52 protein-coding genes, 1 rRNA gene, 3 pseudogenes and 1 riboswitch (1 of these 57 running past the window's edge) are annotated in these 57,671 nt (G+C 39.4%); of the genes and pseudogenes, 32 read left to right on the top strand and 24 right to left on the bottom strand.

The window, feature by feature from the left end:
* Window positions 1-2,732, top strand: partial view of an MSCRAMM family protein gene (locus KW850_RS02445; RefSeq protein WP_218345994.1) — the 3' portion only. 1,495 nt of this gene lie to the left of the window's left edge; only the last 2,732 of its 4,227 coding nucleotides appear in the window; its start codon lies off the left edge, out of view; its stop codon occupies window positions 2,730-2,732.
* A 69-nt stretch (window positions 2,733-2,801) separates the two neighbouring features.
* A complete protein-coding gene (locus KW850_RS02440) occupies window positions 2,802-3,203 on the top strand; it encodes a hypothetical protein (protein ID WP_218345993.1) in 402 nt (133 codons plus the stop codon).
* A 51-nt stretch (window positions 3,204-3,254) separates the two neighbouring features.
* Here KW850_RS02440 and KW850_RS02435 read toward each other — a convergent pair whose 3' ends face one another.
* The 7 genes from KW850_RS02435 to KW850_RS02405 all read right to left on the bottom strand — a co-directional run bounded on the left by KW850_RS02435 (window position 3,255) and on the right by KW850_RS02405 (window position 12,123).
* The gene (locus KW850_RS02435) at window positions 3,255-4,586 is read right to left on the bottom strand and encodes an O-antigen ligase family protein (RefSeq protein ID WP_218345992.1); all 1,332 of its coding nucleotides are present in this window, start codon (window positions 4,584-4,586) and stop codon (window positions 3,255-3,257) included.
* A 25-nt stretch (window positions 4,587-4,611) separates the two neighbouring features.
* Window positions 4,612-6,081 carry an oligosaccharide flippase family protein gene (locus KW850_RS02430; protein WP_218345991.1) on the bottom strand — a complete coding sequence of 490 codons (1,470 nt, stop codon included), beginning with the start codon at window positions 6,079-6,081 and terminating at the stop codon, window positions 4,612-4,614.
* A gap of 20 nt (window positions 6,082-6,101) precedes the next feature.
* Window positions 6,102-7,220, bottom strand: a complete 1,119-nt coding sequence (locus tag KW850_RS02425) for a glycosyltransferase family 4 protein (protein WP_218345990.1) — start codon at window positions 7,218-7,220, stop codon at window positions 6,102-6,104.
* Entirely contained in the window at window positions 7,221-8,351 is a 1,131-nt protein-coding gene (locus tag KW850_RS02420; RefSeq protein WP_218345989.1) for a glycosyltransferase family 4 protein, read from the bottom strand.
* A gap of 4 nt (window positions 8,352-8,355) precedes the next feature.
* On the bottom strand, window positions 8,356-8,985 hold the full coding sequence (locus KW850_RS02415; RefSeq protein ID WP_218345988.1) for an exopolysaccharide biosynthesis polyprenyl glycosylphosphotransferase: 630 nt from the start codon (window positions 8,983-8,985) through the stop codon (window positions 8,356-8,358).
* 391 nt (window positions 8,986-9,376) lie between these two features.
* Window positions 9,377-10,099 carry an SH3 domain-containing protein gene (locus KW850_RS02410; RefSeq protein WP_218345987.1) on the bottom strand — a complete coding sequence of 241 codons (723 nt, stop codon included), beginning with the start codon at window positions 10,097-10,099 and terminating at the stop codon, window positions 9,377-9,379.
* Between the two features lie 194 nt (window positions 10,100-10,293).
* Window positions 10,294-12,123 carry an APC family permease gene (locus tag KW850_RS02405; protein WP_218345986.1) on the bottom strand — a complete coding sequence of 610 codons (1,830 nt, stop codon included), beginning with the start codon at window positions 12,121-12,123 and terminating at the stop codon, window positions 10,294-10,296.
* 400 nt (window positions 12,124-12,523) lie between these two features.
* On the opposite strand from KW850_RS02405, the gene KW850_RS02400 reads away from it, so the two are divergent.
* A complete protein-coding gene (locus KW850_RS02400; protein WP_218345985.1) occupies window positions 12,524-13,360 on the top strand; it encodes a YitT family protein in 837 nt (278 codons plus the stop codon).
* A gap of 38 nt (window positions 13,361-13,398) precedes the next feature.
* On the opposite strand, the gene KW850_RS02395 is transcribed toward KW850_RS02400, so the two are convergent.
* Window positions 13,399-15,441 carry a molybdopterin oxidoreductase family protein gene (locus tag KW850_RS02395; RefSeq protein ID WP_218345984.1) on the bottom strand — a complete coding sequence of 681 codons (2,043 nt, stop codon included), beginning with the start codon at window positions 15,439-15,441 and terminating at the stop codon, window positions 13,399-13,401.
* Between the two features lie 335 nt (window positions 15,442-15,776).
* Here KW850_RS02395 and KW850_RS02390 point away from each other — a divergent pair, with 335 nt between their 5' ends.
* A complete protein-coding gene (locus tag KW850_RS02390) occupies window positions 15,777-16,244 on the top strand; it encodes a hypothetical protein (protein ID WP_218345983.1) in 468 nt (155 codons plus the stop codon).
* Window positions 16,245-16,383: 139 nt separating this feature from the next.
* On the opposite strand, the gene KW850_RS02385 is transcribed toward KW850_RS02390, so the two are convergent.
* Entirely contained in the window at window positions 16,384-16,830 is a 447-nt protein-coding gene (locus tag KW850_RS02385; protein WP_218345982.1) for a DUF6376 family protein, read from the bottom strand.
* A 371-nt stretch (window positions 16,831-17,201) separates the two neighbouring features.
* On the opposite strand from KW850_RS02385, the gene KW850_RS02380 reads away from it, so the two are divergent.
* On the top strand, window positions 17,202-17,645 hold the full coding sequence (locus tag KW850_RS02380; RefSeq protein ID WP_218345981.1) for a ferritin-like domain-containing protein: 444 nt from the start codon (window positions 17,202-17,204) through the stop codon (window positions 17,643-17,645).
* Between the two features lie 86 nt (window positions 17,646-17,731).
* Here KW850_RS02380 and KW850_RS02375 read toward each other — a convergent pair whose 3' ends face one another.
* Entirely contained in the window at window positions 17,732-18,001 is a 270-nt protein-coding gene (locus KW850_RS02375) for a hypothetical protein (RefSeq protein ID WP_218345980.1), read from the bottom strand.
* 342 nt (window positions 18,002-18,343) lie between these two features.
* Here KW850_RS02375 and KW850_RS02370 point away from each other — a divergent pair, with 342 nt between their 5' ends.
* Together KW850_RS02370 and KW850_RS02365 are read left to right on the top strand one after the other, a co-directional pair.
* The gene (locus tag KW850_RS02370) at window positions 18,344-18,952 is read left to right on the top strand and encodes a transposase (RefSeq protein WP_218345979.1); all 609 of its coding nucleotides are present in this window, start codon (window positions 18,344-18,346) and stop codon (window positions 18,950-18,952) included.
* A complete protein-coding gene (locus KW850_RS02365; protein ID WP_218345978.1) occupies window positions 18,937-20,430 on the top strand; it encodes a YifB family Mg chelatase-like AAA ATPase in 1,494 nt (497 codons plus the stop codon). Before KW850_RS02370 ends, KW850_RS02365 begins: the two co-directional genes overlap by 16 nt.
* 72 nt (window positions 20,431-20,502) lie before the next feature.
* On the opposite strand, the gene KW850_RS02360 is transcribed toward KW850_RS02365, so the two are convergent.
* The 3 genes and pseudogenes from KW850_RS02360 to KW850_RS02350 form a co-directional block, all read right to left on the bottom strand.
* Window positions 20,503-21,063, bottom strand: a complete 561-nt coding sequence (locus tag KW850_RS02360; protein ID WP_218345977.1) for a glycerol-3-phosphate acyltransferase — start codon at window positions 21,061-21,063, stop codon at window positions 20,503-20,505.
* Between the two features lie 82 nt (window positions 21,064-21,145).
* Window positions 21,146-21,961, bottom strand: a pseudogene (zupT, locus tag KW850_RS02355) (zinc transporter ZupT).
* Window positions 21,962-22,071: 110 nt separating this feature from the next.
* Window positions 22,072-23,451 carry a S1C family serine protease gene (locus KW850_RS02350; protein ID WP_256358039.1) on the bottom strand — a complete coding sequence of 460 codons (1,380 nt, stop codon included), beginning with the start codon at window positions 23,449-23,451 and terminating at the stop codon, window positions 22,072-22,074.
* A gap of 234 nt (window positions 23,452-23,685) precedes the next feature.
* Between KW850_RS02350 and wecB the strand changes: the two genes are divergently transcribed.
* The 4 genes from wecB (at window position 23,686) to KW850_RS02330 (ending at window position 27,618) form a co-directional block, all read left to right on the top strand.
* Complete coding sequence (wecB, locus tag KW850_RS02345) at window positions 23,686-24,828, top strand: non-hydrolyzing UDP-N-acetylglucosamine 2-epimerase (protein WP_218345976.1); 1,143 nt, start codon at window positions 23,686-23,688, stop codon at window positions 24,826-24,828.
* Between the two features lie 207 nt (window positions 24,829-25,035).
* Complete coding sequence (gene gloA2, locus KW850_RS02340; RefSeq protein WP_218345975.1) at window positions 25,036-25,422, top strand: SMU1112c/YaeR family gloxylase I-like metalloprotein; 387 nt, start codon at window positions 25,036-25,038, stop codon at window positions 25,420-25,422.
* A 364-nt stretch (window positions 25,423-25,786) separates the two neighbouring features.
* The gene (locus KW850_RS02335) at window positions 25,787-26,443 is read left to right on the top strand and encodes a 5-bromo-4-chloroindolyl phosphate hydrolysis family protein (RefSeq protein WP_218345974.1); all 657 of its coding nucleotides are present in this window, start codon (window positions 25,787-25,789) and stop codon (window positions 26,441-26,443) included.
* Complete coding sequence (locus KW850_RS02330) at window positions 26,440-27,618, top strand: toxic anion resistance protein (RefSeq protein ID WP_218346270.1); 1,179 nt, start codon at window positions 26,440-26,442, stop codon at window positions 27,616-27,618. Before KW850_RS02335 ends, KW850_RS02330 begins: the two co-directional genes overlap by 4 nt.
* Before the next feature lie 65 nt (window positions 27,619-27,683).
* On the opposite strand, the gene KW850_RS02325 is transcribed toward KW850_RS02330, so the two are convergent.
* Window positions 27,684-28,430 carry a M15 family metallopeptidase gene (locus KW850_RS02325; protein WP_256358038.1) on the bottom strand — a complete coding sequence of 249 codons (747 nt, stop codon included), beginning with the start codon at window positions 28,428-28,430 and terminating at the stop codon, window positions 27,684-27,686.
* A gap of 222 nt (window positions 28,431-28,652) precedes the next feature.
* Window positions 28,653-28,738, top strand: a riboswitch (cyclic di-GMP riboswitch).
* A gap of 49 nt (window positions 28,739-28,787) precedes the next feature.
* Between KW850_RS02325 and KW850_RS02320 the strand changes: the two genes are divergently transcribed.
* The gene (locus KW850_RS02320) at window positions 28,788-28,952 is read left to right on the top strand and encodes a hypothetical protein (protein WP_218345972.1); all 165 of its coding nucleotides are present in this window, start codon (window positions 28,788-28,790) and stop codon (window positions 28,950-28,952) included.
* Window positions 28,953-29,103: 151 nt separating this feature from the next.
* On the top strand, window positions 29,104-29,535 hold the full coding sequence (locus tag KW850_RS02315) for an SRPBCC family protein (RefSeq protein ID WP_218345971.1): 432 nt from the start codon (window positions 29,104-29,106) through the stop codon (window positions 29,533-29,535).
* 79 nt (window positions 29,536-29,614) lie between these two features.
* On the opposite strand, the gene KW850_RS02310 is transcribed toward KW850_RS02315, so the two are convergent.
* Window positions 29,615-29,782 carry an acyltransferase gene (locus tag KW850_RS02310; RefSeq protein WP_218345970.1) on the bottom strand — a complete coding sequence of 56 codons (168 nt, stop codon included), beginning with the start codon at window positions 29,780-29,782 and terminating at the stop codon, window positions 29,615-29,617.
* 157 nt (window positions 29,783-29,939) lie between these two features.
* Here KW850_RS02310 and KW850_RS02305 point away from each other — a divergent pair, with 157 nt between their 5' ends.
* The 4 genes and pseudogenes from KW850_RS02305 to KW850_RS02290 all read left to right on the top strand — a co-directional run bounded on the left by KW850_RS02305 (window position 29,940) and on the right by KW850_RS02290 (window position 33,350).
* Window positions 29,940-30,080 (top strand): hypothetical protein, encoded by a 141-nt coding sequence (locus KW850_RS02305; RefSeq protein WP_218345969.1) that lies wholly within the window; start codon window positions 29,940-29,942, stop codon window positions 30,078-30,080.
* A 575-nt stretch (window positions 30,081-30,655) separates the two neighbouring features.
* Window positions 30,656-31,256 (top strand): annotated as a pseudogene (locus tag KW850_RS02300) (response regulator transcription factor).
* A 355-nt stretch (window positions 31,257-31,611) separates the two neighbouring features.
* A complete protein-coding gene (locus tag KW850_RS02295) occupies window positions 31,612-32,436 on the top strand; it encodes a UTP--glucose-1-phosphate uridylyltransferase (RefSeq protein ID WP_218345968.1) in 825 nt (274 codons plus the stop codon).
* Between the two features lie 11 nt (window positions 32,437-32,447).
* On the top strand, window positions 32,448-33,350 hold the full coding sequence (locus KW850_RS02290) for a UDP binding domain-containing protein (protein WP_308128747.1): 903 nt from the start codon (window positions 32,448-32,450) through the stop codon (window positions 33,348-33,350).
* A 219-nt stretch (window positions 33,351-33,569) separates the two neighbouring features.
* On the opposite strand, the gene KW850_RS34190 is transcribed toward KW850_RS02290, so the two are convergent.
* Window positions 33,570-33,755: a hypothetical protein gene (locus KW850_RS34190; protein WP_218345967.1), complete on the bottom strand. Its 186-nt coding sequence runs from the start codon at window positions 33,753-33,755 to the stop codon at window positions 33,570-33,572.
* 510 nt (window positions 33,756-34,265) lie between these two features.
* Here KW850_RS34190 and galE (KW850_RS02280) point away from each other — a divergent pair.
* The 5 genes from galE (KW850_RS02280) to KW850_RS02260 all read left to right on the top strand — a co-directional run bounded on the left by galE (KW850_RS02280) (window position 34,266) and on the right by KW850_RS02260 (window position 39,177).
* On the top strand, window positions 34,266-35,273 hold the full coding sequence (gene galE, locus KW850_RS02280; RefSeq protein ID WP_218345966.1) for a UDP-glucose 4-epimerase GalE: 1,008 nt from the start codon (window positions 34,266-34,268) through the stop codon (window positions 35,271-35,273).
* 316 nt (window positions 35,274-35,589) lie between these two features.
* A complete protein-coding gene (locus KW850_RS02275; RefSeq protein ID WP_218345965.1) occupies window positions 35,590-36,276 on the top strand; it encodes a galactosyltransferase-related protein in 687 nt (228 codons plus the stop codon).
* Window positions 36,277-36,363: 87 nt separating this feature from the next.
* A complete protein-coding gene (locus KW850_RS02270; protein WP_218345964.1) occupies window positions 36,364-37,488 on the top strand; it encodes an FAD-dependent oxidoreductase in 1,125 nt (374 codons plus the stop codon).
* Window positions 37,485-38,384 (top strand): glycosyltransferase, encoded by a 900-nt coding sequence (locus KW850_RS02265; protein ID WP_218345963.1) that lies wholly within the window; start codon window positions 37,485-37,487, stop codon window positions 38,382-38,384. The genes KW850_RS02270 and KW850_RS02265 overlap by 4 nt, the downstream gene beginning before the upstream one ends.
* A 16-nt stretch (window positions 38,385-38,400) precedes the next feature.
* Window positions 38,401-39,177: a Rossmann-fold NAD(P)-binding domain-containing protein gene (locus KW850_RS02260; RefSeq protein WP_218345962.1), complete on the top strand. Its 777-nt coding sequence runs from the start codon at window positions 38,401-38,403 to the stop codon at window positions 39,175-39,177.
* A 101-nt stretch (window positions 39,178-39,278) separates the two neighbouring features.
* Here the strand turns inward: KW850_RS02260 and KW850_RS02255 are convergent, their stop codons facing one another.
* A complete protein-coding gene (locus KW850_RS02255; protein ID WP_218345961.1) occupies window positions 39,279-40,514 on the bottom strand; it encodes a glycosyltransferase family 4 protein in 1,236 nt (411 codons plus the stop codon).
* 12 nt (window positions 40,515-40,526) lie between these two features.
* A complete protein-coding gene (locus KW850_RS02250) occupies window positions 40,527-41,660 on the bottom strand; it encodes a glycosyltransferase family 61 protein (RefSeq protein ID WP_218345960.1) in 1,134 nt (377 codons plus the stop codon).
* 590 nt (window positions 41,661-42,250) lie between these two features.
* Here KW850_RS02250 and KW850_RS02245 point away from each other — a divergent pair.
* The 3 genes from KW850_RS02245 to galE (KW850_RS02235) all read left to right on the top strand — a co-directional run bounded on the left by KW850_RS02245 (window position 42,251) and on the right by galE (KW850_RS02235) (window position 45,397).
* Window positions 42,251-43,072 (top strand): UTP--glucose-1-phosphate uridylyltransferase, encoded by an 822-nt coding sequence (locus KW850_RS02245; protein WP_218345959.1) that lies wholly within the window; start codon window positions 42,251-42,253, stop codon window positions 43,070-43,072.
* Window positions 43,069-44,346 carry a UDP-glucose dehydrogenase family protein gene (locus tag KW850_RS02240; protein WP_218345958.1) on the top strand — a complete coding sequence of 426 codons (1,278 nt, stop codon included), beginning with the start codon at window positions 43,069-43,071 and terminating at the stop codon, window positions 44,344-44,346. Before KW850_RS02245 ends, KW850_RS02240 begins: the two co-directional genes overlap by 4 nt.
* 61 nt (window positions 44,347-44,407) lie before the next feature.
* Window positions 44,408-45,397, top strand: a complete 990-nt coding sequence (gene galE, locus KW850_RS02235; RefSeq protein ID WP_218345957.1) for a UDP-glucose 4-epimerase GalE — start codon at window positions 44,408-44,410, stop codon at window positions 45,395-45,397.
* Window positions 45,398-45,422: 25 nt separating this feature from the next.
* Here galE (KW850_RS02235) and KW850_RS02230 read toward each other — a convergent pair whose 3' ends face one another.
* A complete protein-coding gene (locus tag KW850_RS02230; protein ID WP_308128746.1) occupies window positions 45,423-46,493 on the bottom strand; it encodes a glycosyltransferase family 61 protein in 1,071 nt (356 codons plus the stop codon).
* A 405-nt stretch (window positions 46,494-46,898) separates the two neighbouring features.
* Here KW850_RS02230 and KW850_RS02225 point away from each other — a divergent pair.
* Window positions 46,899-47,021 (top strand): annotated as a pseudogene (locus tag KW850_RS02225) (winged helix-turn-helix domain-containing protein); the annotation flags it as partial.
* 388 nt (window positions 47,022-47,409) lie between these two features.
* On the opposite strand, the gene KW850_RS02220 reads toward KW850_RS02225, so the two are convergent.
* Entirely contained in the window at window positions 47,410-48,147 is a 738-nt protein-coding gene (locus KW850_RS02220; protein WP_218345954.1) for a GT-D fold domain-containing protein, read from the bottom strand.
* Window positions 48,148-48,176: 29 nt separating this feature from the next.
* The gene (locus tag KW850_RS02215) at window positions 48,177-49,151 is read right to left on the bottom strand and encodes a glycosyltransferase family 2 protein (RefSeq protein WP_218345953.1); all 975 of its coding nucleotides are present in this window, start codon (window positions 49,149-49,151) and stop codon (window positions 48,177-48,179) included.
* Window positions 49,152-49,612: 461 nt separating this feature from the next.
* On the opposite strand from KW850_RS02215, the gene KW850_RS02210 reads away from it, so the two are divergent.
* Together KW850_RS02210 and KW850_RS02205 are read left to right on the top strand one after the other, a co-directional pair.
* Window positions 49,613-49,873, top strand: coding sequence for a hypothetical protein (locus KW850_RS02210; protein ID WP_218345952.1), 261 nt, complete (start codon window positions 49,613-49,615; stop codon window positions 49,871-49,873).
* A 27-nt stretch (window positions 49,874-49,900) separates the two neighbouring features.
* Window positions 49,901-51,643, top strand: a complete 1,743-nt coding sequence (locus KW850_RS02205; RefSeq protein ID WP_218345951.1) for a GT-D fold domain-containing protein — start codon at window positions 49,901-49,903, stop codon at window positions 51,641-51,643.
* 110 nt (window positions 51,644-51,753) lie between these two features.
* On the opposite strand, the gene KW850_RS02200 is transcribed toward KW850_RS02205, so the two are convergent.
* Window positions 51,754-52,725, bottom strand: coding sequence for an NAD-dependent epimerase/dehydratase family protein (locus tag KW850_RS02200; protein WP_218345950.1), 972 nt, complete (start codon window positions 52,723-52,725; stop codon window positions 51,754-51,756).
* 75 nt (window positions 52,726-52,800) lie between these two features.
* On the opposite strand from KW850_RS02200, the gene KW850_RS02195 reads away from it, so the two are divergent.
* Both KW850_RS02195 and KW850_RS02190 read left to right on the top strand, forming a co-directional pair.
* Window positions 52,801-53,496 (top strand): glycosyltransferase family 2 protein, encoded by a 696-nt coding sequence (locus tag KW850_RS02195; RefSeq protein ID WP_218345949.1) that lies wholly within the window; start codon window positions 52,801-52,803, stop codon window positions 53,494-53,496.
* Window positions 53,493-54,185 carry a glycosyltransferase gene (locus KW850_RS02190; protein WP_218345948.1) on the top strand — a complete coding sequence of 231 codons (693 nt, stop codon included), beginning with the start codon at window positions 53,493-53,495 and terminating at the stop codon, window positions 54,183-54,185. Before KW850_RS02195 ends, KW850_RS02190 begins: the two co-directional genes overlap by 4 nt.
* 47 nt (window positions 54,186-54,232) lie before the next feature.
* On the opposite strand, the gene KW850_RS02185 is transcribed toward KW850_RS02190, so the two are convergent.
* Window positions 54,233-54,511 carry a hypothetical protein gene (locus KW850_RS02185; protein ID WP_218345947.1) on the bottom strand — a complete coding sequence of 93 codons (279 nt, stop codon included), beginning with the start codon at window positions 54,509-54,511 and terminating at the stop codon, window positions 54,233-54,235.
* A 203-nt stretch (window positions 54,512-54,714) separates the two neighbouring features.
* On the opposite strand from KW850_RS02185, the gene KW850_RS02180 reads away from it, so the two are divergent.
* Window positions 54,715-55,407 carry a YheC/YheD family protein gene (locus tag KW850_RS02180; RefSeq protein ID WP_218345946.1) on the top strand — a complete coding sequence of 231 codons (693 nt, stop codon included), beginning with the start codon at window positions 54,715-54,717 and terminating at the stop codon, window positions 55,405-55,407.
* A 218-nt stretch (window positions 55,408-55,625) separates the two neighbouring features.
* Here the strand turns inward: KW850_RS02180 and KW850_RS02175 are convergent, their stop codons facing one another.
* The gene (locus tag KW850_RS02175; protein WP_218345945.1) at window positions 55,626-56,243 is read right to left on the bottom strand and encodes a LysE family translocator; all 618 of its coding nucleotides are present in this window, start codon (window positions 56,241-56,243) and stop codon (window positions 55,626-55,628) included.
* Between the two features lie 400 nt (window positions 56,244-56,643).
* Here KW850_RS02175 and KW850_RS02170 point away from each other — a divergent pair.
* A 16S ribosomal RNA gene (locus tag KW850_RS02170) occupies window positions 56,644-57,671 on the top strand; the annotation flags it as partial.

Here is a 57,671-nt window from a genome sequence, read left to right as displayed (position 1 = left end):
CAGAGCTGCTGATCAACTTAGAGGAAGACCTGGCTGGAAGTATATCGGGAACCGTTTTTGATGGTCAAACCCCAGTTGCAAACGCTGCGCTTTACTTGGAAAACACGGATTCGGGTGCATTTTTCGGAGCGGAAGCAGATACGAATGGACAATTTACCCTTGATTTGAAAGATGGAAACTATACGCTCGTGTCCGTGACAGCTGACGACACCTATTATCTTTATAAAAAATTCACCGTAGAAAAGGGTAAGCTTCTGATTAACAATGTTGAAGCTAAATCATTGGATGTCACCATTCCGCCTGCATCGTTGGTCATGGAAATTCAGGCAAATGGTAAATCCATCACGACAAATGGCGTCTACGTTCTGCATGATGGGCATCATTATGGTTATTGGGGCTATCGAGATGATACAGGAAAAATCACCTATCGCTTAGCGGACGGAACCTATACCGTCCAAGGCTATTATGGTGAAGATGGTTTTTTCCATTACATCAACCAGACAGTCACAGTTGAAAATGGAACAACCAATCCAAGCCCGCTCATCATCAATGTGGAAGCAAAAGAGAATGTTTCCGGTGTTGTTCGTAATGAAGCTGGTGTTGTTCCAAACGCAAATTTCTATATTGTGGCGAAGGACTATAACTGGCAGTACTTGGTTGAAGTTGGGGCAGACGGAATCTATTCTGTGAATGTTCCAGATGGAGAATACGTTATTTCTGATATCAACTCTGGTTCCAATCTGTATGGAATCGTCGATCTTGCCTTTAAGGTCGTTGCTGGTAAGGTCTATGTTAATAATAAAGAAGTGAACCAGTTTGACATTGCCGTCCCGGCGAAAACATTAAATGGAAAACTCCTAAATAATGGGGTGCCGATTGCTGGCGAGTTCTACTTCCAACGTGAAGTCAATGGAACTACCTACGAATATAGTGGATCCACTAATTCACAAGGACTATTTTCACTCCGCGTTCCAGACGGCAACTATACCATTACCACAGCAAATGGAAATGATACCTGGTATGAAGTGAATCGGACGATTGTGGTGGCGAATGGGACGACTAATCCGAATCCATTTGTGATTGATACTGCACAAGGGAATGTGACCGGTTCGGTTAAAGATGCAGCCGGTGCTGCAAGCGATGCTGAATTTTTCATTGAAAAAGTGGGTTCTTCCAGTTATTATTGGGTGATTTCAGATAGTAAAGGGAAATTTTCAACGAACGTCCCAGATGGTGACTACTATATTCACCAAGTTTGGGGAGGAAATCTTCCATCCAATCAATATGCAGATGAATTTTTCTCCGTTGTAAAAGGAAAAGTCATCCGAAGTGGTACACAGGTTGATGAGTTAACGTTGACACTTCCAGGAGAATCGTTAAAAGTGAAAGTGGTGAATCACAGCACACCGCTAGCGGGTGATGTGTTTATAAAACAAAAAGTAAATGGAGTGACCTTCGAATATTCAGCTGTTTTAGATGCAGATGGTGCATTCAGTCTGATGGTTCCAGACGGGACCTATACCCTCACCCGTCTCTTTACGACAAACGATGTGTTCGACATTAATGTGAATGTGGAGGTTAAGAATGGGACGACGGCACCGAGCCCATATGTAATTGATATTAGCAACGAGGCACCGATTTTACAAGGGGTGGTTCAAGACGAGAATGGTGTCATCAGCAATGGGACGATCACGATTGAGCGCTATACTTCATCGGGGAATGCGGGCTGGTATGATACTGAATTCACAAATGGGGAATTTAGTACCGATTTGCCAGACGGCGCATATAAAGTGGTCGAGGTAGAAGAAGATAACGGAATCGTTACCTTGTTAGACAAAGAGTTTTCAATTGAAGCTTCCCGCTTGCTGGTGGGTGGAGAACCTGCTGCCAAATTAACGATTTCTCTTCCAGCGATTACGTTAAATGGGACCTTGTGGGATGGCGATAAGCAAGTTCAATCGGCCGAACTTTTTGTCATCAAAAATAATGACGATGGTTCTATTTATGCTTACACAAATGAACAGGGCGTTTTCCAAGCGCGCTTGCCGGATGGTTCCTACACGGTAGAAGAAGCATTCCTGGTCGATAATGAACGGATTGTGTTAAATCAATCCTTCGATATTATGGGCGGTAAATTGTCCATTAACGGTGTGGAAACAAGCAGCTTAGAACTACATTTGCCTAGTGTCAATGTAGCGGGCACACTATCAGACGGTCAAAATGATTTGGCAGACCATAATCTAACCGTGTTTGATGCAGACGGGAACTACTTTAGTACGGTTACGACAAGTAACGGCAGTTTCCAATTCCGTTTGCCAGATGGGGAGTACCTGGTCCATGAAGCTAAATATTTTAGTGAGACGAACGACTATGTCAATTATCCATTGCAGGTGGCCTTTACAATTGTAGACGGAAAACTGCAAATTAAGGGTGCACCGGCCAACAAGTTACCGATTACGCTGCCGCCGGTTACACTGAAGGCAAAAATTGTTGATGGCACTGCTCCAGTTGCCCATGCGAACTTGCGGTTCATCCGGGAGTTGAACGGACAGTTTACCTATTTTTACGCGATGACAGATGAGAATGGTCTCTTCTCCTACCGCTTGCCAGATGGTACCTATACGCTTGAAAATATTATGTTCTCAAATGGCGATTCCATGAATGTAAATGAAGTGATTAACGTAGAAAACGGCACAACCAGCCCAGCACCATTGATTATTGAAATTCATTAGTGGTTAGCAGGGTTGAAAAAAACAAGAAAAGGAACGATTCCTTTTCTTGTTTATAAGGAGGATTTTTGGTTGAAAGCATATCGAAAAATAATCTATGCCCTATTCCTATCAATCGTTCTAGCAGGATTAAGCGGCTGTAATGGAAAAGAAAAGGCCGCCAGCAAAGATGAGAAAAAGTCGGCGCAAACTACTGCGGCAAAAGAGGCAGACAAAAAGGTGGTCACGGCGTCTAGTGCGGCAGTTGCGGATAAAAAGGCTCCCACCGATACGAAACAGCTTGAAAAGGATGTTCAACAGTTTGTCCTCAAAAATACCAAAGTAGTCAAAATTTTTAACATCAGCCACCGAGTTAACGAAAAACATCCGAACTTAGGAATGTTCTTTGTGGTACGGGGGATGGATGACAGGGGGCAGAAAACAGAGATTTGGATTAAAGATATGAAAATCTTTGATATGGTGAATTCAAAATAGTAATTTTAAGATGCAAAATAAAAAGGAGAAAAGTGACAGGTAAAACCTTTATTATCTGTCACTTTTCTCCTTTTTCTGTTTTTTGACTACTTGGTTTAAAAGTATGGTACATAATCCTAGGTAGAACCAGAGGTATCTCCAATGGAGTGTGTCTAAAAAGAAACTGTTGATAATCATGCCGATAAATACTGATAGGAATAAATAAACTGGTATATTCCATACTTCTTTTTTTCGATAATAAACGAGCAAAATTAAAATATATAATAAGACTGCTATAAAGGCTAACAGCGCTATCCAGCCATTTTCAGCAATAATACGAACAAATAAATTATGAGTAGCATAGCCAAAAATATATTCAAATTGTCCTGGTCCAATACCAAATAAGTGTGTAGACCCAACAAGTATCCCTTGACGCTGATAATAAAACCGGTCAATATCGTAAGTTTGTAATAAATCTGCAGAACCTGAAAATCTAATAGACAAGTAGGTCATGATAGAATCACCTGAAACCATTATCAAAATTATAGCTAAGAGTAACATCGGTAACAATAGCATTACAGTTTGCACATACTTTTTCTTATAAAATACAGAGTAAAAGAAGTAAATTAGTAGCACAATAGTTAAATTCAGAAGAGCGGCCCTCGACATAGATGCCAGTAATGTCAGGATAACCGTCCCTGCTAAGAAACAGAATGTAAAAAACTTGAATGAAAAATAATGATAAGAAAAGGCCTTCTCGATAAGAATGACTATTGCCAAAATTAGAAATGGCGAAAAATCATTCGGGTCAATAAAAAACCCTTGAGCACGAACTCCTTGGAACCAAGTTCCAATATCACCTATTAAGCCTGACTTCTGGAAAATCACAGCAAATGTAGAAATAAGGACTGTGGTTACGTACCCCCATATTATTGAACTAAATTCCTTTTTCGTTTGAATCGTGAGGGCAAGAAAATAAAAGATAATAACCATAAATAGGGTATGAATAAAGTAACTGAAACCTAACTGGATTTCATTACTATTTAGTAGCGAAAGCAAGGAAACGACAATAAAGAGAAGTAAAGCATAATTTATCAATATTAATTCCTTTATCACTTTAAGCTTCTGTTTCTTCAAGATAAAAAAAATTAATGCAACAATAACAAAAAGGAGATCAAAAAGTTTTAAGGATGTATTCATGAACCCAAAACTACAAAAGAGTATAAATAGGGACGTTGCATAAAGGTGTACAAAACTATAATAGATTGTTGCAGGGAGAAGGATAAGTCCTACAAGTATTAAAGTTACTTGAATATTTAGAGGGTTCATGAAAATGAAGAAAAGAAAGCCAATGAAAGAGCCTAACAAAGTTGTAAGTAATAAATACATGTTCCTTTTGCTCATTTTTTCACCCTCCTCTATTCATGTTTTATGAAATAATTAGCTTTAAAGTATTTTTCCAGAAGAATAACACCAACCCAAAATAAATAAGGAAATAAGGTAAACCGGTAACCAGACAGATGAGCGGTGATACTCCTATTAGGAGCCTTATTTTAATTATTAAAAAGGGGATTGCAAGTATAATAGCTACTATAAAGACCGTTAGTAATTTATTCCAAGGTATTTTCCATTTGATAAATCGTAAGGAAAAAAAATAGAGTAATCCACTATAAATGATAAATCCGATTGAAGTAGATATAGCTGCCCCAACAAAGCCCCATTTCGGAATAAGAAAAAGATTAAGTGAAAAATTTGTTATTGCAGCCATGACAACAAAATAAAACAATTCTTTCGTTTTTTTAGAAATCTGATAGGTAAGCTGTCCGTATAGTCCAATATTCCAAGAGAAAAAGCCAAAGATTAGAATCGGGATAATAATTGCTCCTTTTGAAAACTGAATCCCAAGTAAGAGTTCACTCACTTCATTGCAGAAAATTGAAAAGTATACACCAAAAGGTATGGATATAATGATGAATAGGTGTGTAAAACCAGAAATTCTCCGTTCTATATGTTCCTTATTACTAATCTCTTGAATTTCATTCATAATAATTGGTTGAATGGCAAAGAACATAGGGTTACAAATTAATGCAATAGCTTGAACGGCTATTGTAAAATTTGCGGAGTAAATTCCTACTTCATAAGCTGTTCGATAGTATTCAAGCATATAACGGTCTGTAAGGTTCATGATTGTCGTTCCTATATACCAGCCGATTAATGGGAATCCATACTTCAAGAATTTAATTGCAAACTCCATGAATGAATGCCTAGAATTTTTAAATGGATTAAACATTTTTGTTGTTTCTACGTAACTGAGCATCGGTAACGTTATCAAGAACTGAGCAAAAAAGGCTCCCCAAATAAAGGATATGGGTTTAAACGAGATCTCACGTACAAGGACCAAAATAAAAACTAACTTTAAAAGAGAGTGGAACACATTCAAATTACGCAAAGGCTTTGCACGTAAATCTGCTTGATAAACCCCACCTAAAACCATATAGTAGATAGAACTTATGATTAAGAGAACAGATGGCCAAAAATAATTTTGATAGGCCTTTAAAAATGAAGGGATGAAAATAAAAAGAATACTTACCACCAGTAGAAAACCTAATGAGATATAGAGCAGGAGGTGGTTAATGTTCCGATTAAATTCGGGAATTGTGCTATTTTTACTATATTCTGGACGGAAACGTTGAACTGATAATAAAATCCACTGCCCCAGTAAGGATGAAAGGATAATGGAAGTGTTTACGACAATTGTATAGGCCCCGTAATCTTTCGGTGAAAAAAAACGAGTAAAAACCATCAGTAAGACAATATTTATGAGTGCAGGTGCTAGAAAAATAGGAATGTAAATAATGGTATCTCTGCTAATCCGGCTTTTATTAAATATTGAAGGCATACAATTTCTTCCCCTTAATTCTAGCTCTTATAAATCTTAATTGTTCGCAAACACATATGTTCTACTGTTAACGTGCCCGCCAGATTTAAAAGGTAATTTCCTAGTTCTTCTCGTCGACAATAGCTTGATAGAATGGAAACAAGCTGACGATACATTGCTTCATCATCATTAATTCGAACAATAATGTCCTTATTATCCTGAGGGTCCAAGATTTCTTTCACACCGCCCACATCCGTACTGATCACAGGAAGTCCGCGCCCACAGGCTTCCAGTAACACGTAAGGAAGGCCTTCTTTATGAGAGGTAATCACCATTGCATGCATCTTGTCCATCCAGTCATACACATCGTTCTGCATCCCTTTAAGATGGATCAAGGACTGGAGGCTTCGATTCTTGATTTCTGCTTGAATGTGTTCAAATAATGGACCATCGCCAAGCAGCCAGAACTCAACTTGATCATGGTTTGCTTCTTTAAAGAGACTAGCGACACGCATGAGCATATCTATATTCTTTTCCGACGAAAAACGCCCGACAAACCCGATAATTTGTTTCTTACTTTTATCAAGCCGTTTCTGTTTTTTCTCCCACTCAACTCCTGAAAGTATGATGCTCGCCGGGATGCCATTATGGATCACCGTCATTTTTCTCTCAGTGATCCCGTGTGCTTTTCCTTGCTGAAAATCAAAGTGAGAAACGGTGATGATATCCGTGGAAACGAGACTGAATGCTTTCTCCAGGAATAGGTAAAAGGCCTTTTTTTTCGCTGACAGGGTGGGATCCGTGAACACGAAGCCATGGGCCGTATAAATGTTTTTGTTAACCCGATTCAAAAAGCCTGCCAGTCTGGCAATAATTCCAGCTTTGGAGCTGTGCGAATGAACAATATCATAGTTTCCCTTTTTGATAAAAAGAAAGGTCTTCCATAATGCTCGTAAATCCTTGGCAACTTTAATGGTACGTGGGATCGGGATGATCGTTGTTTTGATGTTTCGCTTAGTTAACTCTTGGTTAAGAGGGCCATCTTCACCCAAAACGACATGGACATCATGTCCTTGCCCGGAAAACCACTCAGAGAGATATAATAAGTGGTTTTGTGCTCCGCCGATATCTGCGCCTGTAATTACATAGAGGATTTTCATTTATGAAACGGTGCGAATCACACCTGCAACTCCTTTTATAAATGAGGTTTTCGTAAAATGGGCCTCATATCTTTTTCGGGCCTGCTGACCGAGACGTTCTTTTAGGAATGGCTGGTCATACAAAACTTTTAGTTTCGCTGCCAGCTCCTGGGCACTCCCTTTGGGGATGACAAACCCCGTTTTTCCGTCATCAATTAACTCGGGGATCCCGCCTACGTTGGTTGCAATCGTTGGCAATCCTAACGCCATGGCCTCAATAATAGACAGCGGCATGCCTTCCGTGTCTGAAGGGAGAATCAGGACATCGGAAGTGCCTAAAAGTTCCCAAGGATTTTCCATCCAGCCTAAGAAAGAGACGGTCTCTGCAATCTGGTGGTGATGGACTAACTCTTGCAAACTATGTATATAGTCATTTGGCAGCCAGGGAGGTTTTTCCCCAATAATATTTAAATGAATGTTCAGTCCTTGTTTCATAAGTGCTGCACACGCGGAAATGGCCAAGTCTTGTCTTTTTCCTTCTATTAAAGTACCAACCATGCTGATCGTAAAAACAGGATTCGATTTTTTGCTGGTCAAAGCGGTTAGTTCGACCCCATTATGGACTGTAATAAACTTTGATTTCTGTTTCGGGTAAAGGGCCCTGTATGTATTTAAAAAGGCGTGTGAGACGACAATGATTTTATCGGCTGCAGCTATCCCCACTTTTCCAAGCAGATTGTTTAACTGTTCTTCTCCGTGGATATGCCAGATTACTTTGCGGCCAAGTAATTTGGCCACCCAGCCAATGATTAATTGGGAGCGAAATTGACTCGTATACACTATGTCAATCCGCTTTCGGATGATATAGGAAATGACGTTAAAGAGGTGGGGCAGCATATTGAGTAATTGACAAAACAGAAAGAAAATCCCAGGTTTCACTTGTCCTTTTCGAACCTGATTCACGGTCTGATTAACGGGAATCATGGTAACCTCTTTACCTGTGGCAGTAATTCGCTTGTTCATCGGTCCTTCTGTTGAAGTCACAAAGAAGGTTTCCAGCCCTTCGTTTTCTAGGGAAATAAGCAGGTCGAGTTCGCATTTTTGCGCTCCTCCCCATTCGGGACGACTTTCATAGAAAAGTATCCGTTTCACTTGATTATCGCCATCCTTTTGCAAGCAGAATAACGGGAATGGACTTGATGACAATCTTCAAATCCAGCCATAGCGAAAAATGAACAATATAATATAAATCTAGTGCTAATTTCTCTTTCGGATGAAGATCATATCCCCCGTTGATTTGCGCCCAACCGGTTATCCCTGGCTTCACTTGAAGGCGGTTACGAAATTCAGGAAGGTCTTTTTCAAAATCTTGAATAAAGACTAAGCGTTCGGGACGGGGACCAATCAACGACATTTCCCCTCGTAAAATATTTAAAAATTGTGGGATTTCATCAATCCGGTATTTCCGTAAGTAATGGCCAACAGCAGTGATGCGTGCATCGTTATCATCTGCCCATTGCGGTCCATCCTTTTCGGCATCTTCTCTCATCGTCCTAAATTTTAAAATGAAAAAAGGTTTTCCATCTAAGCCAATTCGTTCCTGTTTGTAAAAAATAGAACCCGGAGAATCAAGCTTAATTAGGATCGCAGCTATCAACATTAAGGGGGAAAGAATCATGATGGCACAAAGGCTAAAGACCGTATCGATCCCTTGTTTTGCATAAAAATAAAGTGATTTATTTTTAGCCTGTAATAGAATCAAATGTTTTTCATTGAAAATTTTCATTCATTCACCCCTTATTATCGATAGATTTCATTACTGTTGCGATTCATGTACTAGTAAATTGTTTAAGTAATCTATCAATATGTGAATTTTAAGCTATTTTTTTGTCAAAATTCGCAATAAACTATTAAGTATATTATTCCAAATTATATTACAAAAGGACTATGTAATCTATAATATATTAAGAAATAGGAGAAATGTAAAAACTTTACAATTACAAGGATGAACAAGGAACGAAACGGGGTGTCCATGAGCAAATGATTGTCCTAGTCATGGAATGATTAACATTATCAGCAAACCATTCTAAGAACGCTTTACAGTTCATATAAAAAAACAAGGTACCTCTCTCATCGTGGAGGGTTACCTTGTTTTGGTGTGGGTGATGCCAATTCACTTACTTTTTCTTCAAACTGATTAACTCCGTAACGGTTTTTCCATTACGAACCGTTTTAACTTTGCCGATATGTTTGGCGTAATAGGTGATAATCCCGGAATCCTCTTTTACCTCGATACAGTTTTTAAACGTACCTGCTTTTGTTTTCACGGTTTTTGTCAGGGAAGTAATTCGTGCTTGCCCTTCGCCTTCATAGCCTATATCCCATTTTTGGCCCACTTTTGCAGGATATTTGATGTCGATATAGTATTCGGAGTCAATATATCCGGTATAGAGTCCTTTACTGTTTTCACCGACAATGAATTTTTGTGTTTCAGTTGGGGTGGAGTAGTGCCAAATGTCCCACGAATCGTATTTTTTGCCAGTCGGTATTAACTGGAACGTTCCGTCCGTTCCTTTATATGTATAGATCTTAGTTTTGTCGAGTAGATAGCTGGCCTTTTTTGAAATAAACTTCAAATACTTTGTGGAAACATACGCCTTTTTGGATTGGTATTTAATTTGCGACCAGCCTGATTTTGTTTTCAAATAGACTGTCACTTTGGTGCCTTTTTTGAGGACGCCTTTTTTCATGGAATGTGTCGTCGGCTTTTCACGGACATTTAGTGCTTTCGTATTTACGGTTGCAGAAGATGTTGATGCAGCGAAGGACGTCGTTTGAAAAGGCATGAGGATACTTACGACCAGTGCAAGGGCGATTAGGACTTTCAATAATATTTTCAAAATAATCCCTCCATTTCTACTTTAATTGTAGGGAAGGTGATTCTATTAATAAATGAATATAAAGACAAAAATCTAGACAATATCCGTGCTTGTTCATGTTCGGAATTTGTAGAAGTTTAGGGGGAATGGCAAATTGTGCAGAATCATGTTTAAAGTGGAATAATAAAAGAAGCCCGCAGGCTTCTTATGATACATTATTCTTTTAAGCGATAAGGGACTGTTGAGACAATGACATTCTTTTGATAAAGGAGATATAATCTCAACATGATACTTGATTGATTGTGTAAAAAATCATGCCATCTGCTTTTCGTGATAAATTGCGGAATTAATACGGTCATGGCTCGGTTATGATCCTCAATTTTATCATCCGCCAAATCAATAAATCGAGAAATGGGATTGATTAAACTTCGATAAGGAGTAAATAAAGTAACAAGACGAACATCTGGTTTCCATTCTCTCCACTTCTCCTCCATTTGTTTCTCGCTCTCTCGGTCAAAAGCAACATAAACTGCAATGATCGTGTCACCAATGACTTGAGCATAATTCAGTGATTGTTCCACCACTTTCGTAATACCTCCAATAGGAACTATCACGACATTTCCATCGAATTTGATATCTTCATATCCAGGACTTAATTTTAGCTCATTTGCAACGACATTATAATGACGTTTAATGCGGTGAAACAAGAAGACAATGATAGGCAGGAAAATCAAAACGGACCACACTTGCGAAAACTTCGTAGTGAAGAAAATAATTAATACGGTTAAGGTAATAAGAGCACCCACTAAATTTATAATTAACTTAGGGAGCCATCCCTGAGGTTTCTCCCGTATCCATTTCACGATCATACCAGATTGTGAAAGAGTGAAGGGAATAAATACTCCAACAGCATAGAGCGGTATCAGTTGTTCGGTTTCTCCGCCAAAAGCGATGATTAGTAACATGGATGCAAGGCTAAGAATGAGAATTCCATTTGAATAACCCAGTCGATCTCCACGAATTAAGAACATCCTAGGTACATATTTGTCAGTAGCTAAGTTTACAGCGAGTAAAGGGAAAGCGGTAAAACCAGTATTGGCTGCTAGTACTAAAATAAGAGCAGTAGTCCCTTGAATAAAATAGTAGAAAAAGTTTTTTCCAAATACCTCAGTGGCAATTTGTGAAACTACGGTTTCTTCTGCTTTAGGAGCGATTCCATACCAATATGCCAATAACGTGACACCTGAGAACAATATCGCCAGGATGAATCCCATCAGGGCTAAAGTTTTCGCAGCATTTTTCGCACCGGGTTCTTTAAAGTGAGGGATTGCATTCGAGATTGCTTCCACACCTGTGAGGGCCGAACAACCAGATGAAAAGGCCCTTAACAATAAAAATAAAGAAATGCCTCCAGGGATCACAGTTCCTATAGGGGTATGTAAATCAGCTGGAGCTTGCCCGCTTACCATATGCCATAATCCAACCCCGATCAGAATGACCAGAGCCAGTACAAATAAATACACGGGATACGCCAGTACCGAGGCCGATTCCGTTACACCTCTCAAATTTAAAATAGTTATTAAAACCACTAAAATACAAGCAATCAGGACTTTATATGGATGTAATTGCGGAAATGCAGAAGTAATCGCATCGGTTCCAGCTGATATACTCACGGCAACTGTTAAAATATAGTCCACTAGCAGAGATCCTCCGGCGATTAATCCTGGATTTTCCCCTAGATTGCTTCTTGAAACGATATAGGCACCGCCTCCATGAGGATAGGCATAGATAATTTGACGATATGAAAGAATTAAAGCAATCAGCAATATTAAAACACCGACTGCAATCGGAATGGAGTACCAAAATGCTACTGCACCAACCGTAGCCAATACGAGTAAAATTTGTTCTGTCCCGTACGCAACTGAAGAAAGGGCATCTGAAGATAAAATGGCTAGAGCCTTCAATATACCTAGTTTTTGTTCTCCTAGCTCTGTTGATTTGAGTGGTCTGCCAATTAGTGTCCTTTTTAGATTTGAATAACGCATTTTGTTCCCCCTTTATCATCGATTTTCTATTGGTTTAAGAACTCGGTTTTGATTTATATTACCCTCTATAGTCTGGCCAACACATAATTCATCACATAAAAATAAAATTTTCCAATGAAAATCGTTCAACTATAGTGTTTAATCTATTAGGACTATTTATGCCCATTTGGTATTAAGATTTTTAGCGGCTGGTTTTTTGAACAGTTTGATGGTTATCATTTTGTAGGGTAAGATCAGGGTAGAAAAAATAGTTTGCTTCGGTAAGGGGTTCTTTTAATGGAAGGGAAACGTACCGAACGGGAAGATCAATATGCTAGGGTTTCGAACGTTCAATTACTAAATGAACGCCTTCAATTAACTTTAGTTTTCTGAGTGAATGAAGGGTTTTAAAGGATGGGTTATGATGAAGAGGACGTTAAAGGATGTATTCTATATTTTACTAGGGGCGCTCATTTTTGCATTAGGGGTCAATTATTTTACAATCCCCAATCATTTATCAGAGGGCGGCATTTTGGGGATAACGATTATTGCACACTATTTGTTTGATTGGTCGCCGGGTGTCGTCAATTTTGTACTGAATGTGGTGCTGCTGGCTGTTGGCTATAAATTTTTTGAAAAAAGAACATTTGTTTATACGCTGCTCTCGATTGCAGCCTGTTCGTTGTTTTTGTATGTAACAGAGGATTTCGGACATCAGGTAACCGCGGATACATTTTTGGCATCCATTTTTGCGGGCTTACTGGTCGGAGCTGGGTTGGGATTGATTTTCCGGACGGGGGGAACCTCAGGCGGTTCAACCATTCTAGCCAGATTAGCCAACCAATTGTTAGGCTGGAGCATAGGCAAGGGCATGTTGATTATTGATATTATCGTCGTGGTAGGTTCGATTTTTATCATTGGCTTAGAAAAAGCGATGTATACGCTGCTGATTGTGTTTATCGGGGCGAAGGCGATCGATTTCATTGTCGAGGGATTAGATGAGAAGGTTGCCGTGCTGATTATTTCGAATTTCCCTGAACAGGTATTGGCTAATATCACTAACCGGATGTCACGCGGATTAACGGTCCTTGACGGCCGCGGCGGCTATACCGGCCAGAACAGAGAAGTTCTTTACATCGTCATCAATAAGCAGGAAAGCGTCCAGCTGAAAAGCATTATTAAAGAAACGGATGAACACGCATACGTCACCGTCCACAACGTCCATGAGATGATTGGGCATGGCTATAAGGCTAGTTAAACTGGTGCCTGGCACCCATAATGGTGTCAGGCACTTTTCTATATTTTCGATACGCTTACCCGTCCTGAGAAGAAGGTGGCACCGCCTCCCATATCGGCGATGCGGTCAGGGGTGAGGGCGTTAACTAACTGTTTTGAGTCAGCTGAATCGGCCCAAAGCCCTTGGGTGACCACTACGCCTGGCAGGACACTGTCTCCGACTGCCGCCTTTAGCACGCATTCGCCGCGGTCATTCCAGACTCGAACAAAATTCCCGTCTTTAATCCCCGCTTTCAACGCATCCTGATGATTCATAAACACTTTTGGCTCTTTCTCCAACGTGATGTGCTTGTGGTTGTTGGAAAAAGTAGAGTTTAAGAAATTATGGTTTGGAGCTGGAACAAATTGATAAAGATGGTCCCCATCATTTTTTAAAGGTACATAGGTTGGCAATGGGGGATACCCATCTGCTTTCATCTTCTGGGAAAATAATTCAATTTTTCCGCTTGCGGTTGGCAAGGTGCCAGGGAATATGGGTGTTACCTTGGCCTTCAAAAATGGCTGCTCTACTAAAGATTCATAATGAATCCCTTCCAAATAGGGATTGCTTGGGTGATCCAAAGCTTGTGCAATCATATCTGCTTCAGTCTCCTGGAAAAGTGCTTCAGTATAGCCCATCTCCTTCGCGAGCAATCGGAACACTTCAACATTAGATTTGGACTCAGAAAACGGCTCGATGATCGGCTGCTGCAGCTGAATATAATGATGCCAGTAAGAAGTGTAGATGTCTGTATTTTCGAAGGAGGATGTCGCTGGTAAAACGATATCCGCGTATTTGGCTGTTTCGGTTAAAAAGAGATCATGAACGACGGTAAACAAGTCTTCCCGTTCAAATCCTTTTCTAACTTTATTAGCCTCAGGCGCAACCACGGCAGGATTGGCTCCATACACAAAAAGTGATTTTACTGGCGGGTCGAGTGAGAGTAATGTGTCGCCGAGTAAGTTCATGTTTATCACGCGAGTCTGTTTGTTTTGCAATAGTTCCGGTCGCTGCAAGTGAGCTGTATTTGGAGCAAGATAGGCCGAATTTCCTTTGATGGCGCCGCCGCCTTTGACAAGCCATTGACCGGTGAGTGCAGGCAGACAGGCGACTGTCCGCACGAACATCCCGCCATTGTCATGGTGCTGTGGTCCATTACCGATCCGAATAAATGATGGTGATGTTTCGCCGTACATCCGGGCCAGTTTGTAGATATCATCTACTGGGACACCTGTGATCGCCGAGACTGTGCTTGGGTCATACTGGATGACATGCTCACGCAGTTCCTCGTATCCGATCGTATACTCTTGTAAAAAGTTTTGGTTGACCAGGTTTTCGGCAAATAGGATGTGCATAATCCCCAGTGCGAGGGCACTGTCGGTGCCGGGCAAAATTGGAATAAACCAATCTGCTAATCTACCGGTTTGATTTTTGTGGACATCGATGACAATGATTTTCGCGCCGTTTTGTTTGCGGGCTTTTTGGGCAAGAGCGATCTGATGCATGTTGGTGCTCGCCGCATTAATTCCCCAAAAAATAAATAGCTTGGAATGAATCGTATCCTCAGGGTCGATGCCGATGCTACCACCCATTGTATATTTATAGCCTACAGAACCAGCTGCAGAACAGATTGTTTGATCTAAGCGGGAGGCACCAAGACGATGGAAAAAGCGGCGATCCATGCCCTCAGCATTAAGCCTGCCCATGTTCCCGTAAAAGCTGTATGGAAGGATGCTTTCCGGCCCGTCTGATTCGATCAGCTCTCTCCAGCGGGTAGTAATGGTCTGAATCGCATCTTCCCAGCTGATTTGTTCAAATTTGCCCGCGCCTTTGGGTCCCATACGTTTCAGCGGATATTTCAAGCGGTTTTCGTCATAGATCCGATCCGTCATATTCCGGACCTTATTGCAAATATGTCCTTTCGTAACTGGATGCTCCGGGTCGCCTTCCACTTTGATAATCTTCCCATTCTCCTTATGTAGCAGTAATCCGCACTGATCTGGACAATCAAGCGGACAAACCGCACGAAAAACCCCATCCCGTTCCTCTATAAAAGAAGCCATAGACTAGCCAATCTCCTCTCAAGTTTGGTTTATTGTTTGGTATTTTTGGTGTTATTTTTAGTGATATTTTTTTTGTGATATTTGATGTGATATTTGTGGTGTCAGGCACCATTCGTGGACAAATGTCTTTTTGTGGTGTCAGGCACCATTCATGGACAAATGTCTTTTTGTGGTGTCAGGCACCATTCATGGACAAATGTCCCCCTTGTAAGGACGGAAAACATATCAAAGTTTTAATGGTTATCTAATATTGCTACTATCATAACATCAAAATCGTTGGTATGAACAAATATGATATGCTAATTTTATAGGCCATTGAGAGGCGGGGATTTTTTATGAAGAAATGGAGAATGCTAGGATTGTTAATTTTATTGATTACATTAATGACTGCCTGTGCTAAAGAAATTCCTAACACCAACACGGAAAAAGACAATGTGATTGTGTTAAATAAAGAAACGATCATAGGATTGGAAAAGGGGATTCTAGTAGGAACTCCGCTCCGATTGGATAAAAAAATCCGCTTAGCAGATGTTGAAAAAGTTTGGGGTAAATATGAAGAAATGCATGATCATGAGGATATCCATACATATGTTTATACGATAAAAAATCGCCAGGTCGTGATGGATGAAGAGGAACTAAAAACACTTTACATGTTTCACATCGAGATTGGAATCACAAGAGAAGAAATCTTACAGAAGATGGGTAATCCCACAGAAGGGAAAGAGACAGGGAAAACGCTTGTATATCAAAAAAGGATTATCGAATCACCTTTCGAAACATCAATCGAAAAACTTGGAATTTAATCTTATATAAGGTTCCAAAAGAATAGTAAGCTTTTATATGGAATTCCAAATATCAATGGCGGTCACATTGAGAAATTCTCATTCATTGTGACCGCCATTTGTCCTTTGAACATTTATAGCATGGTATCAGAGTTTATAATTACTGCCCAAGCTGTTTAATTTGATCGAGGATGCTGCTGATGTCTTGGACGCTTTGAAAAATTTCAGTATTTTTAAGGACAGAAGGGTCGAGTAACCCATTCTTCATATTTTGTAAATATAGGTCAATTCCAGCAGCAAGTTTGGTGTTTTGGTCAACGAGTTGCTGGTGTAAGTCGGCTGCTATGTCTGGTGCTTGAAGTTTATTAAATGCATTGATCTCTTGTTTCATGTCCTGGAGCATTGTTTTAAGTTCTGCTGTGGCCTGCTGGTCGCCAACCGCTTGTTGCGCAAGAGAGGGAGCATCATTTGCAAAGACCGTCGCCTTGTCTAAATAGTTCTTCGCATCATTCACATATGTTAGTGTATCTTTCGCGTCATTTAACATGGAACAACCGCTCAGGAGCATTATAATAGTTGCGGCTAAAACAAAAACCTTCTTATTCATGTAAAAACCTCCGTTTTATTATTGGGGGGTGGAATTTGCTGCTTCATTTAGATGTTCGTAATGTTCCTTCCGCCTTCGTCCCCGAAAACCCTATCATCATAATATGGTGGAAAATTTGTTTCGTTTCTAATGCATAAGCCGTTTAGTGAGCTAATATGAATGAAAATAATAGGAACTTTGTCTAGAAAATTACTCTCATCTAAGAAGTGAGACTTTAGTCCATTGTTTCTATAAGTGAACAATTCTAAACGGTGTCAGGCACCATTGTTGATATTTTCATATTGTGTTTAGGGTAAAGTACAAATATAGTAAGCACCCGGTAATCTCGTCACACGTAGGATATCCATGAGAATAAACGGGGAGGTTTTACTATGTATCCGTTCACGAATTACTATGATGCCTTATATAGACAAAATAATAAATTGATTCGAGAAGTTGAAAAAGCAATAAATGGTGAGTATAATGCCATCCATTGTTATACCCAATTAGCAAATTTGGCTCCCAATGAAAAGGAGAAAAGCCGAATCCTTGAAATTCGCAAAGATGAATTAAAGCACCATAAACAATTTGAACAAATTTATACTAAGTTAACCGGAAGAAAGCCGCAACAACAAAAGTTCGGTGAGGAATGTCCAAATGTGTATTTAGAAGGATTAGAGTTTGCCTTACAAGATGAGCAAACAACAGTGGACTTTTACATGGAAGTTGCTGATGGTACTGCTGATCCAACTATAAAAGAGGCATTTCGAAGAGCAGCCGCAGATGAGCAGAATCACGCGGTATGGTTTTTGTACTTTTATTCGAAAAATAAGTAATTAGTGTTAGGTTTTCCATCAAAAATTACACCCTTGTCGCCGAAGGCGCAAGGGTGTTTTTCATTGTGTTTTGTAATAGGTGAGAATTAATCCCCGCCACCGTCTCTGCCACCGTCCCCACCAGAATCTCCGCTGGAATTGGAATCGTCATTGTCATCATTGTTGTTTGTATCAGACTGGTAATCATTGCTATAAGATTTATTTGGTCCTTTTCCAATGCTAGGAAAGATAAAAAAGGCAGCTATTATCGCTAAAGTTCCAAAGAACTCTTGTACTCCAAAAATAAGATAAATTCCATAGACGAGAAGCAATCCGCCCAACAGCCATTGAATAATTCTTACCGCGTTCAGAGACAATCACCCCCAAATAGAAAGTAAGAAAAATAAAGCCATACAAAATAAATATTAGCACCTGGGACTCTTTATTCATGATTTTTAAGGTGCCGGTGTTATAAATGGTGTCAGGCACCGTGCGTGGACATTTGTCCTCCTTCAGAGGACGGTTATAACAATATCGAATGTTTTCGAGGGTGTATTGAATTTTGGTGAGATGTGCAGGATTTTGGGAGGGGATGTCGAATGTATTAGTGGTTTATATCTGCTTTTCCTGCCTCTTGGGGTAACTGTCTTTCCCACAACTCCCATTTTCTCCTCATCCCCATCTAAATTTTATCCACTATTCTTTAAGGAGTGATTGCAATGGTTCGCGGTGTTCGCCTTTGGTTCAAAGGTGCGAGGTATCATGTTACATGCAGAGGAATTAGAAGAAGCTCACTTTTTTTCGACAATGATGATTTTGAGAAGTACCTAGCCTTACTAAAAGAAACCAAAGAGAGATATCCTTTTAATCTTCACACCTACTGTTTGATGACCAATCATATCCATCTGCAGCTTGAAACGTTTGATACCCCTCTAAGTACGATCATGAAAAATCTCAATACTAAATTTGCCAAGTATATCAATAAAAAGTACGATTTCTCCGGCCATGTGTTTGAAAAGCGATATGGTGCTGAACTCCTTAATTCTCCTGAATATGAGATTGACGTCAGTAAATACATTCATTTAAATCCCACTTCAGCAGGTATGGTGGCAAATCCTGAGGATTATCCATGGAGCAGCTGCCGGACCTATATCTTTGGTGAAAGCATCTCCTTAATTGACCCTCAACCGCTTCTTTCCTATTTTCCCAATCCGCCATTACAACACTATGAAAATTATCTAAAATCAGTACCCACAGATAAGTTCTTTTGGGAAAATGGGAAAATTCATATGTTTGATAAGGAGGATGTCACATGTGGGCTAAGGTAACGAGTATCGCCTTAAAAGGGATGGAGGGATATCGGGTACACGTTGAGGTTGGATCATATGTCGGGAACGATTCGTTTAAAATTGTCGGTCTGCCTGATGCAGCAGTGAAGGAAGCAAAGGAGCGAATCATTGCTGCACTTCGAACACTCGGTTATCATCTGTCAGGTCAGAAAATAACTATTAATCTATCACCAGCTGACCAAAAAAAATACGGATCTATGTTTGATTTACCGATGGCGATAGCTGTCCTGCAAAGTTTGCATGAACTAGAGGTAATAGTTTCTGAGGATACAGGTTTTCTAGGGGCATTATCGTTGGATGGATCTATTCAGCCTGTAGAAGGAATGCTCCCAGCAATCCTTGCTGCAAAGAGGCTGGGGATAAAAAAGCTTTATATCCCTTTTAATGAGAAACTGCCGGTATTAGAACTAGAACCAATGGAAATTATATATGTTTCTAGTTTACAGGAGGCGATCTCACATCTTTCGGGGCAATGGACCCCTCCTTTTAAAAAAAGACTAGAGAATGAGGGATTTACCAGTATTAGTCTTTTGGATATGCAGAAGATTATTGGTCATACAGAAGCGAAATATGCTTTAGAGGTAGCAGCGGCGGGAGAGCATCATGTTTTACTGACGGGGCCGCCTGGTTGTGGGAAAAGCATGTTAGCCGAATCTTTCCCATCCATTTTACCATCACTAACAAAAGAGTCGTTACTTGAGGTTATCAGCTTGTATCAACTCAGTCAAAACGCTTACCCCCATTCCAACATGCCGCCATTTCGAAATCCGCATCACTCAGCTTCAGGAGTTTCTATTATCGGGGGAGGACAATACCCAAAGCCAGGCGAAATATCGTTAGCACATCGTGGCGTATTGTTTCTCGATGAAATCGGGGAGTTTTCGAAAAAAACATTAGATATGCTGCGGCAGCCATTAGAAAATGGGATGATTATGATTAGTAGGACCCATGCGACCATTACATACCCAGCATCGTTTATATTAATAGCAGCGATGAATCCATGCCCATGTGGCTATGAGGGATCAAATACTCATTATTGTACCTGTACAAAAAAGCAAATAATCGCCTACCAAAATAGGCTTTCTGGGCCGCTCAGGGATCGGTTTGATATTAATCTGTCTTTAAGACCGATTGATTTTAACGCCGCAGTCAATAAAAAGGAAGGAGAGCTTTCAAAAATTGTCCGGGCGAGGGTGGAGGCCGCAAGGAACAGGCAATATGATCGGTATGGAAGGGAGATATGCAACGGTAGAATCCCTTATGAAATGCTATTAAGCAAAAGTCCCCTAAAGGATGAACAACAATCGAATTTGCAGCGAATTGCAATAAAGAGGAATTGGAGTAATCGGACACAAATCAAAATCACCCGTATCGCCCGTACCATCTCTGATCTGCAAGCAAGCCGCGCCATAACCGACCAAAGTATATTGGACGCCATTAAGTTGAATGAAGTGTGAATGAGGTTCGTGGTGTCAGGCACCGTCCGTGGACAAAATTGCTATAGTGTCCACGTGGGGAGTACAGTGTAGTTATTTCTTCAATCTTACTCTAATGTTGTCCCAATGAGCCAGAAAAATGAGAGCTAGAATCCCAACTACAATAGCACAGTTGATCCAATCGTCATGCATGATGAATAGAAAAGCTGGTATGAAAAGGAATGCTCCCAATCCGGAAAAGGTGAAACTCTTTGTAAAGGGATAAAGAACAAGAAATGCCACGATAATTACTGGAACAAGAAGTGGTTCGAACATGATCATCCCGCCAATAAAGGTTGAGATCCCTTTTCCGCCCTTAAAGTTCAACGTAATAGGTTTCAAATGTCCTAAAATACCCATGCCTAGACCCACAAGTTGAAAGGGAGAAGAAAATCCGATATAGCGGGCGAGCAATATGATGAGTACACCTTTAAGGGCATCGCCTAAAAATATCAACACAAACGCCATCTTACCAAGTAGTCGCCCGGCATTCCTAGCCCCGACATTGCCACTCCCTTCCCGGCGAATATCTTTATGATAGAGAGTTTTCGTTATCAGAAATCCAAACATGATACTCCCAATTAAATAGGATAAAACGAGATAAAAATAAATCATGGGGCATCACCACCTAAATAAATTTGGGTGTCAGGCACCATGTGAATTTTTCACATGGTGCCTGACATCAACCAGCGTACTCCTATATAAATAATAGCAGGCCTAGGGCCATTACGACCATCCCGCCGATTAGTCTGTAGATGGATAGGTGTGCCTCATCGTATCTCTTGGCTGCAGGCAAAAGTTCATCTAGGGAGATGAAGACCATGATTCCTGCCACTGCTGCGAATATTATCCCGAACATGATGTCGTTTAGAAACGGCAGTAAGAAAAGGTAGGCTGCCAATGCTCCGATAGGCTCAGACAAACCGGAATAGATTGAGAGTTTAAAAGCTTGTTTTTTTTTACCCGTGGTTAAATAGAAAGGCACGGAAACTGCGATCCATTCTAGAACATTGTGAATCGCAATGGCTGCAGCAATGGCAATTCCGAGTTCAGGATCTTGCAGTGCAGAGGTGAAGGTTGCAATTCCCTCAGGAAAGTTATGAATTCCGATGGCAAGAGCGGTAAGTGTGCCCATTTTTAATAAATCTGGCTTACCCCCTTCACTCGTATCTCCACCCGTTGTCATGTCCTCAGCTTTCTTTAATTCATGGGAGTTGCTTTGCTTGGGAATAAAATTGTCAATGCTGGCAATCAACAACATTCCAGCAAAGAATTCTCCGACGGTTAACCAGTTTCCTTAACCAATTTCCAAAGCATCGACAAGAGCAACTTTGGCCTTTACAAAAATTTCAACCATCGCTACATAGATCATGACACCTGTAGAGAATCCGAGAGTTATGGATGAAAATTTTGTATTGGTATGTTAGGTAAGGAAGGCCAAAACGCCGCCAATTCCAGTAGCAAGCCCTGCAAATAATGTTAATCCAAAGGCTAATAACAGATTTTCAGACACTTGTAATCACTTCTAAATGAAATCAATCTCGTATTATAGAAATGGGACGTAGTCTCGACTACATCCCCATTTTTTTAAGTTATCTCAGTATATTGGTGTCAGGCACCAGATTATTCCTCGTCTTTTTTCTGCTTCTTCTGTGCTTCTTGGAGGGCGAGGAGGATATCTTGAACGTCGATTTTTCCATCATTATTTAGGTCGGTAAGTGTATTTTCAGGCGCAGGAGGTGTTACCGGTGTCTGGTTTGGAGCTGGTGAGACCGCTGCCGCTCCTGCTTGCTGTTTCGGTCTAAAAGCAAACGTGAACAACAAGAGGATGATAATGATTACTCCGGAAACGCCATCAACAATGTAGAAGATTGTAGCGTAATCAGACCAGAGCCTCTTACTGCTGCCCATCTTTTTCTCAGAGTTTGCGATATATTGTTTGATTTCGGAATGATTTGGATAGATCCGTTGAACCGCCTCAAATTTTTCTAAAGCATGCTTATAATAGCCGCCCCAGTAGAGGTTAAGTCCATCTTGATAAAGTTTATCCGTGTCACTCTTTGCATTTTTTGCCCCAGCTTGATTGACAAATTCTTTAACGGTATTGACCGGCACGGCAAAGTTAAAGCCTTGGATTTCTTGACCGTTTACCGTGTCGCCCCTAAAGGTGAGCAGGCCAATGATTTCACCTTTTTGATTGATGACTGGTCCGCCGCTATTCCCGTGTGTAGCAGCAGCGTTAATTTGGATGACCGGGCTTCCTTGTTCTGTCTTTTTAGAGGTTGCCGAGATTTGCCCTGCATTCATCGAAGATACTAACGATGAATCGGGAGATAATAGATCCGAATCGGCAGCCGCCGGATATCCGCTGACCCAAATATTATCTTGATTCTGGATGTTGTCAGAATCTCCGAGCGGTAAGGTAGGAAGGTTTTTGCCTTCAATTTTGAGAACCGCTACGTCTTTACCCTCATTAATAGGAGCACCGTAGCTTTTCACTTCGCCATCAAGCACATCCCCACCTGGTAAAACGACTTTTAGCACCTTTTGAATCCCCGAGTATTGCGTGTATTGGACCATATACTTATAGGCAGTTTCATAGTCTACCTTAAAATAGTCTGCGATCACCGTAACTAATTGTTCAAATGCAGCATTGGCAATCTCCTCGTCTTCCTGTTGAGTCGCTTCCACCACATGCGCATTTGTGACAATATAGCCGTTCGAGCTAATAATGGCCCCTGAACCTGACCCGCCCACTACGGATTGGTTATCCAGCTGTTCTAATATGGCGATAACTTCTGGATCATAGGGGTTATTAAACTGCCATTGCACAACAGCATAGTCGATGATTCGAACCACTGCTGGCTTGGAGTATTCCGCAAGTTTTTGGGCTTGAGCGATTTTCCCGGCTGCTGGTTTGAGATTAATTAGGAAAATAGAAGCCACCATGACTGCGATAAGCAGCAAGCTAATAGGTATGGTAATAAGGGCCCTTTTTTTCAATATATAATTCACTCCTAGGTTGGATATTTTTAAAAATTTTCTCTGCAATATATTCGAACTTGGGAGAAAAGTAATATTGTACATGTAAAATTTTTCAAAAATAACAGTGTGTTATTGAAAGATAAGGAAATTTAGTGGCAGATTGTGGGGTTTGTTTTTTCAAAAATGAGTAATCTTTGGTATCATGTTTGTAAATGAAAATTATATTGGAATGAAGAGATAGTGGAGGCCGCGATGGAGAATCAATTGAAGGTAATGACTGTGTTTGGAACGAGACCGGAAGCGATAAAAATGGCTCCTTTGGTAAAAGAATTAGGGAAGTACCCTGATAAAATTAAACCGATTGTGACGGTAACGGCGCAGCACCGTGAAATGCTGGATCAGGTGTTGCAAATTTTTGAAATTGCACCCGATTATGACTTAAATATAATGAAGGAACGGCAAACCTTGCTAGAAGTAACAACCAGGAGTTTAGAGGGACTCAATCAAGTTCTTGCCGACGTCAAGCCAGATATTGTCCTGGTCCATGGTGATACGACGACCACGTTTATCGCTAGTTTAGCTGCCTTCTATCATTCCATTCCAATTGGACATGTGGAAGCTGGACTCCGGACTCATAATAAATATTCTCCATACCCTGAGGAAATGAACCGCCAGTTGACGGGAGTATTGGCTGATCTTCACTTTTCGCCAACCCCTCAATCAAAACGGAACCTTTTGGTGGAAAATAAAAGAGAAGAATCAATATATATCACGGGAAACACAGCCATTGATGCACTAAAAACAACGGTAAGGGAAAATTACTCTCACCCTGTTTTAGATCGCCTTGGGAACGATAGGTTGATTTTAATGACGGCCCACCGTAGGGAAAACACTGGTGAACCAATGGAAAACATGTTCCGAGCCATTTGCCGTTTGGTTGAAAAGCATGAGGATGTGCAGGTGGTTTATCCGGTCCATATGAATCCAGTGGTTCGTGAGATCGCCAATCGTGTGCTGGGTCAAAACGATCGAATTCATCTGATCGAGCCGTTAGATGTGATTGATTTCCATAACTTTGCCTCAAGAGCCTACTTGATTTTGACGGATTCTGGCGGTGTACAGGAAGAGGCGCCATCCTTGGGAGTACCGGTGTTGGTTTTACGTGATACCACCGAGCGCCCAGAAGGGATAGAAGCAGGCACTCTTAAACTAGCTGGAACAGATGAGGAAACAATCTTTGGACTAGCAGATGAACTGTTGTCAGACCCAGCATCACATAACAAAATGGCTCACGCCTCCAACCCTTATGGAGATGGATACGCCTCCGAAAGAATCGTCAAAGCCATCCTCCACCACTTCCGAAAAGAAGAACGACCATCGGACTTAGGGGAATAGTTTGTGGAGGGTGAGTTGGGTGGTGTCTGTTTGGTGTTACTGTTTCTTGTCACTGTCAGTTGTCACTGTTTGGTGTCAGGCACCTCACGTAGACACTTTTGATGTTTCGTCCATTTGAGGTGAACAGTGGGAGTTTAATTTGAACCTCTTGTCTAAGTAGGCAAGGGGTGTTTGTTTGTGAATGAGTTGTTAAGGAGATGTGATTAAATGAAGTTGAATAAGATTCACCATGTTGCGGTGATTTGTTCGGATTATGAAAAGTCAAAGGATTTTTATGTGCGAGTCCTTGGGCTTACTCCTGTTAACGAAGTTTATCGGGAGGAACGAGATTCCTATAAGCTTGATTTAGAGGTAAATGGTCAATACCAAATCGAGTTGTTTTCTTTTCCAAACCCGCCTGAGCGGCCAAGTTATCCTGAAGCCGCTGGATTAAGGCATCTTGCCTTTGAGGTAGATGACATTGAAGAAGCAGTTCATTATATGAAGAATCATCAAGTGGATGTGGAAGACGTACGTGTGGACCCCGTAACTAATAAGAAGTTCACATTCTTCGCCGACCCAGATGGGCTGCCGATAGAACTTTACGAGCGGTAGTATAAATGAGCTCATCTTGAATGTACAGTCAAATAAAAACCAAAAAGAGCAAGCTCCGATTTATTGTGGTCTTGCTCTTATTACTGTCCAATCCACGCATACAAAATGATGTGAACTGTCCACGAGCGGTGCCTGACACCTCAAAATACCACCCAATGAAACTAGACGAAAACTAAAAAATACGTCTCAGGTCCTAGATTTCTTTCCGTTTGAGGTCTATGGCGGGGAGGAGTTTTTTCGTGTATTGTGGAAGTAGTAAATGGAAATAATTTTCTTTTAGTTGAATTTTTTGAGGGAAATGAAACATTCCATTGCATTCATTCGTAGGAATATAAAGATGTCTTAAGTCAGGAGTCGATTAAATATGAACCCGATCTTGTCGTTTCTTATCCGCTCATTGGTAGCCGTTCCTGTAACTGTGCTAACTTGGCTTATCAGCTATTTTCCTTTCGACCAGACTTTTTGGCCGTCATCGGGGATAGCGATAACCACAGGGATTCTTACCCATTTCATTCTTGCCATTGTTATGAACACCCGCTTCTTAAAAAAGCATCAGATATCAAGAAAAGAATATCGCTACATTCGGAAGAACCTAATGGAAGCTAAACAAAAAATCAATCGCTTGAATAAAAATCTATTCACCATCCGTGATATTTCATCTGTAAAACAACGGATTGATCTCCTTAGAATTACAAAAAAAATACACAAGATGACCACGAAAGAACCTAAGCGTTTTTACCAAGCGGAGCAGTTTTATTTTTCTCATTTAGACTCCATTGTTGAACTTACAGAAAAATATAGCTTTTTATCCTCGCAGCCAAAAAAGAGCATGGAGATGGGTCAATCCCTCATCGAGACCCGTCATACTCTCGATGAACTAACAAGGGTAGTGGAAGAGGATTTATACAAAGTGATATCAGATGACATTGATCACTTGAATTTTGAAATTGACGTCGCAAAGCATACCCTCAATAAGCAAAAGGACGCTAAATTTCCGGAAGAAAATAGGTGGCTAAAATGAACGAAAACAACCCAATTCAACCAAGTAAAACAGGTAATTTATTTGATGATATCCTTGCTGACCCATTTGGGGATAAACTGGAGAAGGCAAAAACGCCAATCCAGCACTCTAGCGAACCAAAACCGGTCAAATTAATTGATGTGATCCCGGAAGAACATCGCGCAAAGGCCTATCAGATTGCAGAGCAAATCGATCCGGCTAACCATCAGTCGATGATTCAATATGGTACCCAAGCCCAAGGAAAACTGCTGTCATTCTCCCATACGATGCTCGAACATGTGCAGAAACAGGATGTGGGTGAAATTGGGCAAATCATTAGTGACTTAATGAAGAGACTCGATGAAGTGAATCCCGATGATTTGAAGGATGGGAAGCCATCCTTATTTGCTCGTATGTTTGGAAAAATTTCAGGATCAATCCAAGAAGTACTTTCAAAATACCAAAAAACGGGCGCCCAAATTGACCGAATCAGTGTAAAACTAGACCGGAGCAAAAATGTCCTCATGTCCGATATCAAATTGCTCGAACAGTTATATGAGACGAATAAAGAATATTTCCATGCTCTTAATGTCTATATTGCCGCTGGGGAAATAAAGCTGGAGGAAATGCAGGAAAAGACGATTCCACAGCTGAAAAAAGCGGCGGAACTAACCAATGATCAAATGAAGTTTCAAGAAGTTAACGATATGATCCAATTTGCTGATCGGTTAGATAAGCGGCTTCATGATTTGAAATTAAGCCGGGAAATTACCATTCAAAGCGCACCGCAGATTCGCTTAATCCAAAATACGAATCAGGCGCTTGTGGAAAAAATTCAATCTTCGATCATGACGGCGATTCCGTTATGGAAAAATCAAGTGGCGATTGCGTTGACATTAATCCGCCAACGTCATGCGGTCGAGGCGCAAAAGCAGGTTTCCAAAACAACCAATGAACTTTTGTTGAAAAATGCTGAAATGCTAAAAACCAATACCATTGAGACGGCGAAAGAAAACGAACGAGGTATCGTCGATATTGAAACCTTGAAGAAAACCCAGGAAAGCCTGATCACAACACTCGAAGAAACGATGCGAATCCAAGAGGAAGGCCGCCAAAAGCGCCGCCTAGCCGAACAGGAACTGGCATCGATGGAAAACGACCTTCGCTTAAAATTACTAGAAATCAAAGGGAAATAAATAAGTAAGCCCTCGCTGCAATAAGTGCAAGCGAGGGCTTTTTAGGGTGTCAGGCACCAATCAAATCAGTTATTCACAACAGTTGAATCAACATATTCTTCGAGTGTGATGCCGCGGCTCATGATTTCTTTAGCGATTGCTTTTCCGACGTAGCGCAAATGCCATGGTTCGTATTGGTAGCCAGTGATTTCGTCTTTACCTTTAGGGTAGCGGATGATAAAGCCGTATTCTTCAGCATGATCCTGAAGCCAGATCGCCTCTTTTGTTCCTTCGAAGCAGTCTTCGGCGGCACATTTGCCATCACCGCCCGTCACATCAATGGCGAGGCCGGTTTCATGCTCGCTCGTTCCAGGTACGGCACTATATTTTCTTGCCGCCTCATACCCATCTTGATTGGCATAATATTTAAACAATGCTGCTTGGGAAGCATGGGACCTGTAGGCAGAAACACCTAACAGATTCACGCCCTGTTTTTTTGCACCTGCAAATAATTTTTCAATAGCTGCTCCTGCATCGGCCCTCATTTGTCGCTTTTCAGCTTTCTGTTTAAATGTAAAAGGAATGTCAGGATAAATTAAATCACTTGGATGATAATCATCTGGCAGTTTATTGGTCTTATTAACAAGAACAGGTATAACCTCTGGGGAGGAAACCTCCTGGCTGTTTGCTTCGGCTCGGTGCTTTTCATTGACAGAAACTTCATTTTTTGTCAAGTTCCCTTCATCCTGAAAAAACTGATATCTTCCACTACAACCTGCTAAAGAAAGTGCAATCACCATAAGATACAAGAAAACGAAACGTATTTTTATCATCATTAACTTCCTTTGCTTAAAAATTCTCTCCAGTAACATCATGGACAGGAACAAGAACTTTAAAACGTCTTTTTAAACTCTGACCACTACGTGTGTGAATTTTAAGATGGAAGCCAATCTAGCAATTAGTTTTCAAAAAGTTACAACTATTCATAGAGTGTGGGTCCAAAGACACTTTCCTTTTATATAACAGTTGCTTATATTCTAAATAAACACATAAATCGTACGAAACGGCAAAGCCATTGAAAAGTGGTGACGCAAAACTACAGGGGCTAAGGTTTTAATAACGATGCTTGCCAGTTACCGAACACGATAACTCCTGCGATTTATGTAAATAACTAGTAAGGGGGATTTTTTGTGTTGAAAATGTTTATAAAGGGAAAATATTACTACCATTTAATTCAGCACCGCCACAACGAACTCTTAAAGCAAGATTGTTTGGATGAAGAGTTAAGAGCAAAGCTAAACGTTAAATCCAGTTATCATAATAGTAAAGTTCTTGAATTTGCTTTGAAAATGTAAGCGAACCTATATCTATTTAAAGCCAGTATTTTGGAATACTGGCTTTTTTATAGATTAAAAAGGATTTTTTTACAGATTGAATGGTATAAAATAGAGCAATAGGACAACCATTACATATAGCAATGTATTGAAAGAGAGGGGATTTCCCGAAATGTACAATCGTACAAAATTTAAGATCATGAAACCTGCTCATGAGGTATTTGAAGCATTCGTTGATCCTGCAAAAATCAAGAATTTCTGGTTCTCATCAGGCGCACGGTGGGAGCAGGGCCAGACCGTAACACTTAGATACGAGGAATACAATGCCCAAGTTGATATCGAAGTAATGGAAGTCGTCCCAAATGAGAAAATCATGTTCCGGTGGGGGACAGATGGAGAAGGAAACATTGTCACGATATCACTAGAAGAATTGGATGAATCGAGCACCATCATTGAAATTACTGAAGAAGGATTTAAAGAAGATGATGATGAGTTGATGAGTCATCTGCTGGATAATAAAGAAGGCTGGGTTTATATGCTAACTTGTTTAAAAGGATATTTGGAGTTTGGAATTAACCAGTTAAGAGGAGCCATCGTTCATTGATGAAAGTGGAGCTTGGACCGATCCAAGCTCTATTTAATTGGAGCGCTCCAGTCGCAATGCTAAGTGCATCTGCCTTTGGTCATTCAAATCTCTGGACAAAGTTACAGTTATAGCAAGCTCGTCCAATCAGTTGCTTTGCAGCAGGATTTTCATAATAGATTTCCTCAAATCCACAGATCGAGCAATCGATAATATGGAAAATTTGCCGTTCCCCCAATATGGCATCTAACAAGCATTCAAAATACATACAATTGTCCTCCACTCGATGATTTCTTTTAAGATAGCAAATAATCGCGCGGAAAAAAGAAGAATACTGTCACGCGGGATAAGAATGTTTTCGACATATTTCCCCAGAAATAGTTTCCTTTGAATTTGGGTATCCTATAAAAAAAGGGGGTACCGAGATGAAAAAGAACGATGAGCAAACGAGTGACGGATTAAATGAAATTTTTGAGATTATTAATGCAAAAGGCGATACGGGCGAACTTACGGAGATTGTTGAACGGTACGATAGTGAAAATCAAGAAGAAGGCTCAAACAGATAATCACAAAGGCCTAGCCCTTACGCTAGGCCTTTTGTAATGAAAAATGTGGATAGTATCCATTGAAAATGTGGATATATTAAAGTGGATTGTGGGTAAACTTGCTAGTTTTGTGGATAAAACTGCGGGTTTTGTGGATAATTTCATCGACTGGTAAAAATTTAAGATGAAACCAAATTTATTCACATTATCTGTGATAAAATTTTAGGAAACTGTGGATATCCACTTTAAACATGTGGATATCACTGGAAAATATGTTGATAACGTTGTTAATATCTGCGAACATACCCCCTCAGACCTAGCTTCGCTCCATTTAACTAACCCATCCTTATGGCAGCCGCTAAACCGCTACGTATAAACCCTCTCAAAAAATTATCCTAAAAAGATGACATTTGCACTTTATTTTGGTGACAATGCTTACTAAAAATTATCTCCTTGTTTCATAAAATGAAATCAAGAAAGCAGGAGGTGGAGGAGCGGCTCACCCTGATTGATGGTTCTCTCGTTCTTTCCAATCATAGTGGGGCTGTCTTAGAAATGACTGTTCCAATTATAAGAAAAGCAGGGGGTGCCGCGGTATGATTCGCCTATTTATCGCTGAAGACCAGCGAATGTTATTGGGCGCACTCAGCTCGTTACTTGATTTAGAACAAGATATGAAAGTCATTGGTCAAGCAATGAATGGGGAATACGCACTCACTTCAATTCTTAAGCTGCAGCCGGATGTCTGTTTAGTGGATATTGAAATGCCAGTTTTGAATGGACTTGAGGTGGCCGAAGAGCTAGCACGGCGATCTGTTCCGAGTAAGGTGATCATATTAACTTCTTTTGCAAGGCCTGGATATTTTGAAAAAGCTGTAAAAATTGGTGTTTACGGATATTTGCTAAAGGACGGGGAGATTGACGAGCTTGCGGATGCGATTCACAAGGTCATGCAGGCAAACGCGTATTCAGCCCTGAGCTGGCGTTTGATGTAATCCGCGAGGAAAATCCACTCACGCCAAGAGAACAGGAGATTTTAAGATTAGCATCTTTAGGAAAAACGACAAAAGAAATCCAATCCGAACTCTATTTATAATCGGGTACCATTCGTACTATTTCTCTGAAATTATCCACAAGCTAGACGCCAAAAACCGCAACAAAGCTGCTAGCATTGCCGAAAAAAAAGGATGGATCTGAAGGCGTATTTAAAGGGGAGCCTTTGTGGCGCATTTACTGTTACCTTTTGTGGTGCCTGACACCATCCGTGGACACAACCCCTAATTTGTCCATCCTGAATGGACACGTGGTGTCAGGCACTGATTAAAAGAATAGTAGAAATTTTATGATTCGGCTCCATTTTAGGTAGCCGGATTTTTTCGTTTTTAGATATTAAAAAACTTATCAAACTTTTGATAAGTTTTTTGCTGAAACGCCGCCTAACATCGCCACCCCCTCGTCCAAATACCCATTTTATTGCCCTTTCTGATTTGGACAATCTTCCTCCCAATACTTCAAGGAATAGATTAATACTAATTCGTAAGGAGGGAAGTATATGGTAAGAAAGGCAATTATTCCTGCGGCTGGATACGGAACAAGAACCTTACCGATCACAAAGGTTTTGCCGAAAGAGATGCTGCCAATATGCGGCAGACCAGCGATCGATTATTTAGTTGAGGAAGCGATCAATTCAGGAATTGAGCAAATTTTAATCATCGTGGCACGCTCAAAGAATATGATTCTGGATTACTACGACCGTTCAGTGGAATTAGAAACTTACCTAGAAGAAAAGGATAAGAAGCATTTATTACAAGAAATCACCCTGCCAGATGTGCATTTTCAGTATGTGAGGCAGTCCTATGCACGCGGCTTAGGGGATGCTATCCTTCTTGGTAAGCATTTTGTTGGGAATGAGCCTTTTGCTGTCATGCTTCCTGATGAGATTATTCTCTCGGAAAAAAAAGAACCGTTAAAGCAATTAATTGATATGTTTACGGAATACACGGGAAATGTTGTTGGCGTGAAAAAAATGGAATCTTCCTTATTAAAGAACTATGGAGTGATTCAACCAGAACCATTAAGAGAGCATGAATATACTATTAAAGACATTGTGGAAAAGCCCCAGGAATCCCCGCCATCCGATTTGGCAGTGATTGGACGCTATATTTTTGAATCAACCATCTTTCAATACCTTAAAAACTTAAAGCCAGGAGTTGGAAACGAAATTCAATTAACGGATGCGATTAAAGAGATGGCAAAAGACTATACTAGCTATGGTTTGGAAATTGAAGGAAGAAGGTTTGATATTGCCAAAACGTCAGAATATGTAGATCTTATCAATTATATTTGTGGGCCAAGACCAAGGGGGGAACAGCGGTAGTGAAAATCTAAATTGTCGGTACATGTTATGTTGGGACGACAACCGGTCTTGACCTTGATGAGTGCAAAATCCTGACTTTGCAAGCTGGTAAACTACATATCTATGAACCTGGACTTGAGGACCTCATAAAAAATCATATCCAAGCCAAAAATATTATTTTTACAAGAGAAACCGAAACGGCTATAAATGAGAATGATCAAGACTACCACTGTACAATCGTCGAAACGTACCCAAAAGCCTTTGAAATGATCAAGTATGCGGCCAATTCTTTCCTCGCTTCGAAAATTTCCTATATAAATGAATTAGCCAGGGTTTGTGAAAAACTTTCCATTAACGTGAATGATGTATCAAACGGAATTGGGCTCGATTACCGGATTGGCGCCCATTTCTTAAAAGCCGGAATGGGCTATGAAGGCTCCTGTTTTTCGAAGGATGTGAAAGCTTTAATTCAAACGGCTATAGAACATGGAAATCCCTTATCTATTCTTGAAGCGGTATTTAAAGTCATTGCCGAACAGTCTGTTTATTTTTTTAAAAAAATCAAACAGGCACTCGGTAGTAATTTGAAAAATAAGAGGATTGCCGTCCTCGGTTTATCCTTTAAAGAGAACATGGATGATATGCAATCGCCAGGTCTGATTCTGATTGATAAATTAATAGAAGAACGGCCAAATATTAGGGCTCATAATTCGATTGTAAAATTAACAGCCCGCCAATTCCAAACTGTCGAAGAAACTGTAGCGGATGCTGATGCCGTTATCCTCTGTACGGTCTGGGAGAATTACCGGAATTTGCATTGGGAGAGCTTGAAGCTTTTAATGAATAAACCGTTTATATTTGACGGGAAAAATAGTATTGATAAAGAGAAGGGGGAGAAACTAGGGTTCCATTACTTGAGAGTTTCCAATCACTAAAAAAAAGCATCGGTATTCTCTTTTTTATATTGTTAGAATTTATATCATTGGACTTTGAGAATTGTCCAGCTCAAACGCCAATGACTAGTGGCATCCTATTTTTGACTTTAAAGGACAAGCTGTAAGCCAAGGCCGATATAAATCGTTCCTACCACTTTTCCCTGCAATGCGCGAACCTGCTTTTCTTATTTGAAAAAATTTTTCCACCAATCGAGCTTGTCAAAAATGCGAAAAATTGTCGTGTACAAAATACTCATTAGCACGAACGTTAGACCAAGCACCAACCAATAATTGAAAGACGACTAGCGCCACATCAATACGGACGAACTGCGGCAAAAAGGCTAAGAAAAAAAGAGCCGTTTTTGGGTTGAGCAATTCAATTAACAAAGCCTGACGAAAGGACACAGGGTTACTCTTTTTCGCAACAACGGAATCTTCAGCTTGCTTTTCGTTTTTACAGCTCCCTTACTTCTGCAGCTTTCTTTCTTTGTCGAGGTCTTGACCCGCAGGTATGCAGGAAATGAATGAACCGGCCCAACTAGCTCTTTTTTTTCTTAACAAATTTAATTGTTCCTCCAGTCTTGTCGGCATGCTGCGGTCGTCACCATCATGAATAGCAATCTACTTTCCATTTGCTTGACAGATTCCGATAGTTAAAGCATTTGCGGACCCTTGTTTTTTTTACCTTTAAGCGGTCATCGGTATAGGAATCTAAGATATCCGACCACCAAAAAATGAATCTTGTGGTGGCTGAAGGAAACTGAAATTCACTTGATTTCCAATGTGTTAAAGCTTTTACAAAGGAAAACGAACATGGATTTATGGGAATGATTATCAGGATCATTTGCTGAAACAACAAATATTTAAAGGGATAAATTACAAGTGGTTGTATAAAACAAAGGAAGTGAATAAAAGATGATTTTAGTTACAGGTGGAGCCGATTATATTGGCAGTCATGTAGTCCGGGATCTTGCTGATAAAGGGTATTCGGTTTTAGTGTTAGATAATTTATCAACCGGACATCTAGAGGCTGTTGATAAAAGGGCAACATTTATTTTCGGTGATGTGAGAGATTCGATTCTACTCGAAAATATATTTAAAACCTTTTCCGTTGAATCGGTTATGCATTTTGCGGGAAGTTGTCTCGTAGGTGAATCAGTACGTGATCCTCTCAAATACTATCAAGATAATGTTGCAAATACCGTTAATTTGCTTCAAAAAATGATTGAACACAATATAACGAACTTTATCTTTTCCTCGACATTCGCAACATATGGAATTCCTCACGAAGCAATAATTCATGAAAAAATGCCGACTAACCCCATTAATCCTTATGGGAAATCAAAATTAATGATTGAAACAATTTTAAACAGTATCTCAAAAAGCCATGAATTTCATTATATTGCCCTCCGTTATTTTAATGTAGCCGGAGCCCATATTTCTGGTGAAATAGGGGAAGACCATGAACCTGAAACGCATTTAATACCCAATATTTTAAGACATTTACAAGGGAAAATCCCCGAAATCGAAATTCTCGGTAATGATTATGAGACTCCAGATGGCACATGCATTCGCGACTATATACACGTAACAGATTTATCAGCCGGTCATATCCTTGCATTGGAGTATTTACTGCAAAACCAGGAAAAAAAGATAGCAGAAATCTTCAATTTAGGGACTGAAAAAGGTGTTTCTGTTTTAGAAATGATTAAACTATGTGAGCAAATTACCGGGGCTGAGGCCACAGTCAAAATTAAACCACGAAGACCGGGCGATCCTCCTCAATTAGTGGCCACATCACAAAAGATAAAGAATGAACTAGGCTGGGCACCAAAATATGATATAAAAACGACGATTGAAACAGCATGGAATTGGCATCAACAGCATCCTAAGGGGTACCATCAAAAAAACTATCCACGATAAAGTGGATAGTTTTTTTAGATTCTTATATTTCTCAAGAAAGCTGTAAACTTTGGTAGGTTAATGGTAATGTTATCTACTGATTTCTACTTTAATAAAACCAAATAACTTTAGCCCGTCTATCAAGGATTCGTGTTAAGTCTGCCGCATTATTCTTCAAATATAGATCGCCCCTAAAAACCTTGTTTCTTATATGTATGCTTCTTTATTGAAAATATTGGTCATAAACCCAAATAATAGAAAATAGTCACAGACTGTACAGCCTTTTAATAAAATATCTTATGTGATGGGTAGGAATAAGTGATAAGGAGAAATGGCAATGAAAAATATATCTATTCTCATACCTTATAAACCTGATAACGGTCCAAGAGATATTACTTTTAACTGGATAAAAAAATATTACGAAGCTTCCATGACGGAGGCTGAATTATGTATTGGTGGTTTAGCATCAGGTGGTCTTTTTAATAGATCTCAAGCATTTAATACTGCTGCCAAAAATGCGACAAGGGAAATTCTCGTTCTAGCAGACGGTGATGTTATTTATAACCCGGCAATTATAGATGAAGCTGTTAAGTTATTAGACAATTATCCATGGGTTATTCCTTTTCGGGGTGTGGTTAATTTATCACCGGATAATACAAACAGATTGCTGGAGACAGAACCAAACTGGCCGCTAAATACTTATTTAGATGATTACTATATTGATAATTATTATGAACGCTTCGCTGGAAAACTGATGGTTATGAGGCGTAAGACTTTCATAGCTGCTGGCGGTTATGATGAAAGGTTTGTTGGTTGGGGCGGTGACGACGACGCTTTTGTACATGCTTTGGAAACACTATGTGGAACATATATAAAACTAGAAAATGAGGTCATTCACTTATGGCATCCGAGAACGGACTGGAGTAACGCTCCGAACCCTGATGCTAATAGGAATCTATTGGGGAGATATATTCAGGCAAGTGGGAATAAGGAGGCCATGTTAAAGCTTATAAATGAACGTTAGAACTTTATAAATCTAAAAACTTTTCAAACAAGAAAAGTGAAATAATGCTGTAGTCAGGCACTAAATATGAATATAAGGGGAGAATAAATGAGCACCAAGAAATTTGATTATGTCATATTTGGCGCAGGAATATTTGGAATGTATGCTGCCATTTTATTGGCTAAAAAGAACCTTCATGTAGCCTTAATCGATATTGAAGAATCTCCTTTTAAAAGGGCCAGTTATGTTAATCAAGCAAGGATTCATAAAGGATATCATTACCCAAGAAGTATATCTACAGCTTTAAGATCTTCTATTAACTACAAAAGGTTTTGTAACGATTTTTCATTTGCGGTAAATAATAAGTTTACAAAGATTTATGGGATATCCAAAAATCATTCTTTAGTAAGTCCAAACCAATTTGAAAAGTTCTGTGATTATATTGATATTCCTTTAAAGAGTATAGACCCCGGTCTCCATTTTAATAAAAACCGAGTGGAAGCCGCTTTTGAAACAGATGAATTTTCATTTGATGCGGACAAGATAAGAAATTGGCTTATAGAACAACTACAACACTTAAAGAATGTATCCATTTTTTTAAAATTGAACTTAATTGCGGTAGAGATTATCCATAACCAGTATAAACTTTCGTTTAATGATGATACTTCTATCACAACCCCTGCCGTCATTAATGCCACCTATGCTTCCACGAATAGTATTTTGGATAAATTCAACTTATCTCCGATTCCACTAAAATATGAATTATGCGAGATGATCCTTGTTCAGCCCAATCGTTTTCTAGAAAATGTTGGGTTAACCATCATGGATGGACCTTTTCTTTCCTTGATGCCTTTTGGATTAACGGGCTTTCATTCCTTATCCTCCGTCAATTACACACCGCATTGTCCTTCCAATGAACCATTGCCTACATTTAAGTGCCAGGATTTCCGAAAAGATTGTACCCCTTCTGACTTGAAAAATTGTAATGATTGCCCTGTTCGGCCTTTGAGTGCCTGGTCATATATGAAACAGCAGGCAAAAATATATTTTAATGAACAAATTGACTTTTCTTTTGAACAATCCTTGTTTGCTGTTAAAACCATCACCTCCAGTTCTGAGGTTGATGATGCAAGACCTACGCTTATCCAAACCAATAGTGAAACCCCATTTTTCATGACCGTCCTATCGGGTAAGGTAAATACCATCTATGATTTAGAGGAGGTGCTGGAATGATTCAAACCTTCGTTTCTTTTGCTGTTTATATTGGTGATGAAGATAGGAGTTTAATTTCACCTTTTTTAAGGACAATCACTTCCTATGTAAAACAAACCTTTGCGAATTATGAGATCATCCTAGTTAATGATTCAATAGATGAAAGGACTCAGTCTTTAATAGAAAGAGAAGCTAGTAATCTTAACAGCCATTTTATTATTTTGGATTTAGCTTACCGACATGGATTGGAACATGGAATGGTTGCAGGATTAGAAAAAGCCATGGGGGATTATGTTTTTGAAGTTGACTCTGTTCACTGGAATTATCCATATACTTTACTTGAGGATATGTTAAAGCGAGCAAAATCAGGCTATGATATCGTCTGTGCACAATCAAAGGAAAAAAGTCTATTGCGCTCTGTTTCTAATATGTTGGTTGACAGACTTATTCATTTTCCGAAAAACTTACCAAGCGGAACGGTAAAAGTCATTTCAAGAAGGGCAATTAATTACATTCTGTCCTTTATAGAAAGTAAAAAGATTAATAAAATTCTTTTTAGAAATTCCTTGTACACCTTGACGGGTTATCCGTTTTCGGCCATCACGTATACCCCAATAAACAATAAAAAAATGCCTCATCTTAGTAAAGGTGGTATTTTAAATGCTCTTTATTTTAAATTACTCTATTTTAAATTTAGATATTTTTTATTTGCTCTGTGCCTATTCCTTATACCGTTCGTTTACTTTACTGTAACGTACGGTTCTGATTTATTTATTATTTTGGGCTTTTTATTGTTCCTGTTTATTAATATTATGTATATTTCCTTACTGTTACGGAATCAATATCAATCTACCTATCAAATAAAACAGATTAAAGTCTATAAAGAAAAAGATCAAATCTTTCATATTAAGCAATGACAAAGGATGTGATATTTTGGTTAGGGGATTGATTGGCTACACAGGATTAGTAGGCGGGATCCTTTCAGGGAAAATGCAATTCGATACTCTATATAACTCTAAAAATATAACAGATATTCAAGGCGAAAAATTTGACTATCTCATATGCGCGGGTGCCCCGGGTCTAAAATGGAAAGCAAATCAGGATCCAGAAAAGGATCTTCAAAATATAAAATATTTGATAGCAAATCTGCAGTCTATTAAAGCAGATAAGTTTATTTTAATTTCCACATTCGATGTGTACCATAATCCGCTAGAAGTTGATGAAGCATCCACTGTTTCAATGGAAGGTTTACATCCATATGGAAAGCACAGGAGGTACCTTGAGGAATTTGTGGAGGATAAATTTGATCAGCATTTAATTGTCCGGTTACCAGCATTGTTTGGGAGAGGTCTGAAGAAAAACTTTATATATGATCTCATTCATCATCACTGTCTGCATTGGACTCATAAAGATAGCACCTATCAATTTTATAATTTAGAAAATCTTTCAAAGGACATTAGGACTGCGGAAGAAAATCAAATTAAATTACTGAACATTTCAACTGAACCCCTTTCTGCCCAATTCGTAGCAAAGGAATGCCTTAATATGGATTTTCAAAATATAACCGAAAGGGCATCTATAACTTATAACGTAAAAAGTAAATATTTTTCCGTTTTTAGTGGAGCGAATGGATACCTATATTCAAAGGAAGATGTTCTAGCAGCTCTAAAAGAGTTTATCCATCAAGAAAGATTGAAAATAACTCCTTGAGTGAATCTGTATCCTTAAGCGGTGATGAAACTCACTGACAAGAATGTGAAAGGCGCATGAATTTATTCATGCGCATCTAATATTGAAAGAATATTAATCTTTTAAGAATGATAGAGATTTAAATATTCATTAGCTTCATCCTGAACGGTTGTAATCTTCTCATTTTTTAAATTGTCCTTTATTACATTTAACAGCTCTGGTTCTTTCTTCAGCTTTCTAATTACCTTTGCAAGGCCCTCTGAATCTCCTCTTGGAAAGGTAAACCCATTCCGGCCATGGTCAATTATTTCTGTAATGCCTCCAACATCCGAAGCGATTACTGGCACTCCACAAGCTAATGCTTCGTAAATGACAAACGGACAATTTTCATGCCAGATTGAAGGTACAATAAGTACGTCTACCTCACTAAAAATTTTCCCAACATCTTTTTCATCATATATGCCACAAAATTGAATATTGCTATTTTTCAGAGCTGCTTTTTTAAGTATATTATTATAGGATTCAACATTCCCAGAGCCATAGATTTTTAAATTAGCCTTCTTAACACGGGGATGTAAGAAGGCTTTTATTAAAACATGCACCCCTTTATGATAATTATGGCTTCCTGCATAGCAAAATGTTAATCTTTGGCCATTAGTATAAAGGGTTTCATTTCTAGTGAATTTTTCTGGATTAATTCCGTAATTAATAATTTTAATGTCCAATTCAGGAAATTCCTCTTGGAACATTCTTGCTAAAAAGATGGATGGGGCAATCACCTTTTTAGCGGATAATAGGAAATTTTTCGCTTGGTTGTACCGGTATTTGACAAATTCATTATCAATCTCTGGGCATAAGGTTTTGCAGGAATCCCCTTGTTTAGCCCCCGAGCAAGGAGCCCCCTTGCCTGACATAAAAATACCTTTAGGACACATAAAGAAGAAATCGGTAAGTGTAATAAAATAAGGGATGTTCATTTTCATCGCAACCGATAAAAATTCTCCCATCCGTATTAGATGGGCAACATGAACGATATCTGGCTGTTCTTTTTGAAAGATCATGTTTGCAAAGTCTGTTATATAGGAATCTTCTAAGGATTGATAAAGAATTTGAGGACCTGGATCGTTAATATGTTTAAAGGCAATAATAGGGATATCATTATATTGAAACTCCTTGTACATTATATTCCCATAAGTGTGTTCAAAATAGGAGTCGGGTTGGAAACTATAGGTAATTACTTTTACGTCATACCCGTTAGTCTTTACCTGTCCGGAAAGATTTAACAAGAAGTTTTCAGTACCTGTATATGTCTCCGGGAAGAATTGATGTATCAGATACAGAATTTTTATGATAACCATATCCTTTCATTTTCATTTACTTTTTTGAATATTTGCCAATTTAAATATTTGCATAAGCTCTGTCATATTAACCTGAATATGGTCATCACGAGCTATAGCTGAAGGAGGGTCTCCGCCCTTGCAAATAAGAGAGTAATAATCTTGTCCTCGATGATTACTAATTAGCCAAAATACTGGAGCAACATACTGCTCCGAATAGAATTCAATCACCTTTGTATTAGAACTGCTAAAAACTAAATTTGATAGTCCGGCACCATGTGGGGCCACAACAATTTTGGCTTCTCTAAATATAGCTGCCTGTTCTTCCAATGTTTTTGTGCTAAGTATTACTTTCTTGAAATTATATGGGGATAAGAACTCCAATACTTCAGTTTCGTTGATTACATTGCGAAATTGTGCATCTTCACGACTAATATAAACTCTTTCATATGTTCTCTTGGAATACATTTTATTTTCATTTGAATGAAATAAGTTTTTATTAAGAAAATCGGTGGCCCACTCTGGATATCCAGTTCTATGTGGGATAGACGTAACAATTACGTTTTTTGCTTTAAGATGCAGCCCTTCATGGGTTTCGATAATTTTTTCTTTAGGAATCCCTAAAGCCAGTAAAGATTCTAAATGTACTGGTGAAGTCATGGTGTTAACTACATACTTATCAATTTTATAGCCACTCTTTTTTAATAGATGAAAACGAGGTAATAAATCCATCATCCAGTGATAGAAACCTGGGCATCCAACAAACGAGACTACTGCAACTGTTTCATCTAAATATTTAATATCTGGTAATTTTTCCTGCATAAAAATAGAATGATTAGAGGGAATTTCATCATTCCATTCCATTGATACATCCCAAAGAAGTTTATTATTGGGACTAATTACGGATCCGTGGCTTCCCCATATTCGCCCTCCCGGAATTAATGCAACAAATTCTTTGGAAAATTTACTATAATATTCTGTATTAAAGCTTTGGTGCGGAATATCGTCAATTCCTTTTGGATGTTTCAAATTTAATTCATGTTCAGGATAAATAATTCGGTAATAATCATTGATCTTCTTTTTATCAGAAACGAACTCTTTCACCCAATCCCAAGTATTATTATAAACACCTAGAGGTGGATTTGTTTCTTGGTAAGGTTGATTCATGAAAGCACCTCATTGTTTTAAAATCGTTTTTTTATTTATAACGTGAAGAAAACACATGGTTACTCCACCCTAAAAAACTGAAAATGTTTAAACATATTAATAGATAGAGATATAGTTTATAAATGAATTATGAAGAGAATAAACAGACAGATAACTTAAAAATAAAAATCTAATTACAATATATGTATTTTATTCTTAGATAGTGCTTGAAAGAATAAATTATCCATTTGTACTTTATGCTTGAATATAATAAAAGGAAAAAGTCCGGTGTTGGGCTTTTTCTTTTTCTGTATTTATTGATAGTTAATTTCAGACCTTCCTCAAGCTAACGGGGATAATCGTGGAGGAGCCGTGTGCGATGACCCGCAAGTACGAATCTGTGAGAGGCGCATGTATATATCATGCGCCCACTCTATTTGTGGGTAACATGACTTAGTTCTCTGAATTCAGCTCCAGTCCATACACCGCTAAACGTGCGCTTTCGGTTTTTATATGACAACTCCCCATTTTCGCGCCCTTTTCTGTTGGACAACCTTCCCTTTCGTCCCTTTTAGAATAAATTAATACTAGTTCGCAAGGAGGGAAGAGACATGGTAAGAAAAGCAATAATTCCTGCAGCAGGGTATGGAACGAGAACCTTGCCGATTACGAAAGTATTGCCCAAAGAAATGTTGCCAATCTGTGGAAGGCCAGCGCTTGATTTTATCGTAGAAGAAGCCATAAATTCAGGAATTGAGCAAATATTAATTATCGTATCAAGATCAAAAAATATGATCCTGGATTATTATGACCGTTCGCTTGAGTTGGAGACTTATCTAGAAGTAAAAGATAAGAAGCATTTATTAAAGGAAATCACCCTTCCAGATGTCCATTTTCAGTATGTTCGCCAGTCCTATGCACGCGGTTTAGGGGATGCGATTCTCCTAGGCAAGCATTTTGTCGGGAATGAGCCGTTTGCGGTCCTGCTCCCAGATGAAATTATTCTTCACAACGATAAGCAACCCTTAAAACAGTTAATTGATATGTTTACAGAATATAAGGGAAATATCATTGGCGTAAAAAAATTGGACCCAGCTGAGTTGAAAAACTATGGGGTAATCCAACCAAAACCCTTAAAAGACAAAGAGTATTTGATTAAAGACATTGTTGAAAAGCCGCAAGAATCGCCACCATCAGATCTAGCTGTGATTGGCCGATATATTTTTGAACCAACCATTTTCAACTATCTTGAAACTTTGAAACCGGGTGTAGGGGGAGAGATTCAATTAACGGATGCCATTAAAGCGATGGGGAAAGATTATACAAGCTATGGGTTGGAGATTGAAGGATCGTGCTTTGATATCGCCAAAACGTCAGAGTATGTAGAGCTGATTAATTATATTTGTGGACCGAGGGGGAAACAACAGCCATGAACATCTTAATTGTCGGTACAGGTTATGTGGGAACAACCACAGGGCTTATTTTTTGCGAGTATGGACACAAGGTAACCGGACTTGACCTTGATGAGCGTAAAATCCAAGCTTTGCAGGCAGGCAACCTGCATTTCTATGAGCCAGGCCTTGAAGACCTCTTAAAAAAGCATACCCAAGCCAGTAATATTACTTTTACAAATGACACGGAAACCGCAATGAAAGAGAATGATGTGATTTTCATTTGCGTCGGTACCCCGCAGGGACCGGATGGCAGCGCAGACCTGACCTTTGTAGAAAATGTCGCCCAATCGATTGGTCAGTACATCAATCAATACAAGGTGATCGTAACAAAAAGCACCGTACCGGTCGGGACCACAGCGCTAGTAACAAGAGTCATCAAAGAAAATCAAACGGCCCACATTCCATTTGATGTCGTCTCAAATCCCGAGTTCCTTCGTGAGGGTTCCGCCCTACACGATGCACTTAATCCCGATCGAATCGTCATCGGCACAACAAGTAAAACAGCCAAAACCATCATGAGAGAATTATATAAAGACTTCCACTGCCCAATCGTCGAAACCCCCCCAACAGCCTCTGAAATGATTAAGTATGCAGCCAATTCTTTTCTCGCATTAAAAATTTCCTATATCAATGAGTTAGCAAGGGTATGTGACAAACTTTCCATCAATGTGAAAGACGTCTCAAACGGAATCGGGCTGGACCACCGGATTAACCCGCATTTCTTAAATGCGGGGATGGGTTACGGCGGCTCATGTTTCCCGAAAGATGTCAATGCGCTCATCCACATAGCTAATCAACAAGGAACACCCTTATCGATTCTTGAGGCTGTAGTTAAGGTCAACGCGGAACAGCCTGTTTATTTTATTGAAAAAATAAAGCAGGCACTCGGCGGTGAGATACAAAATAAAACGATTGCCGTGCTCGGGTTATCCTTTAAGGCAAATACAGATGATACGAGGGAGTCTCCTAGTTTCATTTTGATTGATCGATTATTAAAAGAACAAGCGATTGTGAAGTCGCATGATCCAATGGTGGAGAGTGGCGCCCCTCACCAATTTATGACCATTGAAGAAACGGTCGCGGGTGCAGATGCGCTTGTGATTGCCACGGACTGGGATGATTATAAGAAACTCAATTGGGAGAGTATAAAGCGGTTAATGAGGCACCACTATATTTTTGACGGGAGAAATATAATTAATAAGGACCAAGTGAAGAAATTAGGATTTTATTATTTTGGAATTTCTAATCACTAAAAAAGAGCATTACCGCATGCTCTTTTTGCTCTGACTTAAAATTAAAGGAAGTGAAATCACAATGATTTTGGTTACAGGTGGGGCTGGTTATATTGGCAGCCATGTTGTCAGGGATCTTACCGATCGGGGTTATTCCGTTTTAGTTTTAGATAATCTATCGACTGGCCACAAAGAGGCCGTCGATAAACGGGCAGCATTTATTCATGGGGATGTGGGCGATTCTAAGGTACTTGAACATATTTTTACAGCTTACTCAATTGAAGCCGTCATGCATTTTGCAGCCAGCTGCCTTGTTGGTGAATCGGTTATCCATCCACTTAAATACTATCAAAATAACGTGGCTGTGACACTTTGCTTACTGCAAAAAATGATTGACCACCACATTAAAAATTTCATCTTTTCCTCCACATGTGCAACCTATGGGATACCGGATCAATCAACCATCCATGAAAAACTGCCGACGAACCCGATTAACCCTTATGGAAAGTCTAAACTAATGATAGAAACCATGTTAAATAGTCTTTCAGATAGCCATGATTTCAATTATATTGCCCTTCGTTATTTTAATGTAGCTGGAGCACATCCAACTGTTGAAATAGGGGAAGACCATGATCCGGAAACTCACTTAATTCCAAATATATTAAGGCATTTACAAGGGAAGTCGCCATATATTGAGATTTTTGGAAATGATTACGGGACTCCAGATGGCACGTGCATTCGCGATTATCTTCACGTAACGGATTTGTCGGCTGGCCATATTTTAGCATTAGAATTTTTACTACAGAATCAAGGGCAAAAAACTGCGGACATTTTCAATTTAGGAAATGAACGCGGTGTTTCCGTTTTAGAAATGATCCACCTCTGTGAGCAAGTGGCCGATTCCACGGCTACTGTGAAAATTCAACCACGGCGAAAGGGCGACCCTCCGCAATTAGTCGCATCATCGCAAAAAATTCAAACCGCTCTAGGCTGGGCACCAAGATATGATATAAAAACAACCATTGAAACGGCGTGGAACTGGCATCAGCAGCATCCGAATGGATATAAATAACTATCCACTGTGATCAAGTGGATAGTTATTGAAGTTTTAAATTTCTTAAGTAGGCAGCAAACTTGCGTGGGGTAATGGTGATGTTATCTAATCCAGTCCACCCTCGATTTTCCTGAACACGATTGCCACCAGCATAATGTCCAATAAAATAATGATGATTCAAGTTTCCAAAAGAACAGATGGCCCAATAAAGGGGAGTAATATAGGTTGGGGAGAAAATTTCTATCACTTTTGTCCCCGGCCTGCAAAAGGTCAAATTTACTAAGCCTGCACCATGGGCGCCAATAATGACTTCAGCAGATGAAAAAAGCTGGACTTGTTCGGCGACTGAAAGGGATTCAGCCTCAACTTTAATAAAACCATATGGCTTTAATATATCCCATAGTTCAGCCTCATTCGTGATGATTCGAGACCATTTTCTACTAATGTAGATTCGCTTTTTTTCTGGGGTGTTTATGTGATTATCGCTTAGAAAGGTCTTTCTTAAAAAATCATAGCCCCACTTGGTTGCAAACGATGGCTGGGATGCAACTACCAACTGGTCAGCTTGAATATGGAACCCCTCGTAGGTCTTTATTAATTGCTCATCTGCTATGCTAAGACGGTGTAAGGTTTCCGATTGAAAAGGTACATAGTCAGGTTCAGACTTTATAATATAGCGTTCCACAGGCAGGCCGCTCTCCCGAAGTAAATGAACGCGGGGTAACACTTCATACATCCAATGATAATAGTTTCTGCCCACTACATGTGTGAGGTCTGCTATTTGTTCGTATTGATGTGAAATAGGGGGGAAGGTTTCTACTTTAAAAATGGAATGATTGGAGCGTGGATGGACAAATTCTAACGAAGCATCCCAGATTAGACGGTTATCTGGGGTTATAATCGCTCCATTTAGCCCAAATACGCGTCCGCCTGGAATCACTCCGACAGACCCACCTTCTAATTTAATTGGGTAGCGAGCTGGAGGACGTTTCATACGTCTTGAAAAAGAAGTTTCAGGGTAAATTTCCTTAAAGACTACACCCTGAGAAACTGATTCGACGTTTGCTTCAACCCAATCCTTTACGGTGTTATAGATACCATCAGGCGGTAGCACTGTACTCAAAAAATCGTCTCCAATTCATAATAATATTCATCCGCTATTCGATAATTTCTTGCATAATAATTAAACCGATTTTATGTAATTACGGTTTTTAAAGGACCTTTTTTATATATTGTCTAAGAGCTCTGGTTTAGATGTCACATGAAATGATTATCGAAATACATGTCCAGAATGAAACTTACAATAGTTCGTTGTCTTCTTATGGTTCTGCTTTCTTTATTTTATACTCTTGAATTGTTTCCTCTAGAACGATTTTAATGTTACTAAATGCTCCCACCACCAGTAATGCTTTTACTTTCTTAATCAATGGCCGTCTACGAAAACCCAATCTTTTTACAGAATTAATGAATTAAAGGAGAATAATCACACAAAAAAACACCTAATTCAAGATGGGAGGACGAAAGATTAGTGGATGACAACACCCTAACGGTCAATATGACAAGGCATCGCAAGAAGCTGTCGAAATTGGACAAACCCGACTATATCGGCACCGTCAAGGGAGAAGGGTATGTCATAAGATGAGTTTTCTTAACTATTTGGACGATAAACGACTCTTCATTTCTTTCTATGTCGTATTTATGATTTTTATTTCACTGATGATTTCCGCGATATCCTGGGACAATTATGCGCCGAACATTGTTTATGTAAATATCGGCGGTCTTTTCATATCCGCCGTTTATCTTGTTGCGCCTGGATAAGATTGACCGGTTTGTGGAGCAGGCGCTCTACTATTCCCGGATTGATTCCTTCTCGAAGGACTATCTCATTCAAGAGGTATCCCTGAATGGCTGGGGATACATGCTCACAGGTAAGCATAAGAATAATTGTAAACACTTGAAAAAGTTTTCAATAGCCCCTCCCTATTCCTTACATATAAAAACCGTTTCATAGAAATGCCTTTTGAGTATCCCTAGTTATTTTTATTCTTCCACTGTTCAAATAATTTATTAAAATCAAAACTTTCCCCATCAATTACCATATCGAGCGCATGCCCGAAATCAATAGCAATACGCCTAGTAGATTTAGCTAACATTGGTGTTAAGATAGTTGCTGGTATACCTGCAGCTAGTAAGGCAATATCCCAATCATTATTATTTACTAAAGATTTATATACTTCCTCTATATACTGCATTCCTTCTAATGGCAAAGCAATAGTTACATTCACATAATTTTTTTGAAAATAAGGTATAGCTTCTTGTGCACGTCTACCGATAAGAGCTACTTTTTTATTGTAAAGGAGTTCCCAAAACTTCTGTTCCTCTATCATGTCATGCGTTACCCAAACTGAACATATTTTTTTAGGGATATAGTTTAAGTGATGAAATAAGCTTTTAGTACTCTCATACCAAAATGCTCCTTTATTTTGATCATCCTGTCTAACAAATCCTGCTATATTTGTTGTTTTCATAGATTTTAATATTCTTTTGGCTGTATGTTCAGCAGACCCAGTAAAACCATTATATATTCTAAAATCATCCATCATATTAAATAACTTGCGATTAAGTTTCCAACTTAAACAAGAAACTTCCGCATGTGAAAATCGAGTCAATGAAAATTCTTTCTTATCATTTATCGCTTCCTCTAAAAGATTAAGTACTTCATGAGTACTTAAAAATGTATGTTGATAATTATGACAACTACATGACATAGAATTACCCCCCTGCTAAATATTTTTTATTACATATCTCCACTATAAAATTCGAAAATATTGCGATTATATTCCATTCCACAATTTTGTAGTGAAGTAATCAATTCCCTCTTATAGGGTGCATTACCTAATAAAATTACTCCATCTAATCTCCTGCTTTTAAACCACGACTTGAGCCGTCGAATATAACTTCTTTCCGCCCTATAAATCATTAATGTAATTTCAATTGAGGATTTTGACTGCTCTACAAATAATTCACAGCCTTCTTTACTTCCAATTACAACGAATTTTGGGGATAGTTGCCGGTCTTTATAAATTGTATTTCTAACATAATTTGAAAATGAGTAAAATAATTCTTTCACTGTTTCATACTCATTTTTATTGGATAGAGATTCGCTATATCTTCGATAGTGATAAAGCACCTCAGGAACATTTTCTATTGGTCCTAAGGTAATAAGTCTAGTCCAGAGATCATAGTCATAAGCAATTCTTAAGCTAGCATCATATTTTCCTGCTGTTATATATGCACTTTTTGAAAACATTACACTTCCATGAGTTAATGGACAACCATGATATAAAACAGAAGCAATCTGGGAAGACGTTCTAAACCAGTTTCTTCCTGCCTCGAATTGATTGTCACCTGGGATACACTTAATCCAAGAGCCTAACGCAACTAGCTCAGGATGTTCTAAAAGATGACTAACTTGTCTTTCTAGACGGTTAGGTACACTTATATCATCCGCATCATGAATAGCAATCCAGCCTCCTTTTGCATGATCAATACCTATGTTAAGCGCCTCGGCTGCCCCTTGATTACTAGGAAGATGTATAATTTGCACTCTTTCATCTGTAATATTGTCTAAAATCTTTGGAGTATTATCTGTTGAAGCATCATTAACTATAATCAGTTCGTAGTGCTCATATGTTTGTAAAAGAATACTATCAATCGCTTCTTGTATAAATTTTTCGCCATTATAGACGGCCATTACAACAGATACAAACATTGAATACCTCTCCTCACCTTAATTTCAATTATTTAAAGGTCTTCTCCGCTATTCTTATTAGTCTATGATTCAACTAAAATAAATGAACGGGCTTTTATTGATAAAAGTTCAACTTTAATTTCCCAGTCCCTTAGTTCTCTACGATTAATATATCGTTGAACATTCATATTGACATGAGGAGCAAAATTTCCCTTAAAGAATTCACATTTATTTCGGGACGCCATTTAAATGATATTTGGCTCTTCTCCTTGGAGATAGCCCTTATTCCGACAAATGGCGTCTGGTATACCCATTGTGGCAGCAAATAATAATTCTTTACCTAACGCAATAGAATTACCATGACTAAGAGAGTGAGGAAGAACACGGTAGTAATATAAGACTTTAGGTATCTTTTCAAATGGAGCAATTTCAAACAGGCGGAACCATAGGTCGCGGTCATACACTAAAAAGGGAAGCCTGTTGTGGTTGTTCATGGAACTGAAGCAGGATGTATTGCCTTTGAGAAAATTATGAAGGAGGAAGGCATCTTTCATACCCGAATTTATCTTATGATAAATGGAATAAAAGATATGAATAAATCCCACCGACTTTACAAGCAAGGTAAGATAGATGCGTTTATCATTCTTTCTAATGCCCCGGCTGGAAATCAATTGATAAACTACCTTTCAGAAAAGGGGCTAAAATTAAATAACGATTATTTTACCTTATGGTCTGCCTTGTAAATTTCCATTAAGAGGAGTGATAAGAAATTGGAGATCAATGACCAGATAAATTATGAAAAACGCATGCTGAATCTTGAGGATGTATTAATGTTTATAGACGATGCCCTTCAAAAGGGAAAGCCACTTTCAATTGGCCGTTATAGACATATTGAGATAGCATACATTGGTTGGAATCTTTTTCCTGAATGGAGTATTTTATTAGAACCCTACAGTGCATATTCAGGGGCCACCGAGTCGATGACGACGATTAAAAATGAATTAGAAAAAGCATTTAGGAGAACGGATATTGTAGGTCTTCATGCTTCTTGGGGCCAAGCATGGGAAGATAAGGAGACCGCTAAACTGACAGGTCGGCTTCTACACACTTTAGACTTTAAGCCTGAGAAAATTTGCCCTGCTTTTATAACGCATGACATGATTAAGAATATGCAATTCTGGACGATGTTAAAAGAAAGGAAAATAGCTTTGGTGGGAAGACGTGCTGCTGAAGCAGCATCGCTTTTAATAAAGGAAGGCTATAATATAACGTATACAAGGGTACTTGAGGGTTTTGAGCAAATTGAAGAAGCTTATCAGGACCTAGCATCAAGGGATTGGGATATTGCCCTTGTAGCAGCTGGAATTCCCGCTACCGTTCTAGCTCCACGGCTGGCAAATCATACAAATAGAGTAGTTATAGACTTTGGTCATGCTTTAGATAAGATTATTGATGGTGAAAATTTTAATTATGAAAAGATATTAAAGGATTGGAAGGCTGGTATGAGCAGGAACGGACTTGTGTCAATGGTGATGGCCGTCCATAACGGGGAAAGGTTTTTGGAAGAAGCGCTCAATAATACCCTTGCCCAATCTTATTCAAACTTAGAAATTATCATTGTAAATGATGGCTCCGGCGATTCAACAAAACAAATTTTAGATCGAATACAAGACGACAGGGTTAAGGTGATTCATCTAGAGAAGAACCAAGGTGCGGCCAATGCTTTAAATTTAGGTATTAGAGAGGCAAAGGGCGAATGGATTGCTATTCAGGATGCGGATGATAATAGCTATCCCTCTAGGATTGAAGAACAAGTAAAATATATACAAGAACATCCCCAATTGGTTGGAGTGGGCACGCTGATAAAATGTATTTCTGGGGATGCTGATATTCCTGATTCTGTATATGAAGGATTGACCACGAGTAGAAACAGCCATATCACAAGGGATGAAATTAGAAACATTATTTACTGGGGCTGCCCTTTGACACACAGTTCTGTTATGTTCTCAAAAGATGTTTTCTGGAAAGTAGGGGGATACGATCCTCAATTCAAAATTGCTTATGACTATGATCTATGGCTAAAATTACTGGAGAAAGGCGAAATGGAAAAGGTTAGGAATGTTTTATTGGACTATAGAATTCATAAAGGCTCCCTTTCGAATAAAGATGGTCAGGCCACTGTGAATGAAATACAGATAGCCTCTTCAAGAGCCATTTTTCGAGCTATCCATCAGGAAAAAGGACGTCTGCCAAAGGTTATTGTTATAGGTCCAGAAAGAGCCTGCAGAAATTATAAAGCAAGAATTTCCATAAAGAGTGGCATAAAGGTAGAAAAGTTAATCTATACAAACAAAAGTATGAAAATTTCCTCAGTAGCTAAAAAATTAAAGGGTGGTCAGGTGGATGCCATTGTGGTTCTGGATCATCCAAAAAAAGATTTTATCATACAGGAGTTAAGTCATTATGGTCTCCAAATAAATAAACATTTTTTCCTGTTATATAATATTTTGTAGAAAAATTAATAGCCGAAATGAAAAGATTGTAAATAACCCCTTGACTTCAAGGGGTTTCGTTTATGTGATGGTAGTAAGACCTGATTCTACACTGTTGCAATGATTACAAGCTAACTCTTGTCTTCTTGTATTTTAAGTTTTTCTTTATACTCCGCTATTGTTTCTTTCAACCCATCTTCCAATTTTTTAACAGGGGCCCAACCTAACAATTCTCTTGCTTTATCAATCACAGGCCGCCGCACTTTTGGATCATCCTCTGGAAGCGGGTGGAAGGTGATAAAGCTTTCAGAATCTGACAATTTTTTAACAAAATGGGCCAAATCCAAAATTGAGTGTTCAATGGGATTTCCTATATTGATAATTTCCCCATTGGCTTCATCTTTTTCCATTAACAACTTTAGTCCGTTGATTGTATCGGTCACATAACAAAACGACCGTGTTTGAGTTCCATCGCCATAAACTGTAATGTCCTCACCCTTTATCGCTTGCGTGACAAAGTTGGAGATTACTCGGCCATCATCGTTCGCCAGTCCAGCCGAATAGGTATTAAAAATCCGTGCAACCTTTACTTTTGTTTGATATTGCGTGTAGTACAAGTAGCAAAGTACTTCTCCTAAACGCTTCGCTTCATCGTAGCATGCACGTGGGCCCCATGTATTGACATTGCCTCTGTAGGTTTCTGGCTGCGGATGCACTTCGGGATCACCGTAGGCTTCACTTGTACTGGTATAAACCATTTTCGCATGATTCCTTTTGGCAAGTTCCAGCATATTTTTCGTGCCGATTGTATTCACATTAATCGTTTCAAATGGGCTGGCTTGATAATATTTTGGAGAGGCTGCCGAGGCAAGATGGTAAATTTCCTGAACGTTTAAAAAGTCAGGGTCGGCAAGTAATTTCCGCGAGCAGACATCCATCTCTTTAAAAATGAACCGATCTTCTGGAAGCCCCTTTATGTTCGTGATTTTTCCTGATAATAAATTATCTACGCCAACGACTGCGCATCCGGCTGTAAGTAAATCCTTTGCCAGGTGTGACCCCAGGAATCCCGCCACTCCCGAAATTAACACTTTCTTTTCCATGTTTCACCTCTATTTTTCAAGTCTCTTACATACTATGAAATAAATAAGAATTGGTTTGGGTAAGAGGTGGACATCTTGGTAACTGTTGTAACTAGTACGATAAGAGAAAGCATGCTTGAGCGTGTCATTGAGAATTTCATGAGACAAAACCTGCAGGAAAAAGAATTAATTATTATCTTAAACAAGAATGATCTGAAGCTAGAAAGTTTGGCATGGCCAAATATAAAAGTATTTCGATTGGATGAAGAGAAAACATTGGGGGAGTGCCTGAATTTTGGTGTCATGCAAGCCAGTTATGGGGTAATTGCTAAATTTGACGACGATGATTATTATTCACCTTCCTATTTGGACAACGCCCTTCGCTTGCTGAAGGAAACAGGTGCAGAAGTTATAGGGAAGGCAGGGATATTTGTATATTTTAAAAAGGATAAGCTATTAACGGTATTTCGTCCGAGGATGAACTCTTTCTTTTTGAAAAATAAAAGGGTGTTTCTGGCAGGTGGGTCGTTAGTTTTTAACAAGGAAGTACTCGAAAAAGTTCAGTTTAAGGCGTTGAATAGCGGCGAGGATGTGCAATTTCAAAAGGATTGTCTGGATCGGAAGATATCATTATATTCGGGGAGCGTTCATGATTATGTCTTGATCCGCTATCTGGAGGGTCATCAGCATTCCTGGCAGGTCCTTGATGAGACTTTTCAAAAACAATGCAAAAGGATTGCGGTGACGGACTCGTTTGAGGAGTATGTATGGGAAGGGGGCAGGACTTTATGATTTCAGTCGTTGCCTGCACGAATCGACAAGATTATTTACCAAACATTATTGAGAATTTTAGGAGACAATCTTTAATAGAAAAAGAGCTCATTATCATTGTTAATTCTTCGGAGATGGATGTGGATATAGAGGGGCATAAGATTCTTCAAATTCCAGCAGAGGTAAGTCTAGGAGAGTGCTTGAATAAGGGCGTTAGCTTAGCGAATTATGATTATGTAACAAAAATGGATGATGATGACTATTATGGTCCTGATTATCTAAAGGAAGTGAAAGATGCTCTTGTTCAAAAAGATGCAGATGTGGTTGGTAAGGGTAGCTTTTACATTTACTTCAAAAAAAATAATGAATTACGCTTGTATAATCCAAATCGAGAGAATCGATGGATATTGAACAATGGTCCGTATAACAGTTCCTATTTTTTAAGTGGGGCGACGCTCTCCTTTAAAAAGGATATTTTTAATATGGTAGCCTTTCCCGAAGTGAATGTTGGAGAGGACAGCGGCTTTCAGCTTCTATGTTATGAAAGCGGATTGAAAATGTATTCGTTATCGAAGGATCACTATGCCTATTTGCGTTACACTGACCCTCAGCATCATCATTCAGATGCAAAGGAGCCATTATTAAGAAGGCGAAGTCGTTTTATTGTCAACACGGCTTCGGTTGAAAAATACTTTAATATCAAAGGGTAAGGCAGTGGTCTAGTGCCACTGCCTTAAATTGGTTGTTGAATAATGGATCACCCACTGAGTAAATCAACGGAAAAGCTTTCGATATCCTTACAACGAATCACTGTCAACCGCTCATTTACAAAAGGTGATACCATAACTGGTTCAATAATTTTAACACAGCAGTCGCTCGTTACACGTTGTAACTCACCTGTAAAGAAATCTCCAGACTTTGTTCTAATGGTTACTTCGCTATGCTTGAACTTCTTTAAAATCCTGCATAAACAATCTTTCTTGCAGCTGCAATTTTTTTTACATTTACTTTTGCTTTTTTCCTTACGACACCCCACTCATACCCCTCCTTTCAAAAAAAGATTTACAAATTAATATATTCATTTAAACAATGAAGGTCAGGGTTTTCGGATTATTTTTTCGCCCATTTAATTCGTTGGATTAGAGAAAGTGCTATTTGGACAATTATCCAAACCTAATGACAAGCTATTGAATAGGATAGTATACGCAAGTCTTTGGAATGAAAGTGGGTGGGCTTAGCATGAGCTATTCATACGGAAAATGGACAAAGTATCACATGATGAAGGAAAATTCTACGCTTGTCGGCTACTTACCAAAAACGCTTATTTTAACAAATACAGCTTTTTGGGAGCTTTTAGAGGAGAAGGGGGCGGTCGTCATCAAACCTAGTGAAGGATCACAAGGTTATGGTGTTGTACTAGTCTCCAAGATTGGTGAATACAGATATGAGCTGCATAGCAATCGGAATAAGATTATTTGTGGGAAAAAGGATGTTGAGGAATTTTTGGATAAAGAGAAATACGGGCGGAAGCTGTATATTGTTCAACAGAAAATTCCCTTAGCCACGGTGGGTGACTGTCCCTTTGATTTACGCGTAATGGTAGAAAGGGAAAAGGACTCCATTGAATGGCGTGTAACAGGGAAACTCGCCAAAGTAGCGGAAAATGGCTATTTTATCACCAATATTGCAAAATCAATTCTCAGTGTGGATCAAGCATTAGAACAATCCAACATAACAGATATCGATGGGCCATTACTGCAAACAGAAATCGATAACATCGCTCTACTAACTGCATATGAACTTGGAGAATACTATCCAAACACCCACCTAATCGGCCTAGACATCGGTCTAACAAACAGCGGCGACGTCTACATCATCGAGGCAAACCTCAAACCCAGCCGAGCCATATTCAAAAGATTAGAAGAATCTTGAACATAGATGGGAAAAAAGTGTTAAAAAGAAGCGATGTTAAAAAGAAGCGATGTTAAAAAGAAGTGATGTTAAAAAGAAGTGGGTGTCAGGCACCGCAAATGGACAAATTATCAATTTGTCCATCTGTGGTGGACACTAGGGTTAGAGTGTAATTTAATACATAAAGAAAAGCGATACAACGGCGGTATCGCTTTTTCTGTTACATTTCATATTCAGTTTTATTTTTGATTTTGAAGTACGAGCTGCAACCCTAATCCTATATAGATAGAGCCCACAAGTTTCCCTTGCCAGCGTCCAAGCCTGCTATTCTTGTTTGAGAAAAGCCTTTCGCCTATAGAGCTAGTTAGGAATGCAAGCAGGGTGGTGTACAAGATGCTCATTAACACAAAGGTGAGCCCCAGAGTAAGTAATTGAATGAAAACTGGGGTTCCGTTGTTGTGAACGAACTGCGGTAAGAAGGCAAGGAAGAAAAGAGCAGTTTTTGGATTGAGTAGTTCAATTAATAAGGCCTGACGAAACGATGTGATAGAGCTGCTCTTTTTCATGGCCGGTTGATCTTGTTTTTTGGACTTTTCAAGGATTGACTTAATCCCTAAAAAGATCAAATAAGCAGCGCCTAGATATTTTACAATTTCAAAGGCGAGGGCCGAAGTCATTAGAATGGCTGAAAGGCCTAATACAGCGGCAATCGTATGGATTAAATCCCCCACCGCAATCCCAATGCCGGTGATGATGCCAGATTTCCTTCCGCCCTGAGCAGTTTTAGAAATGGTTAGTAAAACAGCTGGACCTGGAATGAGAAACAATACAATAACAACTAATATAAATGACAGCATTTTTCTGCACCCCTTTAAACGAATAAAGTATACCTCATTCTATCATAATATATATAAAGATTTATAGTTAACACATCCATATGAAGTAAGTTTTATAAAAATTTTAGTTGCCATATTAGATGCTAGGTGATAAGATATAAAAGTTGTCAGCGAGACACTTAATATTTGAAATTAGTTGTTGACAACATCATTTGGAAATGATAAACTATAAAAGTTGTCATCGAAACTATTAATCTTTTGAAAAAAGTTGTTGACAACGAATATAGAAAAATGATAAGCTATAAAAGTTGTTCCGTAAAATTGTTCTTTGAAAACTAAACAAACAAAATCGTGCAAACAAACAATAACTTTTAGCTTCAATTAAGAAGCTAAGCCAACGTAACAAATGAGCTAATCAACTTTCTTGGAGAGTTTGATCCTGGCTCAGGACGAACGCTGGCGGCGTGCCTAATACATGCAAGTCGAGCGAATCAATAGGAGCTTGCTCCTGTTGGTTAGCGGCGGACGGGTGAGTAACACGTGGGCAACCTGCCTGTAAGACTGGGATAACACCGGGAAACCGGTGCTAATACCGGATAATCCTTTTCCTCTCATGAGGAAAAGCTGAAAGTCGGTTTCGGCTGACACTTACAGATGGGCCCGCGGCGCATTAGCTAGTTGGTGAGGTAACGGCTCACCAAGGCGACGATGCGTAGCCGACCTGAGAGGGTGATCGGCCACACTGGGACTGAGACACGGCCCAGACTCCTACGGGAGGCAGCAGTAGGGAATCTTCCACAATGGACGAAAGTCTGATGGAGCAACGCCGCGTGAGCGATGAAGGCCTTCGGGTCGTAAAGCTCTGTTGTTAGGGAAGAACAAGTACCGGAGTAACTGCCGGTACCTTGACGGTACCTAACCAGAAAGCCACGGCTAACTACGTGCCAGCAGCCGCGGTAATACGTAGGTGGCAAGCGTTGTCCGGAATTATTGGGCGTAAAGCGCGCGCAGGCGGTCCTTTAAGTCTGATGTGAAAGCCCACGGCTCAACCGTGGAGGGTCATTGGAAACTGGGGGACTTGAGTGCAGAAGAGGAAAGCGGAATTCCACGTGTAGCGGTGAAATGCGTAGAGATGTGGAGGAACACCAGTGGCGAAGGCGGCTTTCTGGTCTGTAACTGACGCTGAGGCGCGAAAGCGTGGGGAGCAAACAGGATTAGATACCCTGGTAGTCCACGCCGTAAACGATGAGTGCTAAGTGTTAGAGGGTTTCCGCCCTTTAGTGCTGCAGCTAACGCATTAAGCACTCCGCCTGGGGAGTACGGCCGCAAGGCTGAAACTCAAAGGAATTGACGGGGGCCCGCACAAGCGGTGGAGCATGTGGTTTAATTCGAAGCAACGCGAAGAACCTTACCAGGTCTTGACATCCTCTGACACTCCTAGAGATAGGA

This window comes from Bacillus sp. sid0103, assembly GCF_019219025.1.
This window is presented reverse-complemented; position numbering and strand designations above follow the sequence as displayed.

Bases quoted from the DNA above. Each gene is read 5' to 3' on its own strand.
- KW850_RS02435 (WP_218345992.1), bottom strand. From the start codon at position 4,586: ATGAGCAAAAGGAACATGTATTTATTACTTACAACTTTGTTAGGCTCT.
- KW850_RS02430 (WP_218345991.1), bottom strand. From the start codon at position 6,081: ATGCCTTCAATATTTAATAAAAGCCGGATTAGCAGAGATACCATTATT.
- KW850_RS02425 (WP_218345990.1), bottom strand. From the start codon at position 7,220: ATGAAAATCCTCTATGTAATTACAGGCGCAGATATCGGCGGAGCACAA.
- KW850_RS02415 (WP_218345988.1), bottom strand. From the start codon at position 8,985: ATGAAAATTTTCAATGAAAAACATTTGATTCTATTACAGGCTAAAAAT.
- KW850_RS02405 (WP_218345986.1), bottom strand. From the start codon at position 12,123: ATGCGTTATTCAAATCTAAAAAGGACACTAATTGGCAGACCACTCAAA.
- KW850_RS02400 (WP_218345985.1), top strand. From the start codon at position 12,524: ATGATGAAGAGGACGTTAAAGGATGTATTCTATATTTTACTAGGGGCG.
- KW850_RS02395 (WP_218345984.1), bottom strand. From the start codon at position 15,441: ATGGCTTCTTTTATAGAGGAACGGGATGGGGTTTTTCGTGCGGTTTGT.
- KW850_RS02390 (WP_218345983.1), top strand. From the start codon at position 15,777: ATGAAGAAATGGAGAATGCTAGGATTGTTAATTTTATTGATTACATTA.
- KW850_RS02385 (WP_218345982.1), bottom strand. From the start codon at position 16,830: ATGAATAAGAAGGTTTTTGTTTTAGCCGCAACTATTATAATGCTCCTG.
- KW850_RS02380 (WP_218345981.1), top strand. From the start codon at position 17,202: ATGTATCCGTTCACGAATTACTATGATGCCTTATATAGACAAAATAAT.
- KW850_RS02370 (WP_218345979.1), top strand. From the start codon at position 18,344: ATGGTTCGCGGTGTTCGCCTTTGGTTCAAAGGTGCGAGGTATCATGTT.
- KW850_RS02365 (WP_218345978.1), top strand. From the start codon at position 18,937: ATGTGGGCTAAGGTAACGAGTATCGCCTTAAAAGGGATGGAGGGATAT.
- KW850_RS02360 (WP_218345977.1), bottom strand. From the start codon at position 21,063: ATGATTTATTTTTATCTCGTTTTATCCTATTTAATTGGGAGTATCATG.
- wecB (WP_218345976.1), top strand. From the start codon at position 23,686: ATGGAGAATCAATTGAAGGTAATGACTGTGTTTGGAACGAGACCGGAA.
- gloA2 (WP_218345975.1), top strand. From the start codon at position 25,036: ATGAAGTTGAATAAGATTCACCATGTTGCGGTGATTTGTTCGGATTAT.
- KW850_RS02335 (WP_218345974.1), top strand. From the start codon at position 25,787: ATGAACCCGATCTTGTCGTTTCTTATCCGCTCATTGGTAGCCGTTCCT.
- KW850_RS02330 (WP_218346270.1), top strand. From the start codon at position 26,440: ATGAACGAAAACAACCCAATTCAACCAAGTAAAACAGGTAATTTATTT.
- KW850_RS02325 (WP_256358038.1), bottom strand. From the start codon at position 28,430: ATGATAAAAATACGTTTCGTTTTCTTGTATCTTATGGTGATTGCACTT.
- KW850_RS02315 (WP_218345971.1), top strand. From the start codon at position 29,104: ATGTACAATCGTACAAAATTTAAGATCATGAAACCTGCTCATGAGGTA.
- KW850_RS02310 (WP_218345970.1), bottom strand. From the start codon at position 29,782: ATGTATTTTGAATGCTTGTTAGATGCCATATTGGGGGAACGGCAAATT.
- KW850_RS02305 (WP_218345969.1), top strand. From the start codon at position 29,940: ATGAAAAAGAACGATGAGCAAACGAGTGACGGATTAAATGAAATTTTT.
- KW850_RS02295 (WP_218345968.1), top strand. From the start codon at position 31,612: ATGGTAAGAAAGGCAATTATTCCTGCGGCTGGATACGGAACAAGAACC.
- galE (WP_218345966.1), top strand. From the start codon at position 34,266: ATGATTTTAGTTACAGGTGGAGCCGATTATATTGGCAGTCATGTAGTC.
- KW850_RS02275 (WP_218345965.1), top strand. From the start codon at position 35,590: ATGAAAAATATATCTATTCTCATACCTTATAAACCTGATAACGGTCCA.
- KW850_RS02270 (WP_218345964.1), top strand. From the start codon at position 36,364: ATGAGCACCAAGAAATTTGATTATGTCATATTTGGCGCAGGAATATTT.
- KW850_RS02265 (WP_218345963.1), top strand. From the start codon at position 37,485: ATGATTCAAACCTTCGTTTCTTTTGCTGTTTATATTGGTGATGAAGAT.
- KW850_RS02255 (WP_218345961.1), bottom strand. From the start codon at position 40,514: ATGGTTATCATAAAAATTCTGTATCTGATACATCAATTCTTCCCGGAG.
- KW850_RS02250 (WP_218345960.1), bottom strand. From the start codon at position 41,660: ATGAATCAACCTTACCAAGAAACAAATCCACCTCTAGGTGTTTATAAT.
- KW850_RS02245 (WP_218345959.1), top strand. From the start codon at position 42,251: ATGGTAAGAAAAGCAATAATTCCTGCAGCAGGGTATGGAACGAGAACC.
- KW850_RS02240 (WP_218345958.1), top strand. From the start codon at position 43,069: ATGAACATCTTAATTGTCGGTACAGGTTATGTGGGAACAACCACAGGG.
- galE (WP_218345957.1), top strand. From the start codon at position 44,408: ATGATTTTGGTTACAGGTGGGGCTGGTTATATTGGCAGCCATGTTGTC.
- KW850_RS02220 (WP_218345954.1), bottom strand. From the start codon at position 48,147: ATGTCATGTAGTTGTCATAATTATCAACATACATTTTTAAGTACTCAT.
- KW850_RS02215 (WP_218345953.1), bottom strand. From the start codon at position 49,151: ATGTTTGTATCTGTTGTAATGGCCGTCTATAATGGCGAAAAATTTATA.
- KW850_RS02200 (WP_218345950.1), bottom strand. From the start codon at position 52,725: ATGGAAAAGAAAGTGTTAATTTCGGGAGTGGCGGGATTCCTGGGGTCA.
- KW850_RS02190 (WP_218345948.1), top strand. From the start codon at position 53,493: ATGATTTCAGTCGTTGCCTGCACGAATCGACAAGATTATTTACCAAAC.
- KW850_RS02180 (WP_218345946.1), top strand. From the start codon at position 54,715: ATGAGCTATTCATACGGAAAATGGACAAAGTATCACATGATGAAGGAA.
- KW850_RS02175 (WP_218345945.1), bottom strand. From the start codon at position 56,243: ATGCTGTCATTTATATTAGTTGTTATTGTATTGTTTCTCATTCCAGGT.